The sequence below is a fragment of the Kocuria sp. LHG3120 genome, assembly GCF_049897445.1.
Lineage (GTDB): Bacteria > Actinomycetota > Actinomycetes > Actinomycetales > Micrococcaceae > Kocuria > Kocuria rosea.
Genome location: NZ_JAFCWG010000001.1, coordinates 244,388 through 301,085 on the forward strand (window position 1 = coordinate 244,388; position 56,698 = coordinate 301,085).

General features: G+C 74.8%; 50 protein-coding genes (2 of these 50 cut by a window edge). 13 read left to right on the top strand and 37 right to left on the bottom strand.

Features of this window, described 5'->3' with window-relative positions; genetic code table 11:
• The 13 genes from rimM to ftsY form a co-directional block, all read right to left on the bottom strand.
• On the bottom strand, window positions 1–664 hold the 5' portion of the coding sequence (gene rimM, locus ACP7CD_RS01145) for a ribosome maturation factor RimM (protein WP_426118517.1). It extends 5 nt beyond the left edge of the window; 664 of the gene's 669 nt are visible here — the first part of the coding sequence; the start codon lies at window positions 662–664; its stop codon lies beyond the left edge, outside the window.
• Between the two features lie 139 nt (window positions 665–803).
• Complete coding sequence (locus ACP7CD_RS01150) at window positions 804–1,046, bottom strand: RNA-binding protein (protein WP_017833757.1); 243 nt, start codon at window positions 1,044–1,046, stop codon at window positions 804–806.
• A 2-nt stretch (window positions 1,047–1,048) separates the two neighbouring features.
• Window positions 1,049–1,483: a 30S ribosomal protein S16 gene (gene rpsP / locus ACP7CD_RS01155; RefSeq protein ID WP_031283142.1), complete on the bottom strand. Its 435-nt coding sequence runs from the start codon at window positions 1,481–1,483 to the stop codon at window positions 1,049–1,051.
• A gap of 181 nt (window positions 1,484–1,664) precedes the next feature.
• The gene (locus ACP7CD_RS01160) at window positions 1,665–2,846 is read right to left on the bottom strand and encodes an ABC transporter permease (RefSeq protein WP_251355748.1); all 1,182 of its coding nucleotides are present in this window, start codon (window positions 2,844–2,846) and stop codon (window positions 1,665–1,667) included.
• Window positions 2,843–3,784 (bottom strand): ABC transporter ATP-binding protein, encoded by a 942-nt coding sequence (locus ACP7CD_RS01165; protein WP_115162798.1) that lies wholly within the window; start codon window positions 3,782–3,784, stop codon window positions 2,843–2,845. Before ACP7CD_RS01165 ends, ACP7CD_RS01160 begins: the two co-directional genes overlap by 4 nt.
• 160 nt (window positions 3,785–3,944) lie before the next feature.
• Window positions 3,945–4,634: a response regulator gene (locus ACP7CD_RS01170; RefSeq protein WP_176337505.1), complete on the bottom strand. Its 690-nt coding sequence runs from the start codon at window positions 4,632–4,634 to the stop codon at window positions 3,945–3,947.
• Entirely contained in the window at window positions 4,631–6,139 is a 1,509-nt protein-coding gene (locus tag ACP7CD_RS01175) for a sensor histidine kinase (RefSeq protein WP_426118519.1), read from the bottom strand. The genes ACP7CD_RS01170 and ACP7CD_RS01175 overlap by 4 nt, the downstream gene beginning before the upstream one ends.
• Window positions 6,140–6,204: 65 nt before the next feature.
• Complete coding sequence (locus ACP7CD_RS01180) at window positions 6,205–7,512, bottom strand: hypothetical protein (protein WP_426118521.1); 1,308 nt, start codon at window positions 7,510–7,512, stop codon at window positions 6,205–6,207.
• A 71-nt stretch (window positions 7,513–7,583) separates the two neighbouring features.
• Complete coding sequence (locus ACP7CD_RS01185) at window positions 7,584–8,069, bottom strand: NUDIX domain-containing protein (protein WP_017833764.1); 486 nt, start codon at window positions 8,067–8,069, stop codon at window positions 7,584–7,586.
• 7 nt (window positions 8,070–8,076) lie between these two features.
• Complete coding sequence (ffh, locus tag ACP7CD_RS01190) at window positions 8,077–9,660, bottom strand: signal recognition particle protein (RefSeq protein WP_426118523.1); 1,584 nt, start codon at window positions 9,658–9,660, stop codon at window positions 8,077–8,079.
• 198 nt (window positions 9,661–9,858) lie between these two features.
• Window positions 9,859–10,197, bottom strand: coding sequence for a P-II family nitrogen regulator (locus tag ACP7CD_RS01195; RefSeq protein WP_017833766.1), 339 nt, complete (start codon window positions 10,195–10,197; stop codon window positions 9,859–9,861).
• A gap of 51 nt (window positions 10,198–10,248) precedes the next feature.
• A complete protein-coding gene (locus tag ACP7CD_RS01200) occupies window positions 10,249–11,562 on the bottom strand; it encodes an ammonium transporter (protein ID WP_426118525.1) in 1,314 nt (437 codons plus the stop codon).
• Window positions 11,563–11,770: 208 nt separating this feature from the next.
• Window positions 11,771–12,916, bottom strand: a complete 1,146-nt coding sequence (gene ftsY, locus ACP7CD_RS01205; protein WP_052133099.1) for a signal recognition particle-docking protein FtsY — start codon at window positions 12,914–12,916, stop codon at window positions 11,771–11,773.
• A gap of 81 nt (window positions 12,917–12,997) precedes the next feature.
• Between ftsY and ACP7CD_RS01210 the strand changes: the two genes are divergently transcribed.
• Window positions 12,998–14,233: an MFS transporter gene (locus ACP7CD_RS01210; protein ID WP_426118528.1), complete on the top strand. Its 1,236-nt coding sequence runs from the start codon at window positions 12,998–13,000 to the stop codon at window positions 14,231–14,233.
• Between the two features lie 25 nt (window positions 14,234–14,258).
• Here ACP7CD_RS01210 and smc read toward each other — a convergent pair whose 3' ends face one another.
• Window positions 14,259–17,942, bottom strand: a complete 3,684-nt coding sequence (gene smc, locus ACP7CD_RS01215) for a chromosome segregation protein SMC (protein WP_426118530.1) — start codon at window positions 17,940–17,942, stop codon at window positions 14,259–14,261.
• A gap of 336 nt (window positions 17,943–18,278) precedes the next feature.
• On the opposite strand from smc, the gene ACP7CD_RS01220 reads away from it, so the two are divergent.
• The 3 genes from ACP7CD_RS01220 to ACP7CD_RS01230 all read left to right on the top strand — a co-directional run bounded on the left by ACP7CD_RS01220 (window position 18,279) and on the right by ACP7CD_RS01230 (window position 23,298).
• Window positions 18,279–19,304: a 3-oxoacyl-ACP synthase III gene (locus ACP7CD_RS01220; RefSeq protein ID WP_035929796.1), complete on the top strand. Its 1,026-nt coding sequence runs from the start codon at window positions 18,279–18,281 to the stop codon at window positions 19,302–19,304.
• A 134-nt stretch (window positions 19,305–19,438) separates the two neighbouring features.
• The gene (locus ACP7CD_RS01225; protein ID WP_426119031.1) at window positions 19,439–22,126 is read left to right on the top strand and encodes an alpha/beta fold hydrolase; all 2,688 of its coding nucleotides are present in this window, start codon (window positions 19,439–19,441) and stop codon (window positions 22,124–22,126) included.
• On the top strand, window positions 22,123–23,298 hold the full coding sequence (locus tag ACP7CD_RS01230) for an NAD-dependent epimerase/dehydratase family protein (RefSeq protein ID WP_109268002.1): 1,176 nt from the start codon (window positions 22,123–22,125) through the stop codon (window positions 23,296–23,298). Before ACP7CD_RS01225 ends, ACP7CD_RS01230 begins: the two co-directional genes overlap by 4 nt.
• Window positions 23,299–23,400: 102 nt before the next feature.
• Here the strand turns inward: ACP7CD_RS01230 and ACP7CD_RS01235 are convergent, their stop codons facing one another.
• The 6 genes from ACP7CD_RS01235 to coaD all read right to left on the bottom strand — a co-directional run bounded on the left by ACP7CD_RS01235 (window position 23,401) and on the right by coaD (window position 27,551).
• Window positions 23,401–24,444 (bottom strand): NAD(P)-dependent alcohol dehydrogenase, encoded by a 1,044-nt coding sequence (locus tag ACP7CD_RS01235; protein ID WP_017833171.1) that lies wholly within the window; start codon window positions 24,442–24,444, stop codon window positions 23,401–23,403.
• Between the two features lie 84 nt (window positions 24,445–24,528).
• A complete protein-coding gene (mutM, locus tag ACP7CD_RS01240) occupies window positions 24,529–25,470 on the bottom strand; it encodes a bifunctional DNA-formamidopyrimidine glycosylase/DNA-(apurinic or apyrimidinic site) lyase (protein ID WP_426118533.1) in 942 nt (313 codons plus the stop codon).
• A gap of 20 nt (window positions 25,471–25,490) precedes the next feature.
• Window positions 25,491–26,189, bottom strand: a complete 699-nt coding sequence (rnc, locus tag ACP7CD_RS01245) for a ribonuclease III (RefSeq protein WP_017833173.1) — start codon at window positions 26,187–26,189, stop codon at window positions 25,491–25,493.
• Between the two features lie 5 nt (window positions 26,190–26,194).
• A complete protein-coding gene (rpmF, locus tag ACP7CD_RS01250; protein ID WP_031282896.1) occupies window positions 26,195–26,398 on the bottom strand; it encodes a 50S ribosomal protein L32 in 204 nt (67 codons plus the stop codon).
• Window positions 26,399–26,400: 2 nt separating this feature from the next.
• Window positions 26,401–26,913 (bottom strand): YceD family protein, encoded by a 513-nt coding sequence (locus ACP7CD_RS01255; RefSeq protein ID WP_165440247.1) that lies wholly within the window; start codon window positions 26,911–26,913, stop codon window positions 26,401–26,403.
• 170 nt (window positions 26,914–27,083) lie between these two features.
• Window positions 27,084–27,551 (bottom strand): pantetheine-phosphate adenylyltransferase, encoded by a 468-nt coding sequence (gene coaD / locus ACP7CD_RS01260; protein WP_031282901.1) that lies wholly within the window; start codon window positions 27,549–27,551, stop codon window positions 27,084–27,086.
• 83 nt (window positions 27,552–27,634) lie between these two features.
• Here coaD and ACP7CD_RS01265 point away from each other — a divergent pair, with 83 nt between their 5' ends.
• Complete coding sequence (locus ACP7CD_RS01265; protein ID WP_426118536.1) at window positions 27,635–28,963, top strand: wax ester/triacylglycerol synthase domain-containing protein; 1,329 nt, start codon at window positions 27,635–27,637, stop codon at window positions 28,961–28,963.
• A 28-nt stretch (window positions 28,964–28,991) separates the two neighbouring features.
• Window positions 28,992–30,224, top strand: a complete 1,233-nt coding sequence (locus ACP7CD_RS01270) for an aminotransferase class I/II-fold pyridoxal phosphate-dependent enzyme (protein ID WP_052133054.1) — start codon at window positions 28,992–28,994, stop codon at window positions 30,222–30,224.
• Between the two features lie 96 nt (window positions 30,225–30,320).
• Here ACP7CD_RS01270 and ACP7CD_RS01275 read toward each other — a convergent pair whose 3' ends face one another.
• The 5 genes from ACP7CD_RS01275 to thiL all read right to left on the bottom strand — a co-directional run bounded on the left by ACP7CD_RS01275 (window position 30,321) and on the right by thiL (window position 36,748).
• A complete protein-coding gene (locus ACP7CD_RS01275; protein ID WP_126350230.1) occupies window positions 30,321–31,646 on the bottom strand; it encodes a UDP-glucose dehydrogenase family protein in 1,326 nt (441 codons plus the stop codon).
• 89 nt (window positions 31,647–31,735) lie between these two features.
• The gene (gene rsmD / locus ACP7CD_RS01280; protein WP_426118539.1) at window positions 31,736–32,335 is read right to left on the bottom strand and encodes a 16S rRNA (guanine(966)-N(2))-methyltransferase RsmD; all 600 of its coding nucleotides are present in this window, start codon (window positions 32,333–32,335) and stop codon (window positions 31,736–31,738) included.
• A gap of 50 nt (window positions 32,336–32,385) precedes the next feature.
• Window positions 32,386–34,683, bottom strand: a complete 2,298-nt coding sequence (locus ACP7CD_RS01285) for an ATP-dependent DNA helicase RecG (RefSeq protein WP_017833181.1) — start codon at window positions 34,681–34,683, stop codon at window positions 32,386–32,388.
• 12 nt (window positions 34,684–34,695) lie between these two features.
• The gene (locus tag ACP7CD_RS01290; protein ID WP_313960165.1) at window positions 34,696–35,655 is read right to left on the bottom strand and encodes a DAK2 domain-containing protein; all 960 of its coding nucleotides are present in this window, start codon (window positions 35,653–35,655) and stop codon (window positions 34,696–34,698) included.
• Window positions 35,645–36,748, bottom strand: a complete 1,104-nt coding sequence (gene thiL / locus ACP7CD_RS01295) for a thiamine-phosphate kinase (protein WP_217905563.1) — start codon at window positions 36,746–36,748, stop codon at window positions 35,645–35,647. Before thiL ends, ACP7CD_RS01290 begins: the two co-directional genes overlap by 11 nt.
• Window positions 36,749–36,812: 64 nt before the next feature.
• Here thiL and ACP7CD_RS01300 point away from each other — a divergent pair, with 64 nt between their 5' ends.
• Together ACP7CD_RS01300 and ACP7CD_RS01305 are read left to right on the top strand one after the other, a co-directional pair.
• Window positions 36,813–37,304: a DUF3515 family protein gene (locus ACP7CD_RS01300; protein WP_017833184.1), complete on the top strand. Its 492-nt coding sequence runs from the start codon at window positions 36,813–36,815 to the stop codon at window positions 37,302–37,304.
• 142 nt (window positions 37,305–37,446) lie between these two features.
• Window positions 37,447–37,752 carry a DUF4193 domain-containing protein gene (locus ACP7CD_RS01305; protein ID WP_017833185.1) on the top strand — a complete coding sequence of 102 codons (306 nt, stop codon included), beginning with the start codon at window positions 37,447–37,449 and terminating at the stop codon, window positions 37,750–37,752.
• A 31-nt stretch (window positions 37,753–37,783) separates the two neighbouring features.
• Here the strand turns inward: ACP7CD_RS01305 and ACP7CD_RS01310 are convergent, their stop codons facing one another.
• Together ACP7CD_RS01310 and ACP7CD_RS01315 are read right to left on the bottom strand one after the other, a co-directional pair.
• The gene (locus ACP7CD_RS01310) at window positions 37,784–39,064 is read right to left on the bottom strand and encodes an ABC transporter permease (RefSeq protein WP_017833186.1); all 1,281 of its coding nucleotides are present in this window, start codon (window positions 39,062–39,064) and stop codon (window positions 37,784–37,786) included.
• The gene (locus ACP7CD_RS01315; RefSeq protein WP_017833187.1) at window positions 39,061–39,858 is read right to left on the bottom strand and encodes an ABC transporter ATP-binding protein; all 798 of its coding nucleotides are present in this window, start codon (window positions 39,856–39,858) and stop codon (window positions 39,061–39,063) included. Before ACP7CD_RS01315 ends, ACP7CD_RS01310 begins: the two co-directional genes overlap by 4 nt.
• Before the next feature lie 479 nt (window positions 39,859–40,337).
• On the opposite strand from ACP7CD_RS01315, the gene ACP7CD_RS01320 reads away from it, so the two are divergent.
• Both ACP7CD_RS01320 and ACP7CD_RS01325 read left to right on the top strand, forming a co-directional pair.
• Window positions 40,338–41,039 (top strand): hypothetical protein, encoded by a 702-nt coding sequence (locus tag ACP7CD_RS01320; protein WP_126350231.1) that lies wholly within the window; start codon window positions 40,338–40,340, stop codon window positions 41,037–41,039.
• A gap of 108 nt (window positions 41,040–41,147) precedes the next feature.
• Entirely contained in the window at window positions 41,148–41,750 is a 603-nt protein-coding gene (locus tag ACP7CD_RS01325; protein ID WP_017833189.1) for a class F sortase, read from the top strand.
• A gap of 34 nt (window positions 41,751–41,784) precedes the next feature.
• On the opposite strand, the gene ACP7CD_RS01330 is transcribed toward ACP7CD_RS01325, so the two are convergent.
• From ACP7CD_RS01330 to leuC, 6 genes are all read right to left on the bottom strand, one after another.
• The gene (locus ACP7CD_RS01330) at window positions 41,785–42,903 is read right to left on the bottom strand and encodes a D-alanine--D-alanine ligase family protein (protein ID WP_017833190.1); all 1,119 of its coding nucleotides are present in this window, start codon (window positions 42,901–42,903) and stop codon (window positions 41,785–41,787) included.
• Window positions 42,900–44,021: an NAD(P)H-dependent glycerol-3-phosphate dehydrogenase gene (locus ACP7CD_RS01335; RefSeq protein ID WP_251355758.1), complete on the bottom strand. Its 1,122-nt coding sequence runs from the start codon at window positions 44,019–44,021 to the stop codon at window positions 42,900–42,902. Before ACP7CD_RS01335 ends, ACP7CD_RS01330 begins: the two co-directional genes overlap by 4 nt.
• Window positions 44,018–44,767: a lysophospholipid acyltransferase family protein gene (locus tag ACP7CD_RS01340; RefSeq protein WP_109222470.1), complete on the bottom strand. Its 750-nt coding sequence runs from the start codon at window positions 44,765–44,767 to the stop codon at window positions 44,018–44,020. Before ACP7CD_RS01340 ends, ACP7CD_RS01335 begins: the two co-directional genes overlap by 4 nt.
• A gap of 13 nt (window positions 44,768–44,780) precedes the next feature.
• The gene (gene murA, locus ACP7CD_RS01345) at window positions 44,781–46,097 is read right to left on the bottom strand and encodes a UDP-N-acetylglucosamine 1-carboxyvinyltransferase (protein WP_017833193.1); all 1,317 of its coding nucleotides are present in this window, start codon (window positions 46,095–46,097) and stop codon (window positions 44,781–44,783) included.
• Window positions 46,098–46,269: 172 nt separating this feature from the next.
• Window positions 46,270–46,869: a 3-isopropylmalate dehydratase small subunit gene (gene leuD, locus ACP7CD_RS01350; RefSeq protein WP_017833194.1), complete on the bottom strand. Its 600-nt coding sequence runs from the start codon at window positions 46,867–46,869 to the stop codon at window positions 46,270–46,272.
• A gap of 32 nt (window positions 46,870–46,901) precedes the next feature.
• The gene (gene leuC / locus ACP7CD_RS01355) at window positions 46,902–48,404 is read right to left on the bottom strand and encodes a 3-isopropylmalate dehydratase large subunit (protein ID WP_035928931.1); all 1,503 of its coding nucleotides are present in this window, start codon (window positions 48,402–48,404) and stop codon (window positions 46,902–46,904) included.
• A 114-nt stretch (window positions 48,405–48,518) separates the two neighbouring features.
• Between leuC and ACP7CD_RS01360 the strand changes: the two genes are divergently transcribed.
• The gene (locus tag ACP7CD_RS01360) at window positions 48,519–49,331 is read left to right on the top strand and encodes an IclR family transcriptional regulator (RefSeq protein WP_255219483.1); all 813 of its coding nucleotides are present in this window, start codon (window positions 48,519–48,521) and stop codon (window positions 49,329–49,331) included.
• 69 nt (window positions 49,332–49,400) lie between these two features.
• Here the strand turns inward: ACP7CD_RS01360 and ACP7CD_RS01365 are convergent, their stop codons facing one another.
• From ACP7CD_RS01365 to ACP7CD_RS01380, 4 genes are read right to left on the bottom strand one after another with little or no spacing between them, the layout of a single operon-like run.
• A complete protein-coding gene (locus ACP7CD_RS01365) occupies window positions 49,401–51,089 on the bottom strand; it encodes a dynamin family protein (protein ID WP_017833197.1) in 1,689 nt (562 codons plus the stop codon).
• Complete coding sequence (locus ACP7CD_RS01370) at window positions 51,086–52,849, bottom strand: dynamin family protein (RefSeq protein ID WP_017833198.1); 1,764 nt, start codon at window positions 52,847–52,849, stop codon at window positions 51,086–51,088. The genes ACP7CD_RS01365 and ACP7CD_RS01370 overlap by 4 nt, the downstream gene beginning before the upstream one ends.
• A gap of 57 nt (window positions 52,850–52,906) precedes the next feature.
• Complete coding sequence (locus ACP7CD_RS01375; protein WP_426118548.1) at window positions 52,907–53,827, bottom strand: NADP-dependent oxidoreductase; 921 nt, start codon at window positions 53,825–53,827, stop codon at window positions 52,907–52,909.
• A gap of 45 nt (window positions 53,828–53,872) precedes the next feature.
• Window positions 53,873–54,748: a potassium channel family protein gene (locus ACP7CD_RS01380; protein ID WP_426118550.1), complete on the bottom strand. Its 876-nt coding sequence runs from the start codon at window positions 54,746–54,748 to the stop codon at window positions 53,873–53,875.
• Window positions 54,749–54,926: 178 nt separating this feature from the next.
• Between ACP7CD_RS01380 and ACP7CD_RS01385 the strand changes: the two genes are divergently transcribed.
• A complete protein-coding gene (locus tag ACP7CD_RS01385; RefSeq protein WP_426118552.1) occupies window positions 54,927–56,174 on the top strand; it encodes a cation:proton antiporter in 1,248 nt (415 codons plus the stop codon).
• A 51-nt stretch (window positions 56,175–56,225) separates the two neighbouring features.
• Window positions 56,226–56,698 carry the 5' portion of a DUF421 domain-containing protein gene (locus tag ACP7CD_RS01390; protein ID WP_017833202.1) on the top strand. It continues 85 nt past the right edge of the window, so only the first 473 of its 558 coding nucleotides appear in the window; it begins with the start codon at window positions 56,226–56,228; its stop codon lies off the right edge, out of view.

Consider the following 56,698-nt stretch of genomic DNA (forward strand, 5'->3'; position numbering starts at 1 on the left):
GCCCGCCCTCCGGCGCCCCGTCCGCGGGGTCCCCGGTGCCGGGGTTCCCGTCGCCGGGGTTCACGGCGTCGCCGTTCCCGTCGTCGTCGTTCCCGTCGTCGTCGTTCTCCTCGTCGGGCTTCCCGTCGTCGAGGCCGAGCTCGAGCAGCCCCGGCGGAGGGGTCACCACGACGAAGCCCCCCTCGGGGTCGACGACCGGGACGATCTCCTCGACGAAGGGGAGCACGGCCTCGCGCCGCCCCTCGTCGAGCTCGATCTCCAGCAGGTCCTGGACTGGCAGGGTGCGCAGCCCGGTGACCACGCCGATCCGCGGGCCCGACCCGTCCTCGGGGCCGGTGCGCACCTCGAGGTCGACCAGCTCGTGCTCGTACCACTCGTCGGACTCGGGGTCCTCCTCCAGCGCCTCGGCGTAGAGGCGGGCCCCGCGCAGGGTCTCGGCCCCGTTGCGGTCGGGGACCTCCTCGAGGGCCACCACGAGGACGGCCTTGTTCCAGCGCGACCCGCGCACGGTGACCACGCCCTCGGGGGCGAGAGGGACGGACGGCTCGAGCAGCAGCCGGGCGCCGGGGGCGAAGCGCTCCTCCGGGGCGTCGGTGAACAGCTGGACGGTGACCTCCCCCCGGATGCCGTGGGGCTTGCCGACGCGGGCGACCTGGACCTTCATGGATCTCCTGGGGGTCGGCGGCCGGGTGGCCGCGGGGAGGGGTGCGGTGACGGGGAAAAGCCGACGGTCCCCGCATCCGGTGCGGATGCGGGGACCGTGCGCGCGGCGGGACCGAACGCCGGGGCGTCCGGTGCGCGCCTCAGCGGGTGCGGTCGGTGTCGACGACGTCGATCCGGACCGGGCCGTCCTCGGCGAGTGCGCCCACGACGGTGCGCAGCGCCTTGGCCGTGCGGCCCTGGCGGCCGATGACCCGCCCGAGGTCGTCCGGGTGCACCCGGACCTCGAGGGTCTCCGACCGGCGCCCGCTCTTGACACGGACGTCGACGTCATCGGGGCTGTCCACGATCCCGCGGACCAGGTGCTCCAACGCGTCGGCGAGCATGACTACTCGGCCTTCTCGGCGTCAGCCGCGGGGGCGTCGTCGGACTCGGCACCGGGGGCGGCCGGCTCGGCCTTCTCGCCCTTGGGGGTGATCGCCTCGGGGACGATCACGGAGCCCTTGTCGGGGGCGACGAACTCGGCCTTGGGCTCGCGCGTCCGGAGGGTGCCCTCGGCGCCCTCCTCGCCCTTGAACCGCTGCCAGTCGCCGGTCACCTTCAGGATGGCGGCGACGGCCTCGGACGGCTGGGCGCCGACGCCGAGCCAGTACTGGGCCCGGTCCGAGACGACCTCGATGTAGGAGGGGTGCTCGGTCGGGTGGTACTTGCCGATCTCCTCGATGACGCGGCCGTCGCGCTTCTTGCGGGAGTCGACGACGACGACGCGGTAACGGGGATCGCGCATCTTGCCCATGCGCTTGAGACGGATCTTAACAGCCACTGGTGTGGACTCTCCTGGTTCTTGGATGAGGTGAACGCCCTGGTCTCGCTCCCGTGGGGCGGGCCGGTCACAGGGGTTCTGTGGACACGAGAAACGTGCGGCGAGAGGGACCGCACGCATCGAGTACCCGTCCAGTATGCCAGACGCCGTCAAGTCCGGCGTCCGGCGGCGCGCTGCCCGCTCACTGCTCGAGGCGCGCGGCCTCCCGCCACGTGAGGGAGCGTCCGCCCTGGAACACGGCGCGCTGGTAGATCCGCTCCCCGAGGCGCAGCAGCACCCAGGCCGCGGCGAGGGCCAGCGCGAGGGACAGCACGGGCTGCCACCAGGCCACGCCGCCGTCCAGCATCCGGATGGGCATCGCCACCGAGGAGACGACCGGGACGAAGGACGCGGCCGTGAGCCACGCGCCCTCGGCGTAGAGGCCCACGAAGAGGGCTCCGACGAGCACCGTCATGATCGGCCCGGTGCTCGTCTGGAGGTCCTCGGAGCGGGAGGCCAGGGAGCCGAGGACCGCCCAGACGGAGGCCTGCGCGGCGAAGCCCGCCACGAAGAAGGCCACGAACCAGCCGGACGCGGCGAGGATCCAGCCGACGTCCGCGGCGGCGCCCGTGACGTTGACGCCGACGAGGCCGACCGCGGCGTAGAGCCCGATCTGGCCGAACGCGAGCAGGGAGTTGCCGAGCACCTTGCCGTAGAGCAGCTGCCGGACGGGGACGGCGGTGGCCAGGATCTCCACGACCCGGTTCTGCTTCTCCTCGAGCACGGAGTTGGCGATGGCCATGCCGAAGAGGATGGCGGCCAGGTAGAACAGGAACGCGAAGACGAAGCCCACCACGAGCCGTGCGGGGCCGCGGTCCTGTCCGCCGGACAGCAGCTCGGTGCGCACCTCGGCACCCGCGGTCAGCTCCTCGGCGGTCGTCCCGGCGGCCCGGGCGCCGGCCGCCAGCGTCTCCGCGGCCACCGCGTCCTCGAGGACCCGCGCGAGGGCGGGGTCGACGTCGTCCTGGCCGACCACCGTCCACCCGTCGAGGTCCCGCAGCAGGGCGGCGTCGGCGGTCCCGTCGGCCACCGCCTCGCGGGCCGCGTCCGGGGAGTGGGCGGAGTGCACGGTGAGGGTGTCCTCGCCGCGCTCGGCCAGCTCCTGCGCGGCCCGCGCCGCGACGGGCGCCGCGTCGGGCGCCGCGGTCGCCAGGACGTGGTCGGCAGCCCGGCCTCCGAACAGGGCGGAGGCGGCGATCGAGGCGGCCACGAGGAGCACCGTGACTACCGTGGAGAGCAGGAAGGACCGGTCCCGCAGTTTGACGGAGATCTCGCGGGACGTGACGATCCACCAGGGACGGGCTGCGGGCGGGCGGGCGCTCATCGGGTGACCTCCCGGTAGACGTCGGACAGGGAGGGCACGATCTCGGCGAACTCCAGGAGCCCGCGGGGCACGGCGGTCTCGAGGACGCGGCGGCGGGCGGCGGCGTCCGCGAGCTCGAGCACCGCGGCGGGTCCGTCGACGTCGACGACGCGCAGGCCCGGCAGGTCCCGCACCCAGCCGGCGTCCTGCTCGCAGCGCAGCCGGTGCCGGCGGGGACCGGTGCGGCGCAGGTCCTCGGCCGTGCCGGAGGCCAGGACCCGGCCGCCGGAGAGGACGACCAGGGAGTCGCAGAGCCGGTCGACGAGATCGAGCTGGTGGCTCGAGAAGAGCACGGGCACGCCCTGGGCCGTGTGCTCGCGCAACAGCTCGACCATGGAGTCCACCGCCACGGGGTCCAGGCCGGAGAACGGCTCGTCCAGCACCAGGGCGGCGGGCCCGTGCAGGAGCGCGGCGGCGACCTGCACCCGCTGCTGGTTGCCGAGGGAGAGGGACTCCAGCCTGTCCTTCCCGCGCTCGGCCAGGCCGAAGCGCTCCAGCAGCCGCCCGGCCTCCGCGAGGGCGTCCCGGCGGTCCATGCCGTGGAGCCGGCCGAGGTAGCCGAGCTGGTCGAGCACCGGCTGCTTGGGGTAGAGCCCCCGCTCCTCGGGCATGTACCCGAAGCGGGCCCGGTCCGCCGCGGTGGCGGGACGGCCGTCCCACAGGACCTCGCCGGCGGAGACGCGCAGCACGCCCATCAGCATCCGCATGGTCGTGGTCTTGCCCGCGCCGTTGGCGCCGACGAAGCCGGTCATCCGGCCGGGCTCGACCCGGAAGGAGACGTCCTCGACCACGGTGCGGCCCCCGAAGGACCGGCTCAGGCCGCGCGCCTCCAGGACGTGCCCCTCGGGGCGGCTCCGGAAGCGGGTCGTGGTCGCGGCGGGGGTGGTGCTGGTGCTCATGGGCCCGGGTCCTCTCGGGGTGCGTCCTCCCGGTGGGTGCCGGGCGGCTCGTGGTCAGCCTACGAACGCGGGGGCCCCGGCGGATCCCCACCCGGGCGGAGTGCGGATGCCCCGGGGAGCGGGTCGCGGCCGGCGGCCTCCGTCCCGGGGCGGAGCCCGCTCAGCCGACGAGGCCTGCCCGGTGGGCGAAGACGACGGCCTGCACCCGGTCCCGGGAGCCCGTCTTGGCCAGGATGTTGGACACGTGCGTCTTGACGGTGGCGGGCCCGAGGAACAGCCGCTGGGCGATCTCCGCGTTGGACAGCCCGTCCGAGACCAGCAGCAGCACCTCGTGCTCCCGCTCGGTGAGGGACTCGACGACCCGGCGCCGGGCGGGGTCGGACGGCAGGGGGTCGGCCGGCGCGGGAGCGGCCTCGGGGGCGGGTGCCGGGGCGTCCGCGGTCAGGGCCCGGATGACGCGCAGCGTGGCCTCGGGGGCGAGCAGTGCGTGGCCGCCGGCCACGGCGCGCACGGCCTCCACGAGGTCGTCCGGGTCGGCGTTCTTCAGCAGGAACCCGCTGGCCCCGGCGGCGAGCGCGTCGAAGAGGTAGTCCTCGCGGTCGAACGTGGTGACGATCACGACCTTCGCGCACCCGGTCCCGACGATCCGGCGGGTGGCCTCGATGCCGTCCATGACCGGCATCTGCACGTCGAGCAGCGCCACGTCCACGGCCCCGTCGCGGGCGGCGGCGACGGCCTGCGCGCCGTCGGAGGCCTGGGCCACGACCTCGATGTCGTCCTCCACGGACAGGACCATGGCGAAGCCGGAGCGCACGAGGGCGTGGTCGTCGGCGAGCAGGACACGGATCATGCCTCCGATCCTCGCAGAATCCCGTCCGGGGCGCCGGAGGCGGCGCCGGCGGCCGCGTCCGGGGCGTCCTCCCCGGTGCCGCCGGGGGGCAGGGGGCAGCGGGTGCGGACCCGCCAGCCGGGCCGGCCGGAGCGCGGCCCGATCTCCGCCTCGCCGCCGTGCAGGCGGACGCGCTCGCGCAGCCCCTGGAGGCCGAACCCGGTGCCGGCGGTGCCGCGGCGGGGCGAGCCGTCGTCGAGGACCTCGAGCTCGAACCACGGCTGCCCCTCCGGGCCGCGGCCGGTGCGCAGGGTGACGGACGCGGTGGCGGCCGTGGAGTGGCGGATCACGTTGGACAGGGACTCCTGGGCGCACCGGAAGACGGACAGGCCGAGGGCCGGCGGGATCCTGTCCAGGTCACCGGGGACGGCCTCGACGGTGCGGACGTCCACCGCGAGCCCGTTGTCCGCGTGCCGGCGGGCGAGGGCGGCGATGTCGGCGAGGCCGGGGTCCGGCCGGCGCGCGGCGTCGGGGGCGCCTCCGCCGGGGCCCGGGGCGCCCTCCTCGCCCTCGGCGCGGAGCACGCCGAGCAGCTGGCGCATCTCTCCCACGGCGGTCCGGCTGGACGTCTCGATCGTGCGCAGGGCGGTCGTGGCGGCGGCGGGGTCACGGTCCAGGACCTTGCGCGCGGCCCCCGCCTGGATGCCGATGACGGACACGTGGTGGGCGACGACGTCGTGCAGCTCCCTGGCGATGCGCAGCCGTTCGTCGACGACGGCGCGGCGGGCGATCTCGGCGGACTGCTCCCGGATCCGCTGCGCCTGGGCCGCGAGGCGGTGCTGCTGCAGCGCGGCCCGCCAGGACGCGCGTCCGGCCAGCACCGCCCCGCCGAAGTACACGGCGTTCACGATCAGGGTGTACACCGCGTAGGACGGCAGCTGGGGCAGCGGCCCGTCGACCTCGCCCAGACCGGAGAGGAAGTCCGCGTAGGCGTTGGTGATGGTGAAGGCGCCGAGCAGCCACAGCCCCATGGTGCCCACGACCACCGACATGGCGACCCACAGGGCCTGGCGGTCGCGCGACCAGGCGACGGCGGCGTACAGGGCCGCGAAGTAGGCGCCCTGGAAGGGCAGCGTCATGGCGGCCGTGGGGCTCGCGTAGGTCAGGCCCAGGAACAGGGCGGAGGACGCGACCACGACCGGCAGCGGGTAGCGACGGCGCACGGCGAGCGGCACCACGATGAGCACGGTGCTGAGGTAGAAGCGCCAGGGCTCGTCCCCCTCGGCGAGTCCCGCGTAGCTGTGCAGCAGCACGGAGGCGAGGAGGGTGACGAGCAGGAAGCCCAGGGCGGCCAGCACGTCGTTGCGCCGCTGGGCCGCCGTGGGCGCGGGCCGGGACCAGAACGGGTCCTCGGGGTCGTTCAGCCAGGCGGTGACGCGCACCGCGAGCGGAGCGCGCCGGACGGGGGCCGGATCCGGTCCCGCGTCCGGGTCGGTGTCCGGGTCGGTGGTGGGTCGGGTGTGCACGCCCCCACGGTAGCCCGCGGCGGCGGCGCGGGACTTCCGCCCCGCGGGGGATCCTGCGGGGGCGCTCAGCCGCGGTGCAGGCCGAAGAAGCGGCGCAGGCGTGCTCGCGAGCCGGGGGCTGCGGAGGGCTCGGGGAGCTGGGCGGCGGGCCCGGGGGCCGCGGGCCGCTCCTCGTTCCGCCGGCGGCGCGCGCCGCGCAGGGCGGCGTAGTAGGCGCTCTCCGCGGCGGCGTCCGCGAGCAGCGCCGCGGAGAGGGTGCCGAGCACGCGCGCCCCGGCCCCGCCGCGCCGGGCCGCCCCGGCGAGCCCCACCCCGAGGGCCGTCTCGGTGCCGGCGACGGCCAGCAGCAGCTCCGGGCGGCGGACGAGGGCCCGCTGGTACCGCGCGAACAGCCCGTCGCCGGTGGGCTCGGTGGTCATCCCCCGCAGCAGGGCCGAGCCCACGCCCGTGGGCTCGTAGTGCTCGGCGCCCTCGGCGGCCGTGAGCTCCCGGTGGCCCTCGACGACCTTGGCGGCGAGCACGGGCAGGCCCAGCAGCTGCAGGACGGACTCCAGGACCAGGTCGGTGGACTCCCCCAGCACGTAGTTGCGCAGCCGGTTGGTCTCGGCCGGGTCCAGGTCGAAGACGGAGGCCACGGACTCGATCTGCAGGTCCGAGGTGCCGCCGGAGCACAGCCGGACGAGGTCGCGCTCGAACCGGGCGGCCGGCGTCTGCTCGGCCTCGACGGACACGCCGCCCGCGGGCAGCCAGTCGGGGCCCCACTCGAGGGCGCACACGGCGTCGGCCGCCTCGAGGTCGGTGACGGACGCCGGGTCCTCCCCCGCGAGCAGGACCTCGAAGGAGCGGGTGGCCCCGTCCGAGGACAGCGCCACGGCGGTCTCGGCGAGGCCGGTGCGCACGGCCCAGAAGTCGATCTCGGCGTCGAAGACCACCACGGACCAGCCGTGCCGGGACACGGCGGTGAAGCCGGTGCCGGACAGGGCCGCCAGCACGGGCAGCTCGGGGGCGTCCAGGTGCACGAGCAGCACCCGGCGCAGCCCCGGGTGCTCGGGCTGGAGCTGCTGGCCGGTCATCCGCACGAAGGTCTCGGAGAGCTCGTCGAGGGTGCAGCCGGGCTGCACGGAGCCGTCCTCGGCCCCCTGCGCCAGCCGGCCCTCGGCGTCGGCGAGGAACATCAGCTGCGTGGCCCGGGGGCCCTCGGCGTAGGCGCTGATCAGGCGGTGGTGGGCGATGACCTTGCGCATCCCCTCGCAGGTGGGGCGCGGCCCGGGTCCTTCGGACGCGGTGTCCTCCGTCGCGCACAGCACCGTGGCCGGGACCAGGTCCCACGCGGAGGTGGGGGATGCGATGTCGTCGGCGGGGAGTGAGGTCATGGCGTCCATGCTACGCCGTCGCCGGGGCCGGGCCGGGGGCCCGGGGCGTGCGCCCGGTGGCCCCGGGGCGCTCAGCGGGGCCCGTCGACGAGCTCGGCCGTGGTGCCGTCCTCGAGGGCGGCCAGGCCCGCCCGCAGGCGGCGGGCCAGTCCGGGCCGCAGGTACCGGTCCAGGTCCTCCGGCGCCGTCCAGCGGTGGCTGAGCAGCTCCTCCTCCTGGATCGTGATGGGCGTGTCGGCGCCGATGACGCCGCCGTCGTAGACGAAGGAGACCGAGTCCCCCCACAGGCCCATCGCCACGCCGTGGTGGACGACCAGGAGCCGGCCCTCGGGCAGGTGCAGGCCGACCTCCTCGACGACCTCGCGGAAGCACCCGGTGCGGGGGTCCTCCCCCGCCTCGACGGTGCCTCCGGGCACGGTCCAGTCGGACTTGTAGTTGGGCTCCACGAGGAGCACGCGGCCCTCGGGGTCCCGGATGAGGGCCTCCGCGGCGAGGCGGCGGGTGGGCAGCGAGTCGACGAACTGCTTCAGCTCGGTCTCGGACAGGTAGGAGCTCACGGCGCGATCACTGCCCCAGGAACTTCTCGAAGCCCTTGGGCAGGTTCAGGTCCGCGGGGTCCGGCTGCCCCGGAGCGGCGCCGAACGCCGATCCGGCGGGCGCCTTCTGCTTGCGCTGCTGCTCGAGGGCCGCGTTCTCCTGCGCCCGCTTGGCGGGGTTGCCGGAGCGGGACCCGCCCTTCTTCGCGGAGCCCTTGCCCTTGCCCTTCTTCGGGCCGCCGCCCGCACCGGGCATGCCGGGGATGCCGGCGGGCATGCCGGGCATGCCCTTGCCCTGGGCCAGGCGCTTCATCATCTTCTGCGCCTGGGCGAAGCGCTCCATGAGCTGGTTCACCTCGGAGACGGTGACGCCCGAGCCCTTCGCGATGCGGGCGCGGCGGGAGCCGTTGATGATCTTGGGCGCGACCCGCTCGTGCGGGGTCATGGACCGGACGATGGCCTCGACGCGGTCGATCTCGCGCTCGTCGAAGTTCTCGAGCTGCTCGCGCATGCCGGCGGCGCCCGGCATCATCATGAGCATCTTCTTCATCGACCCCATCTTGCGCAGCTGCTGCATCTGCGCCAGGAAGTCCTCGAAGGTGAAGTCCTCCTGGTCGGTGAACTTCCGGGCCATCTTCTCGGCCTCGTCGCGGTCCCACTGCTTCTCGGCCTGCTCGATCAGCGTGAGGACGTCGCCCATGTCGAGGATGCGGGACGCCATGCGGTCCGGGTGGAACTGCTCGAAGTCGTCGACGTTCTCCCCGGTGGAGGCGAACATGATGGGCTTGCCGGTCACGGAGGCCACGGACAGCGCGGCGCCGCCGCGGGCGTCGCCGTCGAGCTTGGACAGGACCACGCCGGTGAAGTCGACGCCCTCGTTGAAGGCCTGGGCCGTGTTCACGGCGTCCTGGCCGATCATGGCGTCGATGACGAAGAGCACCTCGTCGGGCCGGACGGCGTCGCGGATGTCGCGGGCCTGGTCCATGAGGGCCTCGTCGATGCCGAGGCGGCCGGCGGTGTCCACGATGACCACGTCGTGCAGCCGCGCGCGGGCCTGGGCCACGCCGTCCCGGGCGACCTGCACGGGGTCGCCCGTCGGGTCGTCGAACTCCGAGGTGGTGCCCGGGTGCGGGGCGAAGACCGGCACGCCGGCGCGCTCGCCCACGACCTTGAGCTGGGTGACCGCGTTGGGCCGCTGGAGGTCGGAGGCCACGAGCAGGGGGCGGTGGCCCTGGCCCTTGAGCCACTTGCCGAGCTTGCCGGCCAGGGTGGTCTTGCCGGCGCCCTGGAGGCCGGCGAGCATGATGATCGTGGGCCCGGTCTTGGCCATCCGGATCCGGCGGGTCTGGCCGCCGAGGATGTTCTGCAGCTCCTCGTTGACGATCTTCACGACCTGCTGGCCGGGGTTCAGCGCCTCGGAGACCTCGAGCCCGAGGGCGCGCTCCTTGACCGCGGCGGTGAACTCCCGCACGACCGGCACGGCGACGTCGGCGTCGAGCAGGGCGCGGCGGATCTCCCGCACGGTGGCGTCGACGTCCGCCTCGGTCAGGCGTCCCTTGCCTTTGAGGTTCTTGAAGGTGGCGGTCAACCGGTCGGACAGTGAATTGAACACGGGTCGAAAGCTGCTTTCGTCGAGGGAGGCGGCCGGTGCCCCGCGGTCTGCGCCGCGGGCCGCGGCCCGGCCCGGTGTGGCGGGTCAGTGTCCAAGGTTAGCAACTCCGGGCGGCGCGGGGCCCGCCCCGTCGCCGTGCGGGGACGACGACGGCCGGCCCCCTCCCGCGGAGGGGGCCGGCCGTCGGGACGGGTGGGGTCAGAGCGCCGTCTCGTCGCGCTCGCCGGTGCGCACGCGCACGGCCTGGTGCACGTCGGTGACCCACACCTTCCCGTCACCGGCGCGGCCGGTGTTCGCGGAGGAGACGATGACGTCGACGATGTCCGTGGCCTGGTGGTTGTCCACGAGGATCTCGACCCGGACCTTCTCGAGCAGGTCCACCGTGTACTCCGCGCCGCGGTAGACCTCGGTGTGCCCGCGCTGCTGCCCGTAGCCGTGCACGTTCTGGACCGTCATGCCCTGGACGCCGTAGGACTCGAGGGCGGACTTGATGTCCTTGAACTTCTCGGGGCGCACGATCGCGGTGACGAGTTTCATGGAAGGGATGCCTTTCGTGAGGAGGGAATGCGCCAGCGGTCGCCGCACGGCTCAGCTGTGCACCGGCTCGGAGCGGCCGGGCTCGAAGGACGAGGCGTCCTCGCCCGCGGCGTGCCGGCCGGGGCTGAAGGAGCCCGTGGCGTCCCCGGCCAGGGCGTAGCCGGACTCGGCGTGCTGGGTGATGTCGATGCCGTCGATCTCGTCCCGCTCCGTGATCCGGAAGCCGATGGTCTTGTCGATCGCGATGGCGATGACGAAGGTCAGCACCGCGCAGTAGACCACCGAGACGAGCACCGCCACGACCTGGGTGAGCAGCAGGCCGAAGCCGCCGCCGTAGAACAGGCCCGCGGTGCCCTCGGAGGGCAGCGCCACGAAGCCCAGGGCAACGGTGCCGACGATGCCGGAGACGAGGTGCACGCCGATGACGTCCAGGGAGTCGTCCATGCGCAGCCGGTACTTCAGGCCCACGGCGAGGGCGGAGCAGATGCCGGCCACGAAGCCGATCACGATCGCCCAGACCGGGGAGACGTTGGCGCAGGCCGGAGTGATGGCCACGAGCCCGGCCACGGCGCCGGAGGCGGCGCCCAGGGACGTGGCGTGCTTGTCGCGGATGCGCTCGGTGAGCAGCCAGCCGAGCATCGCGGCGGACGGGGCCACGAGGGTGTTGACCCAGATGAGCCCGGCCTGCTCGGCGGTGCCCGCGGCACCGGCGTTGAAGCCGAACCAGCCGAACCACAGGATCGCGGCGCCGAGCATCACGAGCGGCAGGTTGTGGGGGCGCTGGCTCGGGTCCTTGCCGAAGCCCTGGCGGGCGCCGACGATCATGATGAGGATCAGCGCGGCCACGCCGGCGTTGATGTGCACCACGAGGCCGCCGGCGAAGTCGATGGCCTCGCCGATCGCGGAGCCCACGGCGCCGTCCTCGGTGAGCAGCCCGCCGCCCCAGACCATGTAGGCCAGGGGGGCGTAGACGAGCGTGGCCCAGACGGGCACGAACACGGCCCAGGCGCCGAAGCGGGCCCGGTCGGCGATCGCCCCGGAGATCAGGGCGACGGTGATGATGGCGAAGGTCCCGCCGTAGGCGGCGCCGAGGAGGTCCTCGGTGCCCATGATGTCGGCCAGGGCGAAAAACGGCACGGGGCTGCCCGTGAGCCCGCCCAGCAGCGGGTCCCCGCCGCTCATGGAGTAGCCCCACAGGACCCACACCACGGAGACGAACGCTATGGAGATGAAGCTCATCATCATCATGTTCAGGACGCCCTTGGCGCGGGTCATCCCTCCGTAGAACAGGGCCAGTCCGGGGGTCATGAAGAAGACCAGGGCTGCCGCCACGATCGTCCACACGTGTCCAGCGGTGATTTCCACGATGTGCACCTCTCTCTGAAGGTTGTCAGGTCACCGGTGCCACTGGCCCGTTCCCCGAGGGGCCGTCCGGTGCTCACCGTTCACTGTCGAGTCTCCGAGAGAGATGTTTCGCCCGCCGCCGTGCGGGGTTGCGGGCATGTTTCACGCCCGCCGCAATGGTTACGAGCACGTGAACTGCGGCGGGCGTGTGGGGGAAAAGGGGGACGGATCAGTCGAGCAGGGCGTCCACGAAGCTCTCGGGCTCGAAGGGCGCGAGGTCGTCGGGTCCCTCGCCGAGGCCGATGAGCTTGACCGGCACCCCGAGGCTCTTCTGGATGGCGACCACGATGCCGCCCTTGGCGGTGCCGTCCAGCTTGGTGAGGACGATGCCGGTGACGTCGACCACCTCGGCGAAGACCCGCGCCTGGGTCATGCCGTTCTGCCCGGTGGTCGCGTCGATGACGAGCAGCACCTCGTCGACGGCGGCGGCCTTCTCCACGACCCGCTTGATCTTCCCGAGCTGGTCCATCAGCCCCGCCTTGTTCTGGAGCCGGCCGGCGGTGTCGATCATCACGACGTCCACCTCGTGCTCGATGCCGGCGGTCACGGCGTCGTAGGCCACCGAGGCGGGGTCGGCACCCTCGACGTGCGAGCGCACGGTGGGCACGCCCACGCGGGCGCCCCAGGTGGAGAGCTGGTCGGCGGCCGCGGCGCGGAAGGTGTCCGCGGCGCCGAGCACCACGTCCTTCTCCTCGGCGACGAGCACGCGCGCGAGCTTGCCCACGGTGGTGGTCTTGCCCACGCCGTTGACGCCCACCACGAGGACGACGGCGGGGACCGGCCCCTTGCGCTCCACGGCCAGGGACCGGTCCATCGACGGGTCGACCAGCGCGAGGAGCTCCTCCCGGAGCATGGCCTTCACGTGGGCGGGGTCGTTGGTGCCCTCGACCTTGACCCGGCGCTGGAGGGCCTCGACGAGGGCCATGGACGAGTCGGTGCCGAGGTCGGCGAGCAGCAGCGTCTCCTCGATCTCGTCCCACACGTCCTGGTCGATGCGGTCGCGCGAGAGCAGGGCCAGCAGGCCCTTGCCGAAGACGTTGTTGGACCTGGCCAGCCGCCCGCGCAGCCGTGCCATCCGGGACGCGGCGGACTCGGGGCGGTCGAGGGCCGGCCGGGTGTCGGCGGGCGGGACGGGGGCGGTGCCGGGCTCCAGGTCCCCGGGGGCCGCGACGGGGCCGCCCTCGAGGTCGTCGGGGTCCCGGGTGGAGGGATAGCCGCCGCGGGGCGCCTTGGGCCCCCGCAGCAGGACCAGCCCGAGCAGACCGAGGACCACGACGGCGATGAGCACGTATGCGAGAACGGGTATCGAATCCACGTCGCCCAGCTTCTCACACCGCCCGGTCCCCCGGCCGGGGCCGCGGGGCCGGGCCGCCGCCCGGGGTCCTAGACTCGACGGGTGCCTGTCCAGCCCGCCGCCGCCGCGCCCGAGCGCGACCGCGTTCCCCAGCAGATCACGGTGCTCATCGCCGCCGCCTTCGTCATCGCGATCGGCTACGGCATCGTGGCCCCGGTGCTCCCCCAGTTCGCCACGACCTTCGGGGTCGGGGTGGCCGCGGCCTCGGCCGTGGTCAGCGTCTTCGCCGTGGCCCGCCTCCTCTTCGCGCCGGCGGGCGGGCGGATCCTGAACCGGATCGGCGAGCGCCCGACCTACGTGACCGGCGTGCTCATCGTCGCGCTGTCCTCCGCGGCCACCGCCTTCGCCCAGACCTACTGGCAGCTGCTGCTGTTCCGGGGTCTCGGCGGGATCGGCTCGGTGATGTTCACGATCTCGGCGATGGGGCTGATCGTGCGGCTGGCGCCGCCGCGGATGCGCGGGCGGGTCTCGGGCTACTACGCCTCGGCGTTCCTGGTGGGCGGGGTGCTCGGCCCCGTGGTCGGCGGCCTGCTCGCCGGCTTCGGCATGCAGGCGCCGTTCCTGATCTACGCGGTGTCGCTGCTGGTGGCCGTGGCCGTGGTGCACTTCCGGCTCAAGGACGAGGTGCTCGGCGCCGGGGGGGACCGCCGGAACCAGCCGGTGATGACCGTGGCCGAGGCGCGCCGGGTGGGGGCCTACCGCTCCGCCCTGGTCTCCAGCTTCGCCAACGGGTGGACCGCCCACGGCATCCGGGTGGCTCTCGTGCCGCTGTTCGCGGTGGCCGTGCTGGGGGCCGGCCCGGCCGTGGCCGGCCTGGCCCTGGCGGTCTACGCCGCGGGCAACGCGATGACCCTGCCGGTCACCGGCCGGCTCACGGACCGGTTCGGGCGCAGGCCGCTCGTGCTCTCGGGCCTGGTGATCAACGGGGTCGCGACCATGGGGCTGGGTCTGGTCCAGGACGTCCCGTGGTTCGTGGTCCTCTCGCTCGTGGCCGGGATGGGCTCCGGGACCCTGAACCCGGGCCAGCAGGCGACCGTGGCCGACGTGATCGGACCGGACCGGGCCGGCGGACCGGTCCTGGCCCGGTTCCAGATGAGCGCCGACGCCGGGCAGATCCTCGGCCCCGTGGTGGCCGGTGCGCTGGCCGACGCCGCGGGCTTCGGCTGGGCCTTCGGGGTCTCCGGGGCGATCATGCTGCTGGCCGCCGGGGCGTGGCTGCCGGTGCGGGACACGATGGAGCGGCCCGAGACCCCGCCCGTGCGCGGCGCCGGGCAGTAGCGCCCCGGTCACGAGCACGGCGGGCTCAGCGCAGTTCGGCGAGCCGCTGCCCGATCACGGTGGTCACGCCGTCCCCGCGCATCGCGACCCCGTAGAGGGCGTCGGCGATCTCCATGGTCCGCTTCTGGTGGGTGATGATGATCAGCTGCGAGGTCTCCTGCAGCTGGCGGAAGATGCTCAGCAGCCGCCCGAGGTTGCGGTCGTCGAGAGCCGCCTCGACCTCGTCCATGACGTAGAAGGGCGAGGGGCGGGCCTTGAAGATCGCCACGAGCAGCGCGATCGCCGTCAGCGACCGCTCCCCGCCGGAGAGCAGGGACAGCCGCTTGATCTTCTTGCCGGCCGGGCGCGCCTCCACGTCGATCCCGGTGCTGAGCATGTCCGTGGGGTCGGTGAGGCGCAGCCGGCCCTCCCCGCCCGGGAACAGGGTGGCGAAGACGCCCTCGAACTCCCGGGCGGTGTCGGCGTAGGCCTCCGCGAAGACGCGCTCCACGTGCTCGTCGACGTCGCGGATGATGCTGCGCAGGTCCTGCCGCGAACGCTTGAGGTCCTCGAGCTGCTCGGCCAGGAAGCGGTGGCGCTCCTCGAGGGCGGCGAACTCCTCCAGCGCCAGCGGGTTCACCCGCCCCAGGGAGGCGAGCTCCTTCTCGGCCCGGCGCAGCCGCGCCTCCTGCTGGGCGCGCACGTAGGGGGCGCCTCCCGCAGCCTCGGCCGGGTCGCCGGACGCGACGCCGAACAGGGCGTCCTGGCCGTCCTCGGCCGCCGCCGGCGCGTCGTCCTGCGGCGCCCCGGGGCCGCGGTCGGAGCCGGCGCCGGGGTCGAGGTCGGGGATCAGCAGGTGCGGCCCGTAGTGCTCCACGAGCGCGTCCGGGGTGAGCCCCAGCTCCTCGAGGGAGCGGTCCTCCAGGGCCTGGATCCGGGCGCGCTGCTGGGTGCGGGCCAGCTCGTCCCGGTGCACGGAGTCGGTGAGCCCGGCGAGCCGCGCGGCGAGCCGGTCGTTGGCGGCGCGCAGGTCCGTCAGCTCCGCGTCCAGCCCGGCGCGGACGGCCTCGGCCCGGTTCCGCTCCGCGGCGGCGACCGCCGCGGACGCCGCCACGAGCTCGAGCAGCTGCTCGGCGCCGGCGAGCACCGCCTCGGCGTTGCGGGCCTGGATCCGGCGGCGCCGGGCCCGCCGCTCCGCCTCCTCCCGCGCCCGGCGCTCGGCGGCGGCGGCCCGCTCCTGGGACGCGGCCCGGTTGCCGAGGGCCCGGGCCTGCTCCTCGAGGGAGCGCAGGGCGAGCCGGGCCTCCGTCTCCGCGGTGCGGGCCGTCGTGGCGGCCCGGTGCAGCTCGTCGCGCCGGGCGGCGGCCTCGAGCTGGACGGTCTCGGTGTCCTCCTCGCCGTGCTCCTCGGCGGCCCCGAGCCGCTCGGCGGCCTCGCGCAGCCGCTCCTGCTCCCTGGCCAGGTGCTCCCGCGCGGCCGCGACCTGCTCGTCGTAGCGCCGGGTCTCCGCCTCGGCCGAGTCCAGCACGGCCCGGACCCGGGAGAGCTCGGACGCGGCCCGGTCCGCCGTGCGCTCGGCGGCGCGCAGCAGCCCCGCGGTCTCCTCGGCGGCCCGGCGGGCGGCATCCCGTGCCGCGGCCGCCGCGCCGGAGGCGGCCCGCGCCCGGTCGAGGGCCGCGGCGAGCTCGGCCCGCTCCGCCTCGGCGGCCTCGGCCGCGGCGCGGGTCTCGAGCGTGCCGGCCGCCTCCGCGGCGCCGCCCCAGGCGCTGCTGCCCGTGAACACGTCGCCGCCCCGGGTGACGGCCGTCAGCTCGGGTCGGTCGGCCACGATCCGGGCGGCCGTGGCGGCGTCCTCCGTGAGCACGGTCGCGGCCAGCAGGGCCCGGACGGCGGCCGCTCCGCGCCGCGCGTCGTCGTCGCCCGGGCCGGCGCCCTCGCCGTCCCGCAGCACCGCGGCGGCGGGCCGGACCCCGGGACGGTCGGGGAGCGCCGGGGCGGGGCCGGACCGGTCCGGGGCGCCGGCGGCCACCAGCAGGTGCACCCGGCCCACGCCGTCGGCGCGCAGGGACTCGAAGACGGAGACGGCCGCGCCGTGGGAGCGCACGGCGAGGGCCTCGGCGAAGGGGCCCATGGCGGCGGTGACCGCCCGCTCCCAGCCGGGCTCGACGTCGACGAGGTCGACGACGGCGCCGAGCACGGCGTCGGCGTGCCCGTCGAGGACCGCCGCGGAGCCGTCGGGCTGGCGCAGGGCGGCGCGCAGGGTCTCGGCGCGGGCGCGCTGGGCGTCGTGGGCTCGCAGCAGCTCCTGGGCCGCGGCCTCGGCCTCCCGGGCGGCGGCGCGGGCCCCGGCGGCGGCCTCGGCGTCCTGCTCGTGGCGGGCGCGGGCCCGTTCGGCGGCGCCGGCCGCGTCCTGGGCCGCGAGCGCCAGGTTGTCCGCCTCGGTGCCGGCCTGCACCCGGCGCCGCCCGGCGTCCGCGTGGGTGGCGTGCAGGCGGGCGAGCTCGTTCTCGGCCGCCTCGACCCGGGAGCGGGCCGCCGCGACCGCGCCGGTGAGCCGGGCCGTGCCCTCCCGGCGGTCGGCGGCGGCCCGGAGCAGACCGGTGACCACGCCGTCCTGGTCGCGCGCCGCGGCCTCCGCGTCCTCGCGCTCCTGGATGGCCTCGGCGAGGGCGTCGACGGCGTCCTCGACCTGCTCGAGGAGCTGGTGCTGCTCCTCGCGGGTGCGGGCCGCCTGGGCGTCGAGCCGGTCCGGGTCCCGCCCGGGGTCCGCGGGCTCGGCGGCGGACCCGAGCAGCCGGCGCCGCTCGGCGGCGAGCGAGGCGAGGGACCGGTAGCGCTCCTGCACGGCGGTGAGCTGGTACCACGTGTCCCGCGCGGCGTTCAGGGCGGGGGTCGCCTCGGCGGCGCGCGCCTCGACGTCGGCCTGCCGGGCGCGGTCGGTGTCGAGGGCCTGCTCGGCCTCGGCGCGCTCGGCGCGCAGCCGGCGCTCGGCGTCCTCGTCGACGGCGAGGCTCGTGCGGGCCTGCACGAGGTCGTCGGCCAGCAGCCGGGCGCGGGCGTCGCGGACGTCGTGCTGGATCCGCTGGGCGCGCCGGGCCGTCCTGGCCTGCCGGCCCAGCGGGGTGAGCTGGCGGCGGATCTCGGCGGTGAGGTCCTCGAGCCGGTCGAGGTTGGCCTGCATCGCCTCGAGCTTGCGCAGCGTCCGCTCCTTGCGGCGCCGGTGCTTGAGGACCCCGGACGCCTCCTCGACGAAGCCGCGGCGCTCCTCCGGGGTGGCGTGCAGGATGCGGTCGAGCTGGCCCTGGCCCACGATGACGTGCATCTCCCGGCCCAGCCCGGAGTCGGAGAGCAGCTCCTGGATGTCGAGCAGCCGGCACGGCCGGCCGTTGATCGCGTACTCGGAGCCCCCCGAGCGGAAGAGCGTGCGCGAGATCGTGACCTCGGAGTACTCGATGGGCAGCGCGCCGTCGGCGTTGTCGATGGTCAGCGACACGTGGGCCCGGCCGAGCGGGGCCCGGCCGGCGGTGCCGGCGAAGATGACGTCCTCCATCTTCCCGCCGCGCAGGGACTTCGCGCCCTGCTCCCCCATGACCCACGCCAGGGCGTCCACCACGTTGGACTTGCCCGAGCCGTTGGGGCCGACGACGGCGGTGACCCCGGGCTCGAACTCGAAGGTGGTGGCCGAGGCGAAGGACTTGAACCCCCGCACGGTCAGGGTCTTCAGGTGCACGGGTGTCCGGTCTCCTGGGTGGGCGTGGCGGGCAGGGGGTCGCCACCACTGTACTCGCGCGCCCCGACGGCCCCGCGGCCGCCGGCCGGGCGCCGCGCACCGGAGGGAGCGCCGGTCCGCCCGGAGCGGGCGCGGGCGGAGACGAGGAGCGGGGACGAGGAGCGGGGACAAGGAGCGGAGAAGATGATCAGCCTACAGAGAAACGACCGGGCCCCGGTCGGCGCCGCGGAACCGGCCGGTAGACTGGCCGCGACCAGCACGACCTGCCCTCCCCGCGACCGCGCCCTCCGTGGGCGGGCCGGGGCGTCGGCGAGACCCTAACGAAAGCCAGAGACCTTGACCGGTAATTCCTCGATCCGTCACCGCAACGCCGCCCTCCTGGCCATCACCAAGGTCGAGGCCGACGAGGTGGTGCCCTCGTCCCACGCCGACGAGGTCCTGGCGGACACGTTCGCCCGGCTGAAGATGCCGAAGGGCCTGCTCGAGCGGCTCGCGGGCGTCAACGAGCGGCGCGTCTGGGCCCCCGGGCGCCACTTCACCGACGGCGCCGTGGAGGCGGGCGAGGCGGCCCTCGCCCGCGCGGGCGTGCGCCCGGACCAGGTGGGGCTCCTGATCAACGCCTCGGTGACCCGCGACGGCTACGAGCCCGCGGTCTCGGTGTCCGTGCACCACCGGCTCGGCCTGGCCCCCTCCGCCCTGAACTTCGACGTCACCAACGCGTGCCTGGGCTTCGTCAACGGGCTCACGATCGCGTCCACGATGATCGACGCGGGCGCGATCGACTACGCCGTCGTCGTCGCCGGCGAGGACCCGACCCCCTGGCACCGCGAGACGTACGAGCGGCTGCAGGGCCCGGACGTGACCCGGGCGGACGTGGTGCGCGAGTTCGCCACCCTGACCCTCGGCTGCGGCGCGGCCGCCGCCGTGGTCGGCCCCGCCGACCGGCACCCGGAGGGCCACCGCATCGCGGGGTCCGTGACCCGGTCCGCGACCGAGCACCACGGGCTGTGCATCGGGGGCTTCGACGGCATGTACACCGACGCCACGGGGCTGCTCAAGCACGGCGTGGGGCTGCTCGCGGACGCTTGGCACGACGCGCACGAGGACGGCTGGGACTGGGCGGACATGGACCGCTACATCGGCCACCAGGTCTCCATGTCCCACACCAACAAGCTGTTCCAGGACGTCGGGATCGACCCGGAGAAGTTCCCCCTGACCTTCCCGTTCTGGGGCAACGTCGCGGCCGCCGCGCTGCCGATGACCCTCGCCCTGGAGGCCGAGCGGCTCCGGCCCGACGAGCGCGTGCTGCTGCTCGGCGTGGGCTCCGGGCTCAACGCGACCTACATGGAGATCGACTGGTGAACCGCCGGCGCTGACGCCGCGCCCGCCCCAGACACCCCGCACGAGACGCACCCTCGAGGAGCCCCACGACCATGGCACGCACACGACCGTCCACGATTCAGCAGCCCGGAGGGCCGGACGCGGCGCGGCTGCCCATGACGGAGGTCCCCCTGCCCGGGGTGGACCCGGCGTGGTCCCGCACGGTCACGGTGGCCTCGACGGCCCCCGTGGAGCCGGTCCCCGGCCGGCGGCGCCGCTGGCACGTCCTCGACAACGCGGCCTCCCTGGAGGCCGCCGGCCTCACCCCGCGGGGCACGGTCCTCGCCGTGCACGGCAATCCCACCTGGTCCTACCTGTGGCGCGACGTGCTGGCCGCCGGGACGGACCCCGCGAACCCCTGGCGGGTGATCGCCGTGGACCAGCTCGACATGGGGTTCTCCGAGCGGACCGGGCTCTTCCGCCGCCTCGACGACCGGGTCCGCGATCTGGGCGACCTCACGGCCGAGCTCGGCCTGGACGCGAGCGAGGCCCCCGTGGTGACCCTCGCCCACGACTGGGGCGGGCTCGTGTCCTCCGGCTGGGCCCTGGAGCACCAGGATGTCCACCGCGCCACGATCCTCACCAACACCGCCGTCCACCACGACAACGCCGAGCGGATCCCCGCCTCGCTGCGGCTGGCACTGGCCCCGGCCGCGCACGGGCTGCTCACCGAGCGGACCACGAGCTTCCTCGACGTGGCCCTGGCACTGGCGGAGCCGTCCCTGTCCCGCGAGGTGCGGGCGGCCTACCGGGCGCCCTACGCCACGCGCGCCCGGCGGGAGGCGATCCGCAACTTCGTGGCCGACATCCCGGCCGCCCCGGACCACCCCTCGCACGCCCGCTACGAGCAGATCGCCGCCGGCGTGGCCGCCCGCGAGGTCCCCGCCCTGCTGCTGTGGGGCATCGGCGACCCCGTGTTCCAGGAGCGCTACCTGCAGGACCTCGTGCGCCGCATGCCGCACGCCGACGTCCACCGCTACGAGGGAGCCCTGCACCTGCTGCCCGAGGACCGGGACGTCGCGACGCCGGTGATGGCCTGGCTCGCGGACCGCTTCGGCCCCGGCCCCCGCCGCCGCGAGCTGCACCTGCAGCGGCGCGCCGTCTCCCGCGGCGAGCACGTTCCCTTCCCCGCGGAGCTCGACGCGCGGCGGGCCGACCTCGGCCTCGCCGTCGTGGACATGGCCCCCGCCTCCGGGGACGCGGGCGCGGGGGCGCACGCGGCCCCGGTGCGGGCGAGCCTGAGCTGGGCGGAGCTCGCCGACCGCGTGGACCGCCTCGCCGCGGGGCTCACCGGCATCGGGGTGCGCCCCGGGGACCGCGTGAGCCTCATGGTGCCGCCGGGCTCCGACCTCACCGCGCTGCTCTACGCGTGCCTGCGCATCGGCGCGGTCGTCGTCGTGGCGGACTCCGGACTCGGCCCCAAGGGCCTCACCCGGGCGCTGCGGGGGGCCGCCCCGGCCTGGCTCGTGGGCATCCGCAGGGCGCTCGTCGCCGGCCGGGCCCTCGGCTGGCCGGGCACCCGGATCTCGCTCGAGGCCCTCGACCCCGTGTCCCGCCGGGCCCTCGGCGTGGCGCACGACGTCCCCGCGCTGCTGGACTCGGCCCCGCGCGCCGACCTGCCCGCGCCGGACCCGGACGCGGACGCCGCGGTGCTGTTCACCTCCGGGTCCACGGGCCCGGCCAAGGGCGTCGTCTACACCCACCGTCAGCTCTCCGCCATGCGGGACGCCGTGCGCGGCACGTACGGGCTCACCGCCGGCACGGGGCTCGTGGCAGGCTTCGCGCCCTTCGCGCTGCTCGGGCCCGCCATGGGCACCACGTCCGTGACCCCGGACATGGACGTGACCGCGCCGAAGACCCTCACCGCCCGCGCCCTGGCCGACGCCGCCTCGGCCATCCAGGCCACGGCGGTGTTCCTCTCCCCCGCGGCGATCGCCAACGTCCTCGCGACCCGGCACGAGCTCGACGAGGGGCAGCGGCGGGCGCTCGAGCTCGTGGAGCTCGTGCTCTCGGCCGGGGCACCCCTCCCGGAGCCGCTCCTGGAGCAGCTGCAGGAGCTCGTGCCCGCGGCGACGCTGCACACCCCCTACGGGATGACCGAGGGGCTGCCCCTCACGGACGTGACCCTCGGGACCATCCGGCAGGCCGGCGGGGACAGCGCGGGATCCGCCGTGGCCGGCGTCGGCAACGGCGTGTGCGTGGGCACCGCCGTGCACGGCGCCGAGCTGGGGGTCACCGCCCTGGGCCCGGACGGCGTCCCCGACGACGGGATCACCACCGAGCCCGGGGTCACGGGTGAGATCGTCGCCCGCGCCCCGCACGTCAAGGACCGCTACGACAGGCTCTGGCACACGGAGCACCTCAGCACCCAGCTGCCCGGCTGGCACCGCACCGGGGACGTCGGGCACTTCGACGCCGCCGGGCGGCTGTGGGTCGAGGGCCGCCTCGCCCACGTCATCGTCTCCGCCGGCGGCGTGCTGACGCCGGTCGCCGCGGAGCACGCGGCCCGGACCGTGCCCGGCGTCGGCCGCACCGCCGTCGTCGGGGTCGGCCCGGCGGGCACGCAGGTGCCCGTGGCCGTCGTGGAGACCGTCCCGGCGGCCCCGCGCCCGGGCCCCGCCGACCCGCTGCTCTCCGGTGCCGTGCGCGCCGCCGTGCGCGAGGCCACGGGCCTGGACCTCGCGGCCGTGCTCGTGGTCCCCGAGCACCCCACCGACATCCGGCACAACTCCAAGATCGACCGAGCCCTGCTGGCCGGATGGGCGGAGCACGCCCTGGCCGGAGGAAGGATCAGGAACCCGTGAACGGCAAGCACCGCCAGGACGGCACGCACGACGACAAGGTCCCCGCCTACGACGCCTCCGTGACGGAGGGCGCCCCGCCGGCCGGCACCGGCAGCCACGAGGTGGAGCGCGGGCGGCAGGAGCTGTCCGGCGACGGGCGGACGGTGCTCGTCACCGGCGCCTCCGGGATGCTCGGGGAGCACGTGGCGCGGCTGCTCGCCGCCCGCCACTGGACGGTCCGGCTGCTCCAGCGCCGGCACGCGCCGCTGGCCGACCAGCCGAACGTCGAGGAGGTCCTGGGCTCGGTCACGGACCCGGACGCCGTGGCGCGGGCCATGGAGGGCGTCGACGACGTCGTGCACCTCGCCGCCAAGGTCTCCTTCGCCGGGGACTGGGACGAGTTCGTGCTGACCAACGTCACCGGCACCCGCGTGGTCCTGGAGACCGCGCGGCGGGCCGGCGTGGACAACGTGGTGTTCGTCTCCTCGCCGTCGGTCGCCCACACGGGCGACTCCATCGTGGGCGAGCCCGCCCGGGCGGCCGACCCCGTGCACGCCCGCGGCAACTACGCCCGGTCCAAGGCCGCGGCCGAGCTGCTCGCGCTCGAGGCCGACGGCCGTGGGATGCGCGTCACGGCCGTGCGCCCGCACATCGTGTGGGGCCCCGGGGACACCCAGCTCGTCGAGCGGATCGTCGACCGCGCCGCGAAGGGGCGGCTGCCGCTGCTGGACCACGGGGCGGCCCTGATCGACACCACCTACGTGGACAACGCGGCCGAGGCGGTCGTGCGGGCGCTGGAGCGGATCGAGTGGGCGCACGGGCGGGCGCTGGTGGTCACGAACGGCCAGCCCCGCACCGTGGGCGAGCTCGTGGCGGGTTTCTGCCGGGCGGCCGGCGTGGAGCCGCCCACGCGCAGGATCCCCGGCGTCCTGGCCCGCCTCGCGGGCACGGTCATCGAGAAGGTGTGGGCGGTCCGCCCGGGGACGGACGAGCCGCCGATGACGGCCTTCCTGGCCGAGCAGATGTCCACGGCCCACTGGTTCGAGCAGCAGAGCACCCGCGAGGTGCTCGACTGGACGCCGTCCGTGACGGTCGAGGAGGGCATGGCGCGGCTGGCCGAGTACTACCGGACCCACCCCCTGGGCGCCCACGACGCCCCGATGCCCGCCACCGGGTCCACCGCCGCCCGCTGATCCCCCGCCGCGTCGGGCGGCGGGCCGGTCGGCGGTCTGCGCGCGGCGCACCCCCGGGGCGGCCGCACGTGCGGTCGCCCCGGGGGTGCGCGGGGCCGGGGATCAGACCAGCGTGGCGGTGTCGATCACGAACCGGTAGCGCACGTCCGAGTTCTGCACCCGCTCGTAGGCCTCGTTGATCTGCTCGGCCGAGATGACCTCGATCTCGGCGCCCACCCCGTGCTCGGCGCAGAAGTCGAGCATCTCCTGGGTCTCCCCGATGCCGCCGATCATGGACCCGGCGAAGGTGCGGCGGTTGGCCAGCAGCGAGAACACGTTGACGTCCAGCGGCTCCGCCGGGGCGCCGACGTTGACCATGGCCCCGTTGACGTTCAGCAACGACAGGTGGGCGTCGAGGTCGATCTTCGCGCTGACCGTGTTGAGGACCAGGTCGAAGGTCCCGGCCAGCTCCTCGAACGTCTGCGGGTCGCTCGTGGCGTAGTAGGCGTCGGCGCCCAGGGCCAGCCCGGCCTCCTTCTTGCGCAGCGACTGGGAGAGCACCGTGACCTCCGCGCCCATGGCGTGGGCGATCTTCACGCCCAGGTGCCCCAGCCCGCCCAGACCCACGACGGCGACCTTCTTGCCGGGGCCGGCCTTCCAGTGGTTCAGCGGGGAGAAGGTGGTGATGCCGGCGCACAGCAGGGGCGCGGCGACGTCGAGCTCGATGCCCTCCGGGATGCGCAGCACGAAGTCCTCGGTGACCACCACGTGGGTGGAGTACCCGCCCTGGGTGACGGTGCCGTCGCGGTCCTCGGCGCCGTAGGTCATCACGGCGCCGTCGAGGCAGTACTGCTCGTCGCCGGCCCGGCAGTTGGCGCACTCGCCGCAGGAGTTCACCATGCACCCGACCCCGACCCGGTCGCCGACCGCGTGGCGGGTGACGCCGGCGCCGACCTCGGTGACGATCCCGGCGATCTCGTGCCCGGGGGTCAGCGGGTACTGCTGGGGGCCCCAGTCCCCCTGGACGGTGTGCAGGTCGGAGTGGCAGATCCCGGCGTACTTGATCTCGATGAGGACGTCGTGGGCGCCGAGGTCCCGGCGCTCGAGAGTGGTCGGGACCAGCGGTGCGCCGGCGGACGGGGCGGCGTAGGCGTTGACGGTGCGCAAGAGGTGCTTCTCGGAGGGTGTGGGTGCAGAAGTGTGCGTGCAGCAGTGCGGGTGCGGCGGAAGGGGTCCCCGGGGTGCCCGGTCTCAGAACCGGGCGTTGCGGGGCGTGCGCTGGCAGACCGGGCAGCGGTAGGAGGAGCGGTTCATGAACTGCTCCCGCACGATCAGGGTGTTCCGCCCCTCCTCCGCGCAGCGCGGGCAGGGCAGGGAGGCCCGGCCGTAGGCGGAGAGGGAGCGGGCGAAGTAGCCGGACTCGCCGTTGACGTTGACGTAGAGGGAGTCGAAGCTCGTCCCGCCGGCCGCCAGCGCGCGGTCCATGACCTCGCGGACGGCCGCGAGAAGGCGCAGCGTCTCGGGCCGCCGGAGCGTGTCGGTGGGCCGCGCCCAGTGCAGGCGCGCCTGCCACAAGGCCTCGTCCGCGTAGATGTTGCCGATCCCGGAGACCAGCGCCTGGTCCAGCAGCGCGCGCTTGAGCCCGGTCCGGCGCCGGCGCAGCCGGTCGTGGAGGCGCTCCGCGTCGAAGGCGGGGTCCAGCGGGTCCCGGGCGATGTGGGCGGCCCGGGCGGGCACCAGCGGGACGCCCGTGGCCGAGCGGCCGCCCGGGGCGCCGTCGTCGGTGGGGACGAGCCGGTCGAGGAGCATGCCGCCAAAGATCCGCTGGTCCACGAAGCGCAGCTCCGCCGGGGTGCCGGGGCGCTCGGACAGGCCCAGCCGCACCTTGAGGTGCTTCTCGTCGGGCAGCCCGGCGTCCTTGACCAGCAGCTGCCCGCTCATCCCCAGGTGCACCAGCAGCGCCTCCTGCGGCGGGGCGCCGTTCGCCCCGGTCAGCGGCAGCCACAGGAACTTGCCGCGGCGCACCGCGTCGGCCACGACCGCGCCGTCGAGCTCGTGGCCGAAGGAGACGGGGCCGGGCTCGTGGCGGCGCACCGAGCGGGGGTCCAGGACCTGCACGGACTCGATCCGGCGGCCGACCACCCAGCGCTCCACCCCGCGGCGGACCACCTCGACCTCGGGCAGCTCAGGCACGGGCGCTCCGGGGCGTGCGCTCAGCCACCGCGGCGGGCCACCAGAGTCGCGTAGGCCTGCGCCGCGGCGGAGCGCTCGGCCTCCTTCTTGGTGGTGCCGGTGCCCGTGCCGTGGTCCTGACCGCCGACGAGCACGTGCGCCTCGTAGCGGCGGTCGTGGTCGGGGCCCGTGCCCTCCACGGCGTAGCGCACGGGGCCCAGGGCGCGGGCCGCCGCGAGCTCCTGGATCTCGGTCTTCCAGTCCCGGCCCTCGCTCATGACGAAGCCGTCCTCGAGCAGGGGGACCACGAGCCGCAGCACGAAGGCCCGGGCCGCGTCGAGGCCGGTGCTCACGTACACGGCGCCGATCAGCGCCTCCATGGTGTCGGCGAGGATCGAGGCCTTCTCGTGCCCGTTGGTGCGCACCTCGCCCTTGCCCAGGCGGATGTGGGGGCCCACGTCCAGGGACCGGGCGAGGTCGGCGAGCGTGCGGGTGCTGACCACGGCCGAGCGGATCTTCGCGAGGTTGCCCTCGGAGTCGTCGGGGTAGCGGTGGAAGATCTCGTCGGTGACCGCGAGACCCAGCACGGAGTCCCCGAGGAACTCGAGCCGCTCGTTGTGGCCCTGCCCCTCGTGCTCGTACGCGTAGGAGCGGTGGGTCAGGGCAAGACGAAGCGTCCCGGCGTCGATGTCGACGCCGAGACGCTCCAGCAGGTCCTGAGGTGTCGCGGTGGAGGTCACCGTGGTCAGGCGTCGGCCACCTTGCGGCCCTTGTACTCCAGGAACAGCGCGGTGCCGGCGGAGTCGGTCACGACCTTCGCCTGGTGCGGCAGGCTGTAGGTGACCTTGCCGTTCTCGACGGTCTTGACCAGCTTGGGCGCGGTCGCCTTCCACTGCGAACGGCGTGCACGGGTGTTGGCACGGGACATTTTCCGCTTCGGAACAGCCACGGCTATCTCTCTTCTCTCGGTTCGGTCGTCTGGGTCGAGGTGTCCTGCTCGAGCAGCCCCGACAGGGCGCTCCAGCGAGGATCGAGCACCTCGTGGTGGTGTCCCGGGTCGTCCTCCAGGCGCGCGCCGCACTGGGCGCACAACCCCTGGCAGTCCTCCCGGCACACCGGTTGGAACGGCAGCTGCGTGATCACTGCGTCCCGAAGCATGGGCTCGAGGTCGATGGTCTCGTCCTGAACTTCATACATCTGGTCGTCCTCGGAGTCCTCCCCGCCGTCGGCGGCGGGGTCGAAGACGTAGAGCTCCTGCACGTCGACGTCCAGATCGTAGTCGATCGGGTCGAGGCACCGGCTGCACTCGCCGTGGATGGCCACGGCGGCCGTGCCGGACACCAGGATCCCGTCGTGGACGGATTCCAGCCGGAGGTCCAGGTCGATGTCCGAGCCCTCCGGGGCGCCGATGAGTGCGTTGCCGAAGTTCTCCGGCGCGGGCACAACTTCTTCCAGGCGTCGCATCGTCCCCGGGCGGTGCTCGAGGTCCCGGACACCGATGGTGAGGGGCGAACTGTTCTCGCGACTGATGACTGACTCCTGGTGAAATTCTGACCGACAGACCATGTTAGCGTGCCGCCCTGCGCGTTCTCAAACGGGCCGGGTCCGGGCGCGCCGGGACGGGCCGCGCCCGCTCAGCCCTGCAGGGCCCGCAGCACGGGCGCCGGCACGAACCCGGAGACGTCGCCGCCGAGGCCCTGGACCTCCTTCACGAGGGTCGAGGACAGGTGCAGGAACCGGGGGTCGCCGGGCAGGAAGACCGTCTCCACCCCCGTGAGGTGGCGGTTCATCGTGGCCATCGGCACCTCGTACTCGAAGTCCTCGCCCGAGCGCAGCCCCTTGACCAGGGCCACCGCCCCCCGCTGCGCCGCGTACTCCGCGAGCAGGCCCGCGCCCATGGGCTCGACGACGACGCCGGCGACGTCCGCGAGGCTCTCCGCCACCAGGGCCAGCCGCCGGTCAGCGTCGAAGCGGTAGCGCTTGTGCGGGTTGGTGGAGACCGCGACGACGACCTCGTCGAAGAGCGCCGCGGCGCGCGCGACGACCTCCACGTGTCCGTTGTGCAGGGGGTCGAAGGAGCCGGGGCAGATCGCTCGGTGCATGGGTGCCATCCTAGGGGCGCTCCGTGCCGGGGCGGCGTACCGTGGTGGACGAGGGAGTCCTCCGGCCGGAGCGGAGCACCGACATGGGCATGCAGTGCCGCCGGGCGCGGACCGGGGAGCGGATCAGCGCCCTGGACGAGGCCAACCTCCGCGTGGAGCGGCGCGGGGTGCCCATGCACGTCGCGGCCCTGGCCCTCCTGGAGGCCGGTCCCCTCCTCGATGCCGGCGGGCGCGTCCGGCTGGCGGAGGTGCGGGAGCACGTCGAGCGGCGCACCCGGGACGTCCGGCCGCTTCGCCGGCTGCTCACCCGCCCCGGGGGCGGACGCCCCGTGTGGCTCGACGACCCGGTCTTCGACGTCTCCCGGCACGTGCGCAGCCGTCCGGTGCCGCCGCCCGGGGACGAGGAGAGCCTGCTCCGGGTGTGCGCCGGGATCGCCGCCGTCCCGCTGCCCCGGGACCGGCCCCTGTGGGAGCTGTGGCTGCTCCCCGGCCTCGCCGGCGGCCGGGTCGGCCTGCTGATCCGGTGGCACCACGTGCTCGCCGACGGTCTCGCGGCGCTGACCCTGCTCGCGCCCCTGTTCGATCCCGCGCCCGGCGGCGCCCCGCGCGCCCCGGACGCGCCGGGTCGCCCGGGGACGGGCGGCGGCCCGCCGCCCGTCCCTGCCACGGCCCGCGCTCCGGCCCGCGCCGCTGCCCGCCTGCTCGGCGCCGCGGCCCAGGTCCGCGGCGCGCTCGCGGAGGGCCGCGCCCCGGCGCTGTCCGTCAACCGGCCCGTGGGCGCGCGGCGCCGGGCGGTGCTGGTGCGCGCCGACCTGGCGGCGGTCCGGGAGCTGGCCCACCGGCACGGCGGGACGGTCAACGACGTGGTGCTCACCGCCGTGGCGGGCGGCGCCCGGCGGCTGCTGGCCGCGCGCGGCGAGCTGGCCGGCGTGCCGGAGCTGAAGGTGTCGGTGGCCGCCTCCGTGCGCGCGGCGGGGGACCCCGCCGGCGGCAACCGGGCCGGTGTGCGCGTCGTGGCCGTGCCCGTCGACGAGCCCGACCCGGTGGCCGGGCTGCGGCGGATCGCGGCCACCACCTCCCGGCAGCGGACCCGTCCGCCGTACCGGCCGGGCGGCCGCCTGGCCCAGCGCTGGATGGTCCGGGTCATGGACCGGCAGCGGCTCGTCAACGTGCTGCTCAGCAACGTGCGCGGCCCCGCGGCGCCCCTGCTCTTCGCGGGGGCACCGGTGCTCGAGCTGTTCCAGCTCGGCGCCGTGCAGGGCAACCTGGCCCTCGCCGTGGGCGTCGTCTCCTACGCGGGGACCCTGGGCATCGACGTGGTGGCCGACGCCGACGTGGTGCCGGACCTCCCGGTGTTCGTCGAGGGGCTGGCCGGGACCCTCGTGCGGCTCGGCGCCGGGCCGCCGCCCTGAGCCGCCGCGGGACCCTAGACTGGCGGCCATGGATGCCACCGACGCCGCCGTCCCGTCCACGCACACGTCCGGCCCCCCGTGGGAGCGGATGGCCCGCGGGGGCGGTCTGCTGACCGGCACCGGGGAGCTCACCGGGACCGTCTTCGAGGAGATGTCACGGCTGGCCGCGCGCACGGGCGCGATCAACCTGGGCCAGGGCTTCCCGGACGTCGACGGCCCGCGGGAGATGCTCGACGCCGCGGCGGCCGCACTGCACGGCGGCGGCAACCAGTACTCGCCGGTGGCGGGTCTGCCGCTGCTGCAGGAGGCCGTCGCGGCGCACCAGCACCGGTTCTACGGGATCGACCTGGACCCGGCCTCCGGGGTGGTCGTGACCGTGGGCGCGTCCGAGGGGCTGGCCGCGAGCCTGCTCGCGTTCCTGCGCCCCGGGGACGAGGTGGTCGTGTTCGAGCCGCACTACGACCTCTACGGCGCCGTGGTGGAGTTCGCCGGTGCGCGGCTGGTCACGGTCCCCCTCGAGCCGCCGCACTTCTCCCCCGACCTCGACCGCCTCGCCGCGGCCTTCGGGCCCCGCACCCGCATGGTGATCCTCAACGACCCGCACAACCCGACCGGGACGGTGTTCGACGACGCCGTCCTGGCCCGCGTGGCCGGACTCGCCGCCGAGCACGACTGCGTGGTGGTGACCGACGAGGTCTACGAGCACCTGCGCTACGCCGGCGGGCACCGGCCGCTCGCCGCGCTGCCGGGGGCCTTCGAACGGACCCTCACCGTGTCCTCCGTGGGCAAGTCCTTCTCGGTCACGGGCTGGCGGGTGGGCTGGGTCAGCGGGCCGGCGCACCTCGTGGGCCCGGTGCGCGCCACGAAGGCCTATCTCACGCACAGCGCCGCCACGCCGCTGCAGATCGGGGCGGCCACCGCTCTGGGCCTGCCGGACGGGTTCTACGACCGGCTCACGGAGGACTTCCGGCGGCGGCGCGACGTGCTCGTGCGGGGCCTGGCCGCGGCGGGCGCCGAGCCGTTCGAGCCGCAGGGCACGTTCTTCGTCGTGGCGGACGTCCGCGGCCTGTGCGAGCGGTACGGGGTCGAGGACGCCGCGCACCTGGCGCCGGTGCTGGCCGAGCGGGCCGGTGTGGTGGGCGTGCCCGTGCCGGCCCTCGCCTCCGCGGAGCACCGGGAGCGCTACGCGTCCTGGATGCGCTTCTCGTTCGGCAAGCGCCTGGACGTCCTGGAGCGGGCCGGGCGGCAGCTGGCCGGCTGAGCCGGTCCGCACGGCGGGGAGCTCGCCGCCCGCCCTCGTGCCGGCTCCCCGGCGGCGGGGAACCGGCGCGCGGGACGCCGCCCCGCGCGCCGCGGCTCAGACGGCGCTCGCCCGGCGGCCCAGGGCCCGGTAGGTGAAGCCGGCCGCGGTCCAGCGGTCGGGGTCGAGCACGTTGCGGCCGTCGAGGATCTGCGGGACGGCCACCAGCGGGTCGAGCTGCTCCGGGGTCATCGCCTTGAACTCGGCCCACTCGGTCAGCAGCACCACGACCTCGGCCCCGGTGACGGCGGCCTCGAGGGAGTCCACGTAGTCCAGGCGCGGATAGCGCTTGGCGGCGTTGGCGTTGGCCTTGGGGTCGTAGACGGCCACCTCGGCGCCGATCGAGTGCAGCCGGGCGGCGATGTCCAGGGCCGGGGAGTCGCGCACGTCGTCGGAGTCCGGCTTGAAGGCCGCCCCGAGCACGGCGACCTGCCGGCCCACCACGGTCCCGCCCAGCATCTGGGTGACCGTCTCCACCGTGTGGCCGCGGCGGCGGACGTTGATGTCGTCGACCTCCGCGAGGAAGCGCACCGACTGCTCCACCCCGAGCTCCGCGGCCCTGGCGCGCAGGGCGCGGATGTCCTTCGGCAGGCAGCCGCCGCCGAAGCCCACGCCGGCGTTGAGGAACTTGCGCCCGATCCGCTCGTCGAGGCCGATCGCGTCGGCCAGGGTGCGGATGTCCCCGCCGACCGCCTCGGTGAGCTCGGACAGGGCGTTGATGAAGGAGATCTTGGTGGCCAGGAAGGCATTGGCCGCGACCTTGACGAGCTCGGCGGTCTCGAAGTCGGTGACGATCAGCGGGACGCCGGCCGCCAGCTGCCGGGCGTAGACCCGGCGCATCACGGCCTCGGCGGCCGGGTCCTGACAGCCCAGCACCATCCGGTCCGGGGCCAGGGTGTCCTCCACGGCGTAGCCCTCGCGCAGGAACTCGGGGTTCCACACCAGGGACACGTCCACGCCCTCCCGCGCCGAGGCCTTCGCCAGGTCCGCCAGGCGGCGGGCGGAGCCCACGGGGACCGTGGACTTGCCGGCGATCACGCAGTCCTTCGTGGCGGCCGCGGCGATGGAGCCGACCGCGGCGTCGACGTAGCGCATGTCCGCCGCGAAGCTCCCGGCCCGCTGCGGGGTGCCGACCCCGACGAAGTGGACGTCGCCGAAGGCGCCGGCCTCCTCGTAGCTCGTGGTGAAGCGCAGCCGGCCGGTGCCCACGTGCTTGCGCAGCAGCTCGCCCAGGCCCGGCTCGTGGAAGGGCAGCTCGCCGCGGGACAGGGCGTCGACCTTCTCGGGGTCCACGTCCAGCCCCAGCACCTCGAAGCCCATCTCCGCCATCGACGCGGCGTGCGTGGCCCCCAGGTAGCCCGTTCCCAGAACCGTGATCCTCATGGACGTCCTCCGTTCCTCCCGGGCGCTGACCCGGGCTCGATGCTGCCTGTCGAATCTTGTCAAAGGGGGTGCGCCCAGCGGCGCAGGTGTCAGTCCGGCGCGCCGGGGGACGCGGACGATGTGACGTCCGTCTCGGCGAACCACACGGTGGTCTCCCCGTGCCGCTTCTGCTCGAAGCGGCGCAGCCCGGCCGGCCAGCCGGGCTCCGGGGACCGGGTGGAGCGCTCGACCACGAGCACCCCGCCCTCCCGCAGCCGGCCCACCAGCGGGGCGAGGACCGCGGCGAGCTCCGCCTCCGGCAGGGGGTAGGGCGGGTCGGCCAGCACGAGGTCCCACGGCCCCTCGGCGGGATCCGCGAGGTAGCCGCCCACCGCCCCGTGCCGGACCGTGACGACGTCCTCGCGCCCGAGGGCCCGGTGGACCGTCGCGGCGTTGGCGCGGCAGACCCGCGCCGCGCCCGCGTGCCGCTCCACGAGGGTCACGGCGGCCGCGCCGCGGCTCGCGGCCTCGCAGCCGAGGGCCCCGGAGCCCGCGAAGAGGTCGAGGACCCTGGCGTCCCGGAGCATGCCCCACGCCTCGAGCCGCGCGAAGAGGGACTCCTTGCCCCGGTCGGTGGTGGGCCGGGTGTCCCGGCCCGGCACGGACTGCAGGCGCAGCCCCCCGGCGGCCCCGGCGATGATCCTGCTCATGGGTGCTCCTCTCGGGTGCCCGGCGGCACGCGGCTCGGCGGCACGGGGGCTCAGCCCCGGTCCAGGAACGCCTCGGCGTCCGGGTCGAGGTAGCGCTCGATGGCCTCGGCCAGTTCGGGGTGCTCCAGCAGCTGGGGGTCCTCGCCCAGGATCGTCACGGCGTCCCGGCGGGCGCGCTCGATGAGCTCGGCGTCGTCGAGGGCCCGCAGCAGGCGCAGGGTGGAGCGGCCGCCGGACTGCGCGGCGCCGAGGATGTCGCCCTCGCGGCGCAGCTCGAGGTCCGCCCGGGCCAGCTCGAAGCCGTCCGTGGACCCGGCCACCACCTCGATCCGCTCCCGCGACGGGTGCTCGGCGGGGCGCCGGGTGACGAGCAGGCACGTCCCGGCGTGCCCGCCGCGCCCGATCCGGCCGCGCAGCTGGTGCAGCTGGGAGATGCCGAACCGGTCGGCGTCGACGATGATCATCAGCGTGGCGTTGGGCACGTCCACGCCGACCTCGACCACGGTGGTGCACACGAGCAGCTGCACGTCCCCGGCCGCGAACTCCTCCATGAGGCGGGACTTCCGGTCCGTGTCGAGCCGGCCGTGCAGCACCTCGGCGCGCACGCCGGCCAGGACGGGCTCGGCGGCCACGAGCTCGGCGAGCCAGGTGACGGACGCCATCGTCGCCTCGGACTCCTCGTCCTCGGAGGCCGCCGCGAGTGCGGACTCCGCGAGGGAGGCGTGGGGCGGGGGCTCGTCGTCGTCGCCGATCTTGGGCGCGACCACGTAGACCTGGCGGCCCGCGTCGATCTCCTCCCGGGCGCGCCGCCACAGGCGCCGCTCCCAGCCCGGGTGCTCCACGAGCCCCACGGTGTGGGTGGCGATCGGCTGCCGGCCGGCCGGGAGCTCGTCGAGGACGGAGACGTCCAGGTCGCCGAAGACGGTCATCGCCACGGTGCGCGGGATGGGGGTCGCGGTCATCACCAGCAGGTGCGGGGGCCGCCCGGCCTTGTCCCGCAGCCGGTCGCGCTGCTCGACGCCGAAGCGGTGCTGCTCGTCCACCACGACCAGTCCGAGGTCGGCGAACTGGACGACCTCGGAGAGCAGGGCGTGGGTGCCGATGACGATCCCGGCCTCCCCCGACGCGATCCGCAGCAGGGCCCGCCTGCGCGCCGCGGCGCCCATGGACCCCGTGAGCAGCACGACCTGCGTGCCGTCCGGGTCCCCGCCGAGCAGGCCGGCCTGCGCGAGCGGGCCCAGGGAGCGGACCACGGAGCCGTGGTGCTGGGCGGCGAGCACCTCGGTGGGGGCCAGCAGCGCGGCCTGCGCGCCGGAGTCCACGACCTGCAGCATCGCGCGCAGGGCCACGAGCGTCTTGCCCGAGCCGACGTCGCCCTGGAGCAGCCGGTTCATGGGGCGGGTGCCCGCGAGCTCCGCGGCGAGCTCCTCCCCAACGGTCCGCTGCCCGGCGGTGAGCTCGAAGGGCAGCCCGGCGTCGAACCGGGCGAGCACCCCCGCGGGGACGCCCGGGCGGGCGGTCGTGGGGTGGGCGGCGAGCTCGGCGCGGCGGCGAGCCAGGGCGCACTGGAGCAGGAACGCCTCCTGGTAGCGGAACCGGCGGCGCGCCTCCCCGTGCGCCCGGGTGTCCCTCGGGCGGTGGACCTGCCAGTACGCCTCCTCGAGCCCCATGAGCCCTTCCCGCTCCCGGATCCCGTCCGGCAGCGGGTCCGGGACGGCCCCGAAGTCCACGACGGGCAGCAGCGAGTGCACGGCGCGGGCGATCTTGTCCGTGGTCAGCTTGGCCGTGGCCGGGTAGATCGGGATGGGCCGGCCCGCCCGCTCCTCGGCGGTCTCCCCGGCCTCCGGGGCGTCCGGGTCGAGGATCGCGTAGTGCGGGTTCGTCATGGTCACGCCGCCGTTGTACAGCCCGACCTTCCCGGAGAACAGGGCGTGCGTTCCGGGGGGCAGGTCCCTGGCGGCGGTCCAGGCGTTGAAGAAGCTCAGCCGCATCGTCCGGCCGGGGCCCGGGTCGCCGTCCGCGAAGAGCCGCTGCGGGTCGGAGGAGACGCGGTCCGTGATCACCACGTCCGTGATGGACCCGCGCCGCGAGCGCATCTGGCGGGTGGAGGCGTGCACGACCTCGGCCACGATGGTGACCTGCTGGTCGATGCGCAGCTCCGAGAACGGGGTGAGCTCGCCCCGCGGCATGTACCGGCGGGGGAAGTGGTCGAGCAGCTGCCCGATCGTGGACACCGAGAGCTGCCGGGCCAGCTGGTCGGCCGTGGTCCGCCCCAGCAGCCGGGCCAGCGGCTGGTCGAGCTCGGAGACCGGGTCGGGGAACGCCCCGCCGCCGTGGGTCGGGGTCATCTCAGGGGTGCCTCATCCGTCCGCCTCCGAGAGGGAGGTCACCGTGAGGTTCACGGCCTTGCCGCGGGCGCCGATCACGGTGAGGGCGTCCTCGGGCCGCGGCACGTGGACGTGCACGCGCCAGCGGTAGCCGTCCCCCGTCTCGGTCACCGCGCTCATGATCACGCTGGTGCCCACTTCGCTGAGCTCGTGGCGCAGCTCCGCGGCGTCCAGCGGGGTGAGCTCCACGGTGCACATCACCTCCACGCCGCCGTGCACGGTGTGCGGGGCGTCCCCGGCGCCGGCGGCCCGGGCCGCGGCGGCGTCGATCAGCGCGTCGAGGGCGTTCTCGTCGCCGGCGTCGTCGCCGCCCACGGTGCGGGCCAGGGCGTCGAAGACCACGAGCATGCCCAGGGCGCCGGCGTCGACCGTGCCGGTCTCGCGCAGGATCTCGAGCTGGTCCGGGGTGACGAGGACCGCGGCGCGGGCGGCGGTGCTGACGGCGGCCAGGAACTCCTTGAGCTGCTGGTTGGACCCGTCCTCCACGCCCTGCGGCACGGGCACGGCGGCGGCGGCCTCCAGGACGGAGAGCATGGTCCCGTCCACGGGGTCCGTCAGGACGCTCCAGGCGCGCACGTGGCCGGCGTGCAGGGCCAGCCGGACGGACTCGGCGCTCATCCTGGTGCTCCCCTCGAGGGAGCGGCCCACGGCCGTGAGGAAGACGGAGAACAGGGTGCCCGAGTTGCCGCGGGCCTCCTCGAGGGCGGCCTGGCCGGCGAGGGAGAGCAGCTCCCCGACGTCGCCGGTCTCGAGCACGGCGGCGGCCTCGGCGGCGGCGCGCACGGTGGTCGCGAGGTTGGTCCCGGTGTCGGCGTCCGCGACCGGGAAGACGTTGAGGGCGTTGAGGACGGGGCTGTGGCGCACGAGATCACGGTGGGCCAGGTCGAGCCACCGCCGCATGACGGCCGCGTTCGATCCGATCCTATGGTTCAAAGTGATCCCATCCTTCGCCGACCGGGTGCCCGAGAGCGAGGTGCGGCGCTCGTCCGTCGAGCAGCACCCGGGGGAGGGTGTCGTCGTGCGCGGGGGGCGCGGGCGCACACGAGCCTATCGCACGGAACATCCCCGGCAGCGGCACGCCCCGGGGGAAGACGGCGAGCAGCCCGTGGTCCTCGCCCCCGGTCAGCACCCAGTCGCGGGGGTCGGCGCCGAGCAGCCGGGCGGCCGGGCGCAGGGGCTCGGCGAGGCCGGCCACGGCCGCGCCGTCGAGGTCGACGACGACGCCGCTGGCGGCAGCGACCCGCCCGGCGTCACGGAGCAGGCCGTCGGAGAGGTCGATCATCGCGGTGGCGCCGGCGCGGGCGGCCGCGGGGCCGGCGGTCACCGGGGCGCACGGCCGCAGCTGCGCCGCCGCGAGCCCGTCCAGGAGCGCGTCCCGGCCGGGCCGGTAGCGGCGGTCCTCGAGCAGCGCGACGCCCGCGGCCGCCCGCCCGGTGGTCCCGGCGAGCGCCACAGTGCCGCCCTCGCCCGCCCCGGAGCGGCGCACCGGGTCCCGGCCCTCGAGGTCGCCCGTCACCGTGGCGGTGACCGACAGCTCCCGGCCAGCGCCCAGGTCCCCGCCGACCACGGCGCAGCGGTCCGCGCCCATGGCCTCGAACCCGGCCAGGAGGCCGCGGGCGAAGTCCTCGGGCCAGGACACGGGCGTGCCCGGCGGCAGGGTGAGCGAGACGACGGCGGCCGACGGGACGGCGCCCATCGCGGCGACGTCGGCGAGGTTCTGCGCCGCGCACTTCACCCCGGTGTCGTAGCCCGTGGTGACCGCGCCGCCGGTCCAGGCGAGCCGGAAGTCCTGGTCCTGCACCTGGGTGTCCGTGGTGATCACGTACCGCCCGTCCGGGGCCGCGACCACGGCGCAGTCGTCGCCGGGGCCGAGCAGCACCAGGTCCGCTCCGGGGCGGGGGGCGGGGCGCAGGAGCAGCGGGAGCACCCTGGCCAGCAGCTCGGCCTCGGAGAGCTCCCCGACGGTGGGCCCCGGACCGGGCGGGGCGTCGGGCACGGGGGACGGCTCCGCTGGGGGTCGGGTCATGGCGCTCATCCTAACGACGGCCCCGGACGCGGGAACGGGCGCCCCCGAGGATTACGCTGGGGGCATGCCCTCGCCCTCCCTGTCCCGATCCGCCCGTGCCCTGCTGGGGGCGGGAGCCCTGGTGGCGGTCCTCGCGGGGTGCTCCCCCGCCGTCACCGTGGACCCCGCCGAGAACGCCGCCGACCCGGGGTGCGCCCCGGCGATGCTGGCCATGCCGGAGACCGTCGGCGAGCACGTGAGGCGCGAGACCACCAGCCAGGCCACCACGGCCTACGGCGAGCCCACGGCGGCGGTCGTGCGGTGCGGCGTGACCCCGCCCGGGCCCACCACGGACGCCTGCTCCTCCGTCAACGACGTCGACTGGCTGATCCGCCAGGACGAGGACGGGAGCACCTGGACCGCCACGACCTACGGCCGGGACCCGGCCGTCGAGGTGGTCTTCGACAGCACCGCCGTGGCCTCCTCCACCCTGCTGGTCGAGCTGGGCTCCGCGGTGGAGCAGATCCCCGCCGAGCGCCGGTGCCTGGACCTCCAGGACACCGTGGAGGGCCTCTGAGCCGGGGCCGGACGGAGGAGTCCGTCCCCTCCCCCGGGACGTCCCGGGGGCTCGGGAATAGGCCCGTGCCCCGCCCGGTTGTGGCGTGGACACGCGCGCGAGCGCACCGCGCCCCACCACCACGCCAGAAGGAGGCACATCCGTGGCCACCGATTACGACGAGCCCCGCGTCAAGCCCGAGGACGAGCCCGCCAACGAGTCCCTCGAGGTGATCCAGGCGCAGCGCAGCGCCACCGCGCAGAGCCCGGCGATCGACGTCGACGACTCGGACACGGCGGAGGGCATCGACCTGCCGGGGGCGGACCTGTCCCAGGAGGAGCTGCTCATCCAGGTGGTGCCCGAGCAGGACGACGAGTTCACCTGCATGTCCTGCTTCCTGGTCCGCCACCGCAGCCAGCTCGCCCGCGAGCAGGACGGCGCCCGGTACTGCATCGAGTGCGAGGGCTGACGGCCGCGGCACCCGCCCCGGGCCCGCCCGGTCACTCGTGGCGCAGGGAGGCGATGGGGTCCTTCCGCGCGGCCCGGACGGCGGGGATCGTCCCGGCCAGGAACGCGATCCCCATGACCGAGAGCACGATCAGGGCCACCCGCCACGACTCGAACGCGAACAGCGACAGCCCCGGCAGCCCGGACAGGAACCCGTCGGCCAGCGCCCCGCTCAGGGCCGAGCCGCCGACGACGCCCGCGACGGCGCCGACGACCGCCCCGAGGAACCCGATGAAGACGGCCTCGAGGGAGAACAGGCCGAAGACCCGGCCTCCGCTCATGCCCATGGCCTTCATCAGGCCGATCTCCCGGGTCCGCTCCTGGACCGACATCAGCAGGGTGTTGACGATGCCGAGCCCGGCGGCCACGAGCGCGATGACGGCGCAGGCGTTGAGGATCCACACGATGGCGTTGATGACGGCGCGGAACATGCCGAGCTGGTCCTCCACGGTGAGCCCGAGCATGTCCTGCTCCTCCAGCCGCGCCTGGATCCCGGGGGCCAGGGCCATGTCCTCGACCGTGACCGTGGCCATCGCGAAGCTCTCCGGGACCTCCTCCGGGACGCCGCTGACCTGGTAGTCGTAGAGCCGCTCGTTGAACGTGTCCGACGGGATGGGGTTCAGGGAGGTCCCGACGAGACTGGCCTGCGTCACCCCGGAGATCGTGGCGGGGAACGCCCGGTCCTGCTCCGCCATGTTGGTCATGACCACGTCGACGCGGCCTCCGACGGCCTCCTGCGCGGAGGAGAAGCCCAGGTCGGCGACCCAGCTGTCGGGGACCGCGATCTCGTCCCGGCCCGCGGCGGGCGCTCCGCCGGCCACCATCTGCAGGCCCACGGCGTCGACGGGGATCCCCGGGGAGAGCTGGAACCGGCTGCCGTCGGCGGCCTCCAGGTAGGTGGGGGCCACGGAGTACATCGGCTTCACGGAGCGCACCCCGTCCAGGTCCTCGATGACCTCGATGTCCTCGGGGGTCAGCCCTTCGAAGGACACGCCGAACCCCGTCCGGATCCGGGTGGTGTCCGGGTCGTACTCCCGCGGGCCCGAGGTCGACGACAGCTCGATGAGGGGCTGCGACTTCTGGACGTAGAGCGCGTCGGCGTCGCCGAACGCCGCCACGGTGTCGTCGATGTACCGGTTCACCCCGGTGCCCATGCCGGAGGTGAGGGTCAGGGCGAACGCACCGATGAAGACGGCGAGCACGGTCAGGGTGGCGCGGATCCTGGCGCGCGCGGTGTTGGCGACCGCGGAGGCCAGCAGGTCGGACCACCTCACCGGGCACCTCCGACCGCTCCGACGACGACCTCGTCGTCCGCGCCGGCGTCGTCCCCTCCTGCGTCGTCCCCTCCGGCGTCGTCCGCCCCGGCTGCGGGGGCCTGCCGGGGTGGAGGGGCGTCCACGACGAGACCGTCGTGCAGGTGCACCTGGCGTCCGCAGCGCCGGGCGAGGTCCTCGTCGTGGGTGACGACGACGAGGGTGATGCCGCGCTCCCGGTGGAGCTCGAGCAGGAGGTCCTGGACCACCGCGCCGGTGGCCGAGTCAAGGTTGCCGGTGGGCTCGTCGGCGAAGATCACGGAGGGGTCGTTGACCAGGGCCCGGGCGATCGCGACCCGCTGCTTCTGCCCGCCCGACAGGTCGGCGGCACGGCTGGAGGCCTTCTCCGCCACGTCCAGGCGCTCGAGCACGTCCAGGGCACGGCGCCGGCGCGCTCCGGGGCGGACCCCGGCGATGCGCAGCGGCAGCACCACGTTCTCCAGGACGGTCTGGTCCGGGGTCAGGTAGAACTGCTGGAACACGAACCCGAACGCGGCGTTGCGCGTCTCGTTGAGCTCACGGGCCGTCATCGACGCCGCCGGCCTGCCGTCCAGGGACACCGTGCCGCGGGTGGGCGCGTCGAGCAGCGCGAGCAGGTGCATCAGGGTCGACTTGCCCGAGCCGGACTTCCCGACGACGGCGACGGACTCCCCGTGCCGGATGCGCAGGTCCACGCCCCGCAGCGCGGCGAAACGGGTGTCCCCCCGGCCGTAGATCTTGACCAGGTTCTCGGCCTCGAGCACCGCGGACGTCATCGAATTCCCCCTGTCGGGGCGACCGTCCCCCCGGACGGCCGCCGCGGGACCACGTCCCTCCCCCATCATGTGCGCAAGCGAATGACGACGGCGACCCGATCCGTGTCCCCACTAGTGCTGTCCCGTGACCCGCACGGGCCGGGGCGGCCGGTGCGGACACCCCCGGCGGACCGGTGACGAGGGCCCGGAGGCGCTCGCCGGGTCCGGTGCTGCAGGCCGGGACTCCTCCCGTCACGTAACAGTTCACCCTTGCTAATGCCGGGATGTGGACGATAGTTAACAGCACAGCTGTTCTTCGGCAGGGGGTTCCGGCTCCGCGGGACGGGCGCACGCCCCGTCCGCGCCGAACGACGAGCGGCACGACGTGACGGGGGTCCGTCCGCGCGGGGGCGCGGCAAGGACCCCGGTGGGGCCGTGCGGCGCGCTGGCGGTCCTGGGGTGGGCCCGGGCCGACTACGGAGTACAGGAGACGCATCGACATGACAACTACGAGAAGACTGGCTGTTGCCGGTGCCTCGGCGACCGTGCTGGTGGGGGGCCTGTTCCTGGGCGTCCCGGCGGCCGTCGCGGCACCTGGCGACGCCCCGCCGGTCGACGCCCCACCGGGCGCGGCCGCATCCACCGAGGTGGCCGGTGCCGTGGCGGAGCTGCCGGCCGCGGTGCCCGCGGACGTCCCGGTCGCCGAGGTCCTGGTCGCCGAGGCGGCTCCGCCCGCACCGGCGGAGGTCCCGGTCGCCGAGCCCGCACCGGTCGTCGCCGACGTGGCGGCGCCCGAGCTGCCGGCCGCGGCCCTCGCGGACGTCCCGGTCGCCGCGCCCGTGGACGTCCCGGCTGCCGCGCCCGTGGACGTGCCGGCCGCCGAGGAGGTCCTGCCCGCACCGGCGGAGGCGCCGGCTCCGTTCGTGGCCGACGTGGCGCCGGAGGCACCGGCGCTGTCCGACGCGGCACCCGCCGCGCCGGCCGCAGCCGCGGTCCAGCAGGAGGTGGTCCCGGAGCTCGCGCCCCAGGAGGCCGCCGCCGGGGCCGCGAACCCGGGGCTCAACGTGGACACCCGCCTCACCGCGGCACCGATGGGGCAGGCGGCCGGCGCCGGTCTGCTCACGGCGCTGCTCGCGGCGGCAGTGGCCCTTCCCGGTGCGCTCGCGTACCGGGCCCGGAGGCTCGGGCGCAGCGGCGCCTGAGCCGCGTGCCGTGCCGGTGGTGCCCGCGGGGCGGCGCCGGCACGGCACCGACCCCGGCGGAACGCGCCGGGTCGGAGAACAGGTCAGGTCGGAGGAGGACAGCACAGCATGGCAACGAGCACCGTGGCGGGACCGCCGCGCCCCGTCCCGGCCGAGGAGAGGGATCCCCTGGTCCGGCGGGCGGCGGTGGTGACGCTGTGCGCCGCCGTGCTGTGGGTGGCGCTCATGAACCAGTGGTTCCTCGCCCAGCACCTCCTGGGGCACGTGCCGGCCGCGGCGTCGCCGGTGCGCCTGAGCATAGACTCGGTCGGCTTCGACGCCGACGTGCTCCCCTACGACCCGACCGACGAGGACCTCGAGGGCGGCTCGCTCGTGCCTCCGCAGACCTACAGCGGCTACCGGCTCACGCCGTACGGGATGCCCGGCGAGGGGTCGACGAACACCACGTACATCGCGGGGCACAGCTACGACAAGGTGGAGCTGCCCTTCAACAAGCTGAGCGACCCGACCCTGGTCGGGGAGGAGCTCGAGGTCGAGACCGTGGACGGGACCCTCGACTACGTGGTGGACTCGGTGACCACCTACGAGAAGGACACGCTGAAGGACAGCGAGATCTGGCGGATCGTCCCGAACCGCATCGTCCTGATCAGCTGCTACACCCAGGACGCGGTCGGCAAGAACGTCGTCGTCACCGCGTCGCCCGCTGCGTGAGCCGGGGGCTCCGCCCCCGGTGGTGTGCCGCGGCTCAGCGCAGCCCGACCGGCCGTTCCAGGGCGAGGCCCAGGAGCTCGTCGATCAGCTCGGCGTAGTCGAGCCCGGAGGCGGCCCACATCCGGGGGTACATCGAGATCGGTGTGAACCCCGGCATCGTGTTGATCTCGTTGATGACCACCCGCCCGTCGGGGGTGTAGAAGAAGTCGGCCCGGCACAGGCCCTCCCCGTCCAGCGCCTCGAACGCGGTCACGGCGCTGCGGCGGATCGTCCCGATCGCCTCCTGCGGCAGGTCCGCGGGGCAGCTGAGCCGCGCGGAGGCCTGCGAGACGTACTTCGCCTCGAAGTCGTAGAACGCGTGCTCGTCGACGATCTCGATCTCGCCGGGCATGGAGGTCCGGGCGGCGGCGGTCCCGCGGCCCTGGAGGACGGCGCACTCGATCTCCCGCCCCACGATCCCCGCCTCGACCACCAGCTTGCGGTCGTGCTCGCGGGCGGTCTCGATCGCGGCGTCCAGATCCTCGGCGCGCTCCACCTTCGTGATGCCGAAGGAGGACCCCGCCCGGGCGGGCTTGACGAACACGGGGAAGCCCAGCGCGGCGATGCGCTCGCGCACGTCCTGGGGGTCCACGGCCCACTGCCGGTCGGTCACCACGGTGTAGGGGCCCACCGCCAGGCCCGCCGCCTCGAAGGCGAGCTTCATGAAGTGCTTGTCCATCCCCACCGCGGAGGCCGTGACGCCGCAGCCCACGTAGCGCAGGTCGGCGAGCTCGAGCAGACCCTGCAGGGTGCCGTCCTCGCCGAAGGGCCCGTGCAGCAGGGGCAGCACCACGTCGATGTGCCGGTCCCGGCTGACGGTCTGCCCGCAGGGACCGTCCTGGCGCACGATGAGCTCGCTCTCCCCGACCTTCAGCGGCAGGCTCACGAGCTCGTCGCCCACGGGCAGCTCCGCGATCGGGTTCGCGTCCAGCAGCGCCTCCAGCTCCTCCTGCGGGCAGAGGAACCACTCGCCGGAGGTGGCGATGCCGACGGTCACCACGTCCCACTTGTCCCGGTCGATGGCGCGCAGGACCCCGAGGGCGGTGATGAGGGAGATGGAGTGCTCGCTGGAGCGTCCGCCGAACAGCACGGCGACGCAGGGGCGGGGGGTCATGGGGCGGTCCCTTCGGATTTGATCTCGCGGCCCAGCAGGAGCGGGGCCACGTCGTCGATGGTGATCTCCTCGCGGAGGATGGCCACGACGGCCTCGGTGATGGGCATGTCCACGCCGTGGCGGCGGGCCAGGGCGAGCACGGCGGGGGCGGACTTGATGCCCTCGGCGGTCTGGGTCATCTCCTCCTGGACCTCCGCCGGGGTGAGGCCCAGGCCGAGGAGCCGGCCCGCGGTGCGGTTGCGGGACAGCGGGGAGGAGCAGGTGGCCACGAGGTCGCCCAGTCCGGCGAGGCCGGAGAGGGTCTCCAGCCTCCCGCCGAGGGCGAGCGCGAGCCGGGTCGTCTCGGCGAGCCCGCGGGTGATGATGGAGGCCTTCGAGTTCTCCCCGAAGTGGCGGCCGTCGGCGATGCCCACCCCGAGGGCGATGACGTTCTTGACGACGCCGCCGATCTCGGTGCCCACCACGTCCGTGTTCGTGTAGGGGCGGAAGTAGCGGGTCCGGCAGGCGTGGGCCACCCAGGTGGCCAGGTCCGTGGCGGGGGCCGCCACGACGGAGGCCGTGGGCTGCTCCTCGGCGATCTCCATGGCCAGGTTGGGCCCGGACAGCACGCACGTGCGCGCCCGCCAGTGCCGGGGGCCCAGCCCGGTGGCCCGCCCCAGCTCCTCGGCGACGACCTCGCTCATCCGCAGCCCCGTGTCCCGCTCGAGCCCCTTGGCGAGGGACAGCACCACGGCGTCGCGCTCGAGGTGTCCGGCCACGGCGGTCAGCTGGGCGCGCAGGGACTGGGCGGGCACGGCGAGGACCACCAGGTCCGCGCCGCGCACGGCGGCGGCGAGGTCGGCGGTGATCTCCAGGCGCTCGGGCAGCCGGATGCCGGGCACGTAGCGGTCGTTGACGCGGGTGCGCGCGGTGTGGTCCATCGCGGGGGCGCTGCGTCCCCACAGGGCCACGGTCCGCCCGATCGGCTCGGCCCGGGCGTGGGCGGACTCGCGGGCGCTGTCGGCGAGGATCTTGGCGAAGGTCGTGCCCCAGGACCCGGCGCCCAGCACGGCGATCCTCCGCGGCCCGACTGCGGGCAGGCCGCCGGCAGGGGCCGCGGCGGTCTCGGGGGGCGTCACGGGCGGCCTCCCCGGCGCCGGTCCCAGAGGACTGCCGGCGCGTCCGTGCCGCGCAGCACCGCGAGCTCCCGGGTCACGGCGCGCATGACGGCGTCGGTGGCGTCCTCGAGCCGCGCCGCGTGGCGGCCCACCGGATGGGTCAGGTCGGGGACGTCGTCCCGCCACGGGGTGAGGTCCACGGGCGGGCCGATCCGCACGCGCACGTCCTTCCGGGGGAACAGGCTGACCGTGCGCCGGCCGGTGGAGCGGTCGTGGTCGAGGACCTCCTGGTCCCCCCAGTGCGCCACCGGGACCACCGGGGCCCCGGTCGCGAGGGCCAGGCGCGCGGCGCCCGTGTGCCCGGTCATCGGCCACCGGTCGGGGTCCCGGGTGAGGGTGCCCTCGGGGTAGATCACCACGGCGCCGCCGGAGGCGAGCTCGGCGCGGGCGGCCGTGAGCGCCGCCGCGGCGTCGGCCGTGCCGCGCAGCACGGGGACCTGGCCGGTGGCCCGGAGCACCGTCCCCACCCCGGGGGCGCGGAACAGGGACTCCTTCGCCAGGAATCGCGGCATGATCCCGTTGTCGTAGAGCGTGATCGCGACCGTCAGGGGGTCGAGCTCGGTGAGGTGGTTGGGCACCACGATGAATCCGCCCTCGGCGGGCAGGTGCTCCTCCCCCGTCCAGCGCAGCCGGGCCGCCAGCCGGTAGGCCGGCTTGACGACGCCCGCGAGCACGCGGAACAGGCGGCGGTTCGAGGTGCGGCTCATCGGCGGGCCCGGCTCACTCGCCGTCGAGCTCGAAGGACGCCCCGAGCCCCGTCAGCTTGTCGGTGAAGTGCTCGTAGCCGCGCTCGATGAGCTCCACGCCGGTGACGTGGGACGTGCCCTCGGCGGCCATCGCCGCGATGAGGTGGGAGAAGCCGCCGCGGAGGTCGGGGATGTTGATCTCGGAGGCCTGCAGCGGGGTGGGCCCGGAGATCACGGCCGAGTGCACGAAGTTGCGCTGGCCGAAGCGGCAGGGCACGGAGCCCAGGCACTCGCGGTGCAGCTGGATCGTGGCCCCCATCCGGTTGAGGGCGGCGGTGAAGCCGAAGCGGTTCTCGTAGACGGTCTCGTGCACGATGGATACGCCCGTGGCCTGGGTCAGGGCGACCACGAGCGGCTGCTGCCAGTCGGTCATGAAGCCGGGGTGGACGTCGGTCTCCACGATGAGCGGGTTGAGGTCCCCGCCGGGGTGGTAGAAGCGGATGCCCTCCTCCCGGATGTCGAGGCCCCCGCCGATCTTGCGGAACGTGTTGAGGAAGGTCATCATGTCGGACTGCCGGGCCCCGGCCACGAAGATGTCGCCGCCGGTGGCCAGCGCGGCGGAGCCCCAGGAGGCGGCCTCGATGCGGTCGGGCATGGCCCGGTGCCGGTAGCCGGTGAGCTCGGGGACGCCCTCGATGCGGATCACCCGGTCGGTCTGGACGGTGATGATGGCGCCCATCTTCTGCAGGATCGCGATGAGGTCCATGATCTCGGGCTCGGTGGCGGCGCCGCGCAGCTCGGTGTGGCCGTCGGCCCGGGTGGCGGTGAGCAGCACCTGCTCGGTCGCGCCGACCGAGGGGTAGGGCAGCTCCACCTTGGCGCCGTGCAGGCCGTGCGGGGCGCTCATCCGGATCCCGGACTCCAGCTTCTCGACACGGGCGCCGAAGTGGCGCAGCACGTCGAGGTGGTAGTTGATGGGCCGGTCGCCGATCTTGCACCCGCCGAGGTCGGGGATGAACGCCTCGCCGATGGCGTGCAGCAGGGGCCCGCACAGCAGGATCGGGATCCGCGAGTCCCCGGCGTGGGCGTCGATGTCCGCGTGCCGCGCCGTGGTGACGTTGCAGGGGTCCAGGGCCAGCCGGCCGTCCTCGCGCCCCACGTCGACCCCGTGCAGCGCCAGCAGGTTGGTGACGACCTGGACGTCCTTGATCTGGGGCACGTTCTCCAGGACGGACGGTGTGGAGCCCAGGAGGGCGGCCACCATGGCCTTGGGGACGAGGTTCTTGGCACCTCGCACGGTGACCTGCCCGGACAGGGGGATTCCGCCCGTGATGTGCAGTGCGCTGCTCATGACCTTCCGATCTGCTGTTGCCGGGCCACCCCCGAGCGGGAGCGGCACCCGTACAGTGTAGGTTCCCCGGCGAGGGCCCCCGCACAGGGGCGGGCGTCGTGCGTGTCCGGGACAGCACGACGGCCCGGCGGGCCGTGGGAGGCTCCGCCGGGCCGTGCCGGGCGTGACGGGGTCAGGTGCGGGCGGGCAGCGTGGTCGGCTTGAAGGCGGGACGGCCCGCCTCGAACGCGGCGATGTCCTCCTCGCGCTGGAGGGTGAGCCCGATGTCGTCGAGGCCCTCCATGAGGCGCCAGCGCGTGTAGTCGTCGATCGTGAACGGCACCGTCACCGTGTCGCACGTCACCGTGCGGGACTCGAGGTCGACCTCGATCTCGGTGCCGGGGTGCTCCTCGATCAGCTTCCACAGCAGCTCGACGTCCGCCTGGTCGACCTGCGCGGCCAGCAGCCCCTGCTTGCCCGAGTTGCCGCGGAAGATGTCCGCGAACCGGGAGGAGATGACGGCCTGGAAGCCGTAGTCGCGCAGCGCCCACACCGCGTGCTCCCGGGAGGAGCCGGTGCCGAAGTCGGGCCCGGCCACCAGCACGGAGCCGTGCCGGTACGGCTCCCGGTTGAGCACGAAGTCCTCGTTCTTGCGCCAGGCGGCGAACAGGGCGTCCTCGAAGCCGGTCTTGGTGATCCGCTTGAGGTAGACGGCCGGGATGATCTGGTCGGTGTCCACGTTGGACTGGCGCAGCGGGACGCCGACACCCCGGTGGGTGGTGAACTTCTCCATGGCAGGGCCTTTCTGGGCTTCGGGTCGAGGGCTCAGGCGCCGGCGGACGCGAGGTCCGTGGGGGCGCCGGCGGGCTCGAGGTCGGACGGGGAGGACAGCGTGCCGCGCACCGCGGTGGCGGCGGCCACCACGGGCGAGACGAGGTGGGTGCGCCCGCCCTTGCCCTGCCGGCCCTCGAAGTTGCGGTTCGACGTCGAGGCGCACCGCTCGCCGGGGGCGAGCTGGTCCGGGTTCATGCCCAGGCACATCGAGCAGCCCGCGAAGCGCCAGTCCGCGCCGAAGTCCTTGAACACCCGGTCCAGGCCCTCGGCCTCGGCCTGCAGCCGCACCTTGGCCGAGCCCGGCACCACCATCATCCGGACGTTCTGCGCCTTGGCGCGGCCCTTGACGATCTCCGCCGCCGCCCGCAGGTCCTCGATCCGGGAGTTGGTGCAGGAGCCCAGGAAGACGGTGTCCACCGGGATCTCCTTCATCGGGGTGCCGGCGGCCAGGCCCATGTACTCGAGGGCCCGGCGGGCGTTGGCCTTGTCGTTCTCGTCCCCGATGTCCTCGGGGTCGGGGACGGCCTGGGACAGGGGGACGCCCTGGCCGGGGTTGGTGCCCCAGGTGACGAACGGCTCGAGCTCGTCCGCGTCGAGGAAGACCTCGGCGTCGAAGACGGCGTCCTCGTCGGTGCGCAGGGTCCGCCAGTACTCGACGGCCGCGTCCCAGTCGGCGCCCTGCGGCGCGTGCGGACGGCCCTGGACGTAGTCGAACGTGGTGTCGTCGGGGGCGATCATGCCCGCGCGGGCGCCGGCCTCGATCGACATGTTGCAGATGGTCATCCGAGCCTCCATGGACAGGGCCCGGATGGCCGAGCCCCGGTACTCCAGGACGTAGCCCTGTCCGCCGCCGGTGCCGATCTTGGCGATCACGGCCAGGATGATGTCCTTGGCGGACACCCCCGGGCGCAGCGTGCCCTCGACGTTGATGGCCATGGTCCGGAACGGGGCGAGCGGCAGCGTCTGGGTGGCCATCACGTGCTCGACCTCGGAGGTGCCGATGCCGAAGGCCAGGGCCCCGAACGCGCCGTGGGTGGAGGTGTGGGAGTCGCCGCAGACCACGGTCATCCCGGGCTGGGTGAGGCCCAGCTGGGGACCCACCACGTGCACGATGCCCTGCTCGGCGTCCCCGAGCGGGTGCAGGCGCACGCCGAACTCGGCGCAGTTGGCCCGCAGGGTCTCGATCTGCTTGCGGGACGTGTCGTCGGCGATGCGGGAGAAGATGTCCTGCGTGGGCGTGTTGTGGTCCTCGGTGGCGATCGTGAGCTCGGGCCGGCGCAGCGGGCGGCCCGCCAGGCGCAGCCCCTCGAAGGCCTGCGGCGAGGTGACCTCGTGGAGCAGGTGGAGGTCGATGTAGAGCAGGTCCGGCCGGCCGTCCTCGCCCTGGCGCACGAGGTGGTCCGCCCAGACCTTCTCGGCGAGGGTGCGCCCGCCCCGGGGCCCGGAGGGTGCGGCGGAGGTCGTGGAGGGGGTCGAGGACTGGTAGTCCGGCATGGCGGATCCTTCCGTGCTGCCTGTGCAACGTGTTTCCTCCATGGTCGGCGCCCGGCTCGCGACGGGCCAGCTTTCGGGCTTGCTTCTCACATTTTGAGACGTCAGTATCAGTGCATGGACACATCTGGACACATGGATCCGTCCGGCGCCCCGCTCGGCACGCCGCTGGGCGGGCAGGGCACCGGGGAGTCGCTCGCGCTGACCGCGACCACCGCGCCCAGCGGGGTGGGGGTGGTCGACAAGGCCGCGATGATCCTCGACGCCCTCGAGGCGGGGCCGGCGACGCTGGCCCAGCTGGTGAGCGCCACGGGCCTCGCCCGGCCCACCGTGCACCGGCTGGCCGTGGCACTGGCCCACCACCGGTTCGTGGGACGGGACATCCAGGGCCGGTTCGTGCTCGGCTCCCGGCTCGTGGAGCTGGCGTCCGCGGCCGGCGAGGACCGCCTGATCGCGGCCGCCGGCCCCGTCCTGATGAACCTGCGGGACGCCACCGGGGAGTCCGCGCAGATCTTCCGCCGGCAGGGCGACTGGCGCGTGTGCGTGGCCTCCGCCGAGCGGCCGATCGGGCTGCGGGACACGATCCCGGTGGGCACGCAGCTGTCGATGAAGGCGGGCTCCGCCGCGCAGGTGCTCGTCGCGTGGGAGGACCACGACCGCCTGCTCGAGGGCCTGCGCCACGCGCGGTTCTCCGCGACCGTGCTGGCCGGGGTGCGCCGCCGGGGCTGGGCGCAGTCGCTGGGCGAGCGCGAACCGGGCATCGCCTCCGTCTCGGCCCCGGTGCGCGGACCCTCGGGCCGGGTGATCGCCGCGGTGTCGATCTCCGGACCGATCGAACGGCTCACCCGCCAGCCGGGCCGGCTGCACGCCGAGGTCGTGGTGCAGGCCGCGCGCCAGCTCACGGAGGCGGTCCGGGCCACCACCCAGTAGCCGGGCGCCGGCGGCCCCCGCCCTGCCGTCCCCCGCCGTGCGGCGGGGGACGCTCCGCGGCCGCCGCGCTCAGCCGCGCAGGACGGCCAGCGCCCTCCGGAAGGCGGCGAAGGCCTCGAGCTCCGCCCGCACGGGGTCGACGACGGTGCGCCGGGCGGCCTCGGCCACCGACTCGCGCAGCCGGCGCCGCACCGAGCGCTCCCGCATCCGGGCGCCGAAGCCGGCGAGGACCCGGCCGGTCAGGGCCGTGAAGATCCCGAGCACCACCCCGGCGAGGACGAGCAGCGTGGGCACGGGCAGCGGGAAGCCCTCGACGTACGGGGGCGGCGGGACGGGGATCTGGAACCACTCGAGCAGGAACAGGCCCAGGAGCCACAGCAGACCCGCGACCACCGCGAGCATCGCGAGCCACTGGACGACGTCGAGGACGAGCCACCACCAGGAGTTCCGCCCGGCCCGGAAGTCGGTGCGGGCGACCGCCTGGTCGATCGCGTCCGGCAGCCTCTCCTCGTGAGTGCGCGCGGCCTGCCGGACCGACCGGGTCCACGGTTCGGCGGCCCCGTTTGCGGCGTCGTGGGCGAAGGTGCGCACCGCGGAGTCGGCCGCAGCCCGCTGGGCGGCGCCCATGGGCGGCAGAGACGTGCGGTTGACCTCGGGGTTCACGGTCCCACCCCGGTCGAGGTTCAGCCGCCGCATCGGGTCCTTGCGGAACCTCAGCAGCCACCGGGTGGGGATCCACCCCGTGTGCTCCGCCGCGTGCAGGGCGTAGGACCTCCCGGCGGCCCGGGCGATCCCGGGCACGTTGGCGGCCTGCGCCAGCCCGTCGGTGAGCCGCTCCTGCGCCGGCTCGGTGATCCCGGCAGGCTCCCCGTCCCCGGAGGCCTCGGCGAGCAGCGCGGCGGCGTCGTCCACGTCGGCGTCGAGCCGGGCGCCGGCCGCCGCCCTGGTGTCGGCCACCTGGCGGATCCGCGCGCGGAGGGCCTCGACGCCCTCCCCCGTCACCGCGGAGACGGCCACCGGCTTCGACAGCCCCGTGGTGGGCAGCCCGTCCTGGGCCACGAGCTCCTCGAGGGAGGCCATCACGGCGGGGACCTCGGCGTCCGGCAGCCGGTCCACCTGGTTCATCACCACCATGGTCACGGCCCCGTGCCGGGCCAGCGGCGCGATGAACTCCTGGTGGATGACCGCGTCGGCGTACTTCTGCGGGTCCACGACCCACACCACGACGTCGACCATGCCGACGAGACGCTGCACGATGGTGCGGTGGTGCAGGCTCACGGAGTCGAAGTCCGGCAGGTCGAGCAGGATCAGGCCGCCGGGCGCCTCCGCGGCGGGCGCGCCCGTGATCCGCTCCTTGACGCGCGTCCACCGGCCGGCGTCCGCGTGCCCGGTGGGCAGGGGCGTGTCGACGTGGTGGCGCTGGGTGACACCGAGCCAGTCCAGCAGGGCCTCGCTGCCCGGCTCCCCCCAGACGGCGGCCAGCGGCTCGGAGGTGGTGGGGCGGCGGGCGGCGGCCCGGGCGATGTCCCGTCCCACGACCGCGTTGAACAGGGTGGACTTCCCGGACCCGGTCGCCCCGAAGAAGCCCACCACGGTGTGGTCGGCGGACAGGGAGCGCCGCTCGGCGGCGCGGTCCAGGACCGTGCGGGACGCCGCCACGGCCTCGTCGTCGAGCCGGCCGGAGGCCAGCTCCGTGGCGCGCGCGAGCGCGGTGAGCCGTTCGGAGAGGGTCGGCGCCGCCTGCCGGGCGGGGCTCATGCGCTCTCCCCCAGCGTCCGCCCGGCGGCGCGGATGCGCTCGGCCACGGCCACGAGCTCGTCGGCCTCCGGGTGCCCGTCCAGGACGTCGAGGCGCCGCAGGAACACGGACGCCTGCTGGTCCATGACCGTGTGGATCCGGGACTCGAGGTTCTTGCGGGCGTCCTCGGCCATCCGCCGCACGGCGTCCTCCCCGAAGACCGCCTCGAGCAGCTTGGTGCCCACCACGCCGGAGCCGCCGGCGATGCCGACCTCCAGCCCGGTGAGCCCGCCCGTCATGGAGAACACGCCGATCATGAGGATCACGGTGAGCGCGTTCACACCCAGCGACATGGCCCGCGCCCTGGTCCGCTTGTCCGCGCCCTCGCGCTGGATCAGCTCCATGAGGTCGCCCTGCCAGGCGCGCACCTGCTCTGCCGTGCGCTCGCGGAAGTCCGGGGGCAGCGAGCCGAGGTCGGACCCGCCGAGCAGGACCCGGCCCGCGGGCTCGTCCAGCCAGCGGCGCTCCGCGGTCTCGGAGGCGCGCGCGGCCTCCTCAACGATCACGGTCTGCAGACCGGTCTCGATGGCCTCCTCGACCTGGACCTCGGGTGCCGGCCTCCCGCTGAAGAAGGCGGTGAGCCGGTCCCGCATCCGGCCGATCCCGGCCTCGAGGTTGCGGAAGAACTCGCCGGTGCCCACGAAGTCCTGCCAGCGGGCGAGGACCTCGCCGCGCAGCAGGGTCCCGTCCCGGGTCGACTCGATGACGGCGGCGAGCGCCTCGTCGAAGGCGCGGTCCACGTCGTGGCGCAGCTGCGCCTCGACGCGGTGCTGGGAGAGCACCGCCGTCCCGGCCGCGCCGGTGCGCTCCGCGATGGAGCGGACCGCGCCGCCGAGGGTCCGGCGGGCGATCTCCGAGCGGGAGGCGGCGTTGCGCCCCAGTTCGGCCAGGAAGTCCACCACGGGGGCGACGACGTGGGGCGGGAGCATGCCCATCTCGTTGAGCGGTGACTCCGGGACGGTGAACACCGGGGCGTCCCCGAGGCCCTGCTCGGCGAGCATCCGCCGGAGGTCGTCCTCGATCTCGGCCTCGAGCCCCTGCGGGACCCGGTCGAGGACCACGGCCACCGTGATGTCCCGCTGGGCGGCCTCGACGAGCAGCCGCCACGGCACGGCGTCGGCGTAGCGGTTCGCGGTGGTCACGAACAGCCACAGGTCGGCGGCGGCCAGCAGCTGCCCCGCGAGCCGGCGGTTCTCGTCGGAGATCGAGTCGACGTCCGGGGCGTCGAGCAGGGCGACGCCCTCGGGGATCCGCGGCTCGGCGAGCAGCACGAGGGCCTGGCCGTCCGCGGTGCCGGGCAGCGCGGACGGGGAGGCGGTGTCCGCGGCGGTCGAGCCGGCGGGGATGACCTTCCGCGCGTGGATCCGGCTCAGGTGCGGGAGCACCCGCTGGGTCGAGAACGCCTCGGCGTCGCGCGGGTGGTGGATCAGGATGGGTTGCCGGGTGGTCGGGCGGATGGCCCCGGACCGGGTCACGGGGTGCCCCACGACCGCGTTGACCAGGGTCGACTTGCCGGCGCCCGTGGAGCCGCCGACCACCGCGAGCAGCGGCGCGTCGAGGGAGCGCACCCGGGGCAGCACGTAGTCGTCGAGCTGGGCGACGGCACGGTCGATGTCCTCGCGCTCGCGCAGCACGTCGGTCGTGGACAGCGGGAGGGTCGACGCCGCGAGCAGCGCCCGCGCGTCCTCGAGGGCGCTCAGGATCTCTGTCTGGTCGGTCACAGGGACATTGTGCCAGTCAGCCTGCTGTGCACCTACGCGGCGCGGGTCGCCGGGGGCTCACGCCATCCGGACGGCGATCTTGCCGCGGACGTGCCCCTCCTGGCTGAGCCGGTAGGCTTCCACGCCCTCGGCCAGGGGCACGCTGCGGGCGAGCTCGATCCGCAGCGCGCCCCGGTCCACCAGACGGCCCAGCTCGGTGAGGTCCTCGGCGGAGGGACGCACCCACATCCACGTCCCGCCGTGGGCCTCGACCGCGTCGTCGGCCACGGAGGCGTGCCGCCCCCCGTCCTTCAGGACGGCGAGCGTCTGCTCCACGACCCCGCCTACGAGGTCGACCACGACGTCCACGCCGTCCGGAGCCAGCTCCCGGACCCGCTCGGGCAGCCCGTCCCCGTAGGCCACGGGCTCCGCGCCGAGACCGCGCAGGTACTCGTGGTTGACCTCCGACGCCGTGCCGATCACGCGGGCGCCCCGGGCCGCGGCGAGCTGGACGGCGTAGCCGCCCACGCCCCCGGAGGCGTTGTGCACGAGCACGGTGTCTCCCGCGGCCACCTCCAGGCGGCCGAGGACCTGGTAGGCCGTGAGCCCGGCCAGCGGCAGCGCGGCCGCCCGGTCCCAGTCCACGGAGGCCGGCTTCGGCGCAAGCAGGCGTGCGGGCAGGGCGACGTACTCGGCCATCGTCCCGCCGTGCACCCAGTCCGTGCGGGCGTAGGAGATCACCTCGTCGCCCGGGGCCCACTCCGGGACGTCGATGCCGACGGCCTCCACGACCCCGGACACGTCCCAGCCGGGCACCACCGGGAACTGGACCTCCATCAGCGGATCGAGGCCGCCGGCCATGATCTTCCAGTCCACGGGGTTGATCGCGGCGCTGCGCACCTTCAGGAGCACCCAGCCCGGGGGGACCTTGGGCTCGGGGAGGTCGGTGAGCTCGAGGACTTCGGGGCCGCCGTAGCGGGCGTACGTCAATGCCTTCATGCTCCGCGCAACCGGCGGTCCCGGGAATCTGTTCCCGGCCGCGGGTCAGCGGCCCGGCTCCCGCAGGTGATCCGCGGCGTAGGCGGCGAACACCTCCCCGGGGGCCTCCCCCGTGCTGACGAAGTCCTCCCGCAGCTTTCGCGCGAGCTGCTCCAGGGCCAGGCCCAGGCGGCGGGCGCTCGTGCGCACCGGCGGCGCCGAGGACGCGGCGGCACGGTCGCGCAGCTCGAGGGCGTAGGCCAGCTGCCGGGCCAGGGAGAGGTCCGGGTCCTCCTCCTGGAAGTAGTACGTCTCGCCGTGCTGGGTGAAGTCGATCCGGGCCCGGGACACCTCCGCGGTCAGCCCGTCCAGCACCCGGGCCGCCGTCACGGGGTCCTCCTCCGCGATCCCGTCCGCGTACTCCACCTCGGCGAGGGACGTCAGCTCGAGCGCCAGGGCCCGGCGGCGGGACAGCGGCGGATAGATCTGGGTGAACCACGTCAGGGCCGCCGTGAGCAGGGCGAACCCGGTCAGCGCCTCCAGCGGGGTGGCCAGCCGGATCCAGGGGTCGGTGGCCACGACGTCCCCGAACCCCAGCGTCGCCAGGGTGACGAACGAGAGGTAGAGGGCCTCGAGGAGATCGGGGTAGGCGGCCGGGTCCACCCCGGGCGAGTACGTGAAGCCCTCGGGGACGTGCGGCAAGTAGATCAGGGCCCAGCCGACTCCCTGCAGGAGCACCCACAGGAGCACCACCGTGATCATCGAGCCCGGGCCCACGGCCGAGCCGAAGCGGTGCCCGGTGCGCCGGGAGATCCACCAGACGCCCGACTGCACCCGGCCGCCGACGGCGCCCGAGCCGCTGGGGTGCAGCAGGCTGTGGTAGATGTCCCACAGGCCGACCACGACGATCGCGGTCCCCAGCAGCGTCAGCAGCACGTCCACGTCGTCGCTCCGTCCCAGTCGATGACCGTCCTTCCCGGGGACCCTACCCGGTGGCGCCCGGGCCCGTCCCGGAGGTACGGCCTCCGTGCTTGCCCCGGGGACCATCAGCAGGGTTACGGTGGAAGCATCCGCTGCCCCGGACGGCGACGCGGCCCCCCACAGGGACGGAAGGACGACGATGGACATCAACCTGGTGCTGGCGCTCTTCGCCGGAGCCGTCCTGCTGATCTCGGCGTTCTCGACGCTGCTGCAGCGGATCAGTCTCCCCGGCCCGGTGCTCGCCCTCGCGTTCGGCGCGCTGATCGGCCCCTACGCGCTGGACCTCGTGCGGATCGAGGACTTCGGCCTGCCCCCGGGAACGCTGCTGGAGCAGGCGGCGCGGATCACCCTGGCGGTGGGCCTGGCCGGGGTCGCCCTGCGCCTGCCGCACGGCTACTGGCGCAGCGACGCCCGCTGGATCGCCGTGGTCATCGGGCTGGGCATGGCCCTGATGCTCGTCGTGGCCACCGGCGTGCTGTGGGCGGCGCTGGGCGTGCCGTTCCTGGTGGCGCTGCTGCTGGGCGCGATCATCACCCCGACCGACCCCGTGGTCACCACCCCGATCGTCACGGGTTCCCTGGCCGTGGAGCGGATTCCCGAGCGGGTCCGGCACAACCTCTCGGCCGAGAGCGGGCTCAACGACGGACTGGCCTACCTCTTCGTCCTCCTCCCGGTGCTGCTGCTGACCGAGCCGGACCGGGCGTGGCACGAGCTGCTGACCACCGTCCTGCTGTGGGAGGTGCTCGGCGCGGCGGTGTTCGGGGCGCTGGCGGGCTTCCTGCTGGGCAGGCTGTTCGTCGTCGTCCGCCGGCACGGGCTCATGGAGGAGAGCTCCTACCTGGCCTTCGTGGTGCCGCTGGCACTCGTGCTGCTCGGGACCGGCAAGCTGCTGGGCACCGACGCCCTGCTGGCCGTCTTCGTGGGCGTCGCGGTCTTCGGGCAGGTGATCCCCCAGCGGGACGAGGCGCAGGAGGACAAGGTCCAGGACGCCGTGGCCCGGCTGTTCCTGCTGCCGGTGTTCATCCTGCTCGGCCTGGCGCTGCCGGTCGGTGAGTGGACGGAACTGGGCTGGGGTGCTCCCCTGGTCCTCGGCGCGGCGCTGCTGCTGCGCCGCTTCGTTGCCCTGTGGGCGCTCCGGCCGCTGCTGCGGGGCGTGCACGACCGCGCCGAGACGCTCGTCCTGAGCTGGTTCGGACCCATCGGCGTCTCCGCCCTGTTCTACGCGACGCTGGCCGAACGGCACACCGGCAACCACGAGATCTTCGTCCACACCACCCTGGCCGTCACCCTGTCCGTGCTCGTCCACGGGCTGTCCACCGCACCGCTGAGCGCGTGGCTCCAGCACCGGGAGCCGGAGCGCAAACAGGAGGAGGAGACCCCCGCATGAGCCCGCAGCACCCCTGTCCCAGGCCCCTCATCACGGACCGGGAGGCCCGCCGTGTGGTTTGACTCCTGGGCCGACATCCTCCGGATCCTGCTCGTCGGAGCCGCCTCCTACACCACGCTGGTGGCGATCCTGCGCCTGTCCGGCAAGCGCACCCTCGCCCAGCTCAACGTCTTCGACTTCGTGGTCACGGTCGCCCTCGGCTCGACCCTCGCCACCATCTTCCTCAGCACGGACGTCTCCTGGGCCGAGGGCGCCACCGCCCTGGCCCTGCTCGCGGCTCTCCAGCTGCTCGTGGCCCTCGTCTCGGCGCGCCGTCCGGGGGCCCGGCGCTTCTTCACCTCGGACCCCGTCCTGCTGCTGGCCGACGGCCGGATCCGGGGCGAGGCGCTGCGCCGCAACCGGCTCACGGAGTCGGAGATCCGTCAGGCGGTGCGCATGCAGGGCACCGGGGACCTCTCCCGGGTCGAGGCGGTCGTGCTCGAGACCAACGGCAAGCTCAGCGTCATCACATCGAGCTCCTACGG

Bases quoted from the DNA above. Each gene is read 5' to 3' on its own strand.
- ACP7CD_RS01150 (WP_017833757.1), bottom strand. From the start codon at position 1,046: ATGCTCGCCGACGCGTTGGAGCACCTGGTCCGCGGGATCGTGGACAGC.
- ACP7CD_RS01160 (WP_251355748.1), bottom strand. From the start codon at position 2,846: ATGAGCGCCCGCCCGCCCGCAGCCCGTCCCTGGTGGATCGTCACGTCC.
- ACP7CD_RS01165 (WP_115162798.1), bottom strand. From the start codon at position 3,784: ATGAGCACCAGCACCACCCCCGCCGCGACCACGACCCGCTTCCGGAGC.
- ACP7CD_RS01170 (WP_176337505.1), bottom strand. From the start codon at position 4,634: ATGATCCGTGTCCTGCTCGCCGACGACCACGCCCTCGTGCGCTCCGGC.
- ACP7CD_RS01180 (WP_426118521.1), bottom strand. From the start codon at position 7,512: ATGACCTCACTCCCCGCCGACGACATCGCATCCCCCACCTCCGCGTGG.
- ACP7CD_RS01195 (WP_017833766.1), bottom strand. From the start codon at position 10,197: ATGAAACTCGTCACCGCGATCGTGCGCCCCGAGAAGTTCAAGGACATC.
- ACP7CD_RS01225 (WP_426119031.1), top strand. From the start codon at position 19,439: ATGACGGAGGTCCCCCTGCCCGGGGTGGACCCGGCGTGGTCCCGCACG.
- ACP7CD_RS01255 (WP_165440247.1), bottom strand. From the start codon at position 26,913: ATGCGACGCCTGGAAGAAGTTGTGCCCGCGCCGGAGAACTTCGGCAAC.
- coaD (WP_031282901.1), bottom strand. From the start codon at position 27,551: ATGCACCGAGCGATCTGCCCCGGCTCCTTCGACCCCCTGCACAACGGA.
- ACP7CD_RS01265 (WP_426118536.1), top strand. From the start codon at position 27,635: ATGGGCATGCAGTGCCGCCGGGCGCGGACCGGGGAGCGGATCAGCGCC.
- ACP7CD_RS01270 (WP_052133054.1), top strand. From the start codon at position 28,992: ATGGATGCCACCGACGCCGCCGTCCCGTCCACGCACACGTCCGGCCCC.
- ACP7CD_RS01275 (WP_126350230.1), bottom strand. From the start codon at position 31,646: ATGAGGATCACGGTTCTGGGAACGGGCTACCTGGGGGCCACGCACGCC.
- rsmD (WP_426118539.1), bottom strand. From the start codon at position 32,335: ATGAGCAGGATCATCGCCGGGGCCGCCGGGGGGCTGCGCCTGCAGTCC.
- ACP7CD_RS01285 (WP_017833181.1), bottom strand. From the start codon at position 34,683: ATGACCCCGACCCACGGCGGCGGGGCGTTCCCCGACCCGGTCTCCGAG.
- thiL (WP_217905563.1), bottom strand. From the start codon at position 36,748: ATGACCCGACCCCCAGCGGAGCCGTCCCCCGTGCCCGACGCCCCGCCC.
- ACP7CD_RS01300 (WP_017833184.1), top strand. From the start codon at position 36,813: ATGCCCTCGCCCTCCCTGTCCCGATCCGCCCGTGCCCTGCTGGGGGCG.
- ACP7CD_RS01315 (WP_017833187.1), bottom strand. From the start codon at position 39,858: ATGACGTCCGCGGTGCTCGAGGCCGAGAACCTGGTCAAGATCTACGGC.
- ACP7CD_RS01320 (WP_126350231.1), top strand. From the start codon at position 40,338: ATGACAACTACGAGAAGACTGGCTGTTGCCGGTGCCTCGGCGACCGTG.
- ACP7CD_RS01325 (WP_017833189.1), top strand. From the start codon at position 41,148: ATGGCAACGAGCACCGTGGCGGGACCGCCGCGCCCCGTCCCGGCCGAG.
- ACP7CD_RS01330 (WP_017833190.1), bottom strand. From the start codon at position 42,903: ATGACCCCCCGCCCCTGCGTCGCCGTGCTGTTCGGCGGACGCTCCAGC.
- ACP7CD_RS01340 (WP_109222470.1), bottom strand. From the start codon at position 44,767: ATGAGCCGCACCTCGAACCGCCGCCTGTTCCGCGTGCTCGCGGGCGTC.
- murA (WP_017833193.1), bottom strand. From the start codon at position 46,097: ATGAGCAGCGCACTGCACATCACGGGCGGAATCCCCCTGTCCGGGCAG.
- leuD (WP_017833194.1), bottom strand. From the start codon at position 46,869: ATGGAGAAGTTCACCACCCACCGGGGTGTCGGCGTCCCGCTGCGCCAG.
- leuC (WP_035928931.1), bottom strand. From the start codon at position 48,404: ATGCCGGACTACCAGTCCTCGACCCCCTCCACGACCTCCGCCGCACCC.
- ACP7CD_RS01360 (WP_255219483.1), top strand. From the start codon at position 48,519: ATGGACACATCTGGACACATGGATCCGTCCGGCGCCCCGCTCGGCACG.
- ACP7CD_RS01365 (WP_017833197.1), bottom strand. From the start codon at position 51,089: ATGAGCCCCGCCCGGCAGGCGGCGCCGACCCTCTCCGAACGGCTCACC.
- ACP7CD_RS01375 (WP_426118548.1), bottom strand. From the start codon at position 53,827: ATGAAGGCATTGACGTACGCCCGCTACGGCGGCCCCGAAGTCCTCGAG.
- ACP7CD_RS01385 (WP_426118552.1), top strand. From the start codon at position 54,927: ATGGACATCAACCTGGTGCTGGCGCTCTTCGCCGGAGCCGTCCTGCTG.